The organism is Lysinibacillus sp. RS11 (assembly GCF_042019215.1).
GTDB lineage: Bacteria > Bacillota > Bacilli > Bacillales_A > Planococcaceae > Lysinibacillus > Lysinibacillus xylanilyticus_A.
In genome coordinates, this window is record NZ_CP168124.1 from 1,902,635 (window position 1) to 1,960,167 (window position 57,533).

60 protein-coding genes and 4 pseudogenes (1 of these 64 cut by a window edge) are annotated in these 57,533 nt (G+C 34.8%); 43 read left to right on the plus strand and 21 right to left on the minus strand.

The window, feature by feature from the left end; translation table 11 throughout:
* Window positions 1–251: the 5' portion of an MFS transporter gene (locus tag AB9L17_RS09510; RefSeq protein ID WP_375200476.1), read on the minus strand. It extends 856 nt beyond the left edge of the window; 251 of the gene's 1,107 nt are visible here — the first part of the coding sequence; its start codon is at window positions 249–251; its stop codon lies off the left edge, out of view.
* A gap of 215 nt (window positions 252–466) precedes the next feature.
* Between AB9L17_RS09510 and AB9L17_RS09515 the strand changes: the two are divergent.
* A pseudogene (locus AB9L17_RS09515) lies at window positions 467–1,857 on the plus strand (PLP-dependent aminotransferase family protein).
* 370 nt (window positions 1,858–2,227) lie between these two features.
* Here AB9L17_RS09515 and AB9L17_RS09520 read toward each other — a convergent pair.
* Entirely contained in the window at window positions 2,228–3,247 is a 1,020-nt protein-coding gene (locus AB9L17_RS09520) for an ETX/MTX2 family pore-forming toxin (protein WP_223555773.1), read from the minus strand.
* A gap of 436 nt (window positions 3,248–3,683) precedes the next feature.
* Between AB9L17_RS09520 and AB9L17_RS09525 the strand changes: the two genes are divergently transcribed.
* From AB9L17_RS09525 to AB9L17_RS09550, 6 genes and pseudogenes are all read left to right on the plus strand, one after another.
* Window positions 3,684–4,151, plus strand: a complete 468-nt coding sequence (locus AB9L17_RS09525) for a hypothetical protein (protein WP_375200477.1) — start codon at window positions 3,684–3,686, stop codon at window positions 4,149–4,151.
* A 134-nt stretch (window positions 4,152–4,285) separates the two neighbouring features.
* A pseudogene (locus AB9L17_RS09530) lies at window positions 4,286–4,588 on the plus strand (IS1595 family transposase); the annotation flags it as partial.
* Window positions 4,589–5,258: 670 nt separating this feature from the next.
* Window positions 5,259–5,624, plus strand: a complete 366-nt coding sequence (locus tag AB9L17_RS09535; protein ID WP_223555766.1) for a DUF3796 domain-containing protein — start codon at window positions 5,259–5,261, stop codon at window positions 5,622–5,624.
* A 2-nt stretch (window positions 5,625–5,626) separates the two neighbouring features.
* Complete coding sequence (locus AB9L17_RS09540; RefSeq protein ID WP_375200478.1) at window positions 5,627–5,836, plus strand: helix-turn-helix transcriptional regulator; 210 nt, start codon at window positions 5,627–5,629, stop codon at window positions 5,834–5,836.
* A 201-nt stretch (window positions 5,837–6,037) separates the two neighbouring features.
* A complete protein-coding gene (locus AB9L17_RS09545) occupies window positions 6,038–6,526 on the plus strand; it encodes a magnesium transporter (protein ID WP_375200479.1) in 489 nt (162 codons plus the stop codon).
* Window positions 6,527–6,915: 389 nt separating this feature from the next.
* The gene (locus AB9L17_RS09550) at window positions 6,916–8,163 is read left to right on the plus strand and encodes an MFS transporter (RefSeq protein WP_375200480.1); all 1,248 of its coding nucleotides are present in this window, start codon (window positions 6,916–6,918) and stop codon (window positions 8,161–8,163) included.
* Here the strand turns inward: AB9L17_RS09550 and AB9L17_RS09555 are convergent.
* Window positions 8,100–8,528 carry a helix-turn-helix transcriptional regulator gene (locus AB9L17_RS09555; RefSeq protein WP_375200481.1) on the minus strand — a complete coding sequence of 143 codons (429 nt, stop codon included), beginning with the start codon at window positions 8,526–8,528 and terminating at the stop codon, window positions 8,100–8,102. The two genes, AB9L17_RS09550 and AB9L17_RS09555, sit on opposite strands and share 64 nt — an antisense overlap.
* A gap of 418 nt (window positions 8,529–8,946) precedes the next feature.
* A protein-coding gene (locus AB9L17_RS09560) for an IS3 family transposase (RefSeq protein ID WP_375199824.1) occupies window positions 8,947–10,508 on the minus strand; the annotation gives its coding sequence in 2 pieces (ribosomal slippage) (window positions 8,947–9,851 and window positions 9,851–10,508; 1,563 coding nt in all).
* 487 nt (window positions 10,509–10,995) lie between these two features.
* Here AB9L17_RS09560 and AB9L17_RS09565 point away from each other — a divergent pair.
* A complete protein-coding gene (locus AB9L17_RS09565) occupies window positions 10,996–11,493 on the plus strand; it encodes a hypothetical protein (protein ID WP_375200482.1) in 498 nt (165 codons plus the stop codon).
* A gap of 216 nt (window positions 11,494–11,709) precedes the next feature.
* Here AB9L17_RS09565 and AB9L17_RS09570 read toward each other — a convergent pair whose 3' ends face one another.
* On the minus strand, window positions 11,710–12,126 hold the full coding sequence (locus AB9L17_RS09570; RefSeq protein WP_375200483.1) for an Lrp/AsnC family transcriptional regulator: 417 nt from the start codon (window positions 12,124–12,126) through the stop codon (window positions 11,710–11,712).
* A gap of 188 nt (window positions 12,127–12,314) precedes the next feature.
* On the opposite strand from AB9L17_RS09570, the gene AB9L17_RS09575 reads away from it, so the two are divergent.
* The 6 genes from AB9L17_RS09575 to lepB all read left to right on the plus strand — a co-directional run bounded on the left by AB9L17_RS09575 (window position 12,315) and on the right by lepB (window position 19,796).
* Window positions 12,315–12,779: a VOC family protein gene (locus AB9L17_RS09575; RefSeq protein WP_375200484.1), complete on the plus strand. Its 465-nt coding sequence runs from the start codon at window positions 12,315–12,317 to the stop codon at window positions 12,777–12,779.
* Between the two features lie 550 nt (window positions 12,780–13,329).
* Window positions 13,330–15,276 (plus strand): primary-amine oxidase, encoded by a 1,947-nt coding sequence (locus tag AB9L17_RS09580; protein ID WP_375200485.1) that lies wholly within the window; start codon window positions 13,330–13,332, stop codon window positions 15,274–15,276.
* A 22-nt stretch (window positions 15,277–15,298) separates the two neighbouring features.
* The gene (locus AB9L17_RS09585; protein WP_068985577.1) at window positions 15,299–15,844 is read left to right on the plus strand and encodes a hypothetical protein; all 546 of its coding nucleotides are present in this window, start codon (window positions 15,299–15,301) and stop codon (window positions 15,842–15,844) included.
* A gap of 15 nt (window positions 15,845–15,859) precedes the next feature.
* Window positions 15,860–17,380, plus strand: coding sequence for an aldehyde dehydrogenase family protein (locus tag AB9L17_RS09590; protein WP_375200486.1), 1,521 nt, complete (start codon window positions 15,860–15,862; stop codon window positions 17,378–17,380).
* Between the two features lie 33 nt (window positions 17,381–17,413).
* Window positions 17,414–18,226, plus strand: a complete 813-nt coding sequence (locus AB9L17_RS09595; protein ID WP_068985575.1) for a helix-turn-helix domain-containing protein — start codon at window positions 17,414–17,416, stop codon at window positions 18,224–18,226.
* Window positions 18,227–19,217: 991 nt separating this feature from the next.
* On the plus strand, window positions 19,218–19,796 hold the full coding sequence (gene lepB / locus AB9L17_RS09600; RefSeq protein WP_223555750.1) for a signal peptidase I: 579 nt from the start codon (window positions 19,218–19,220) through the stop codon (window positions 19,794–19,796).
* Between the two features lie 764 nt (window positions 19,797–20,560).
* Here the strand turns inward: lepB and AB9L17_RS09605 are convergent.
* Together AB9L17_RS09605 and AB9L17_RS09610 are read right to left on the minus strand one after the other, a co-directional pair.
* Complete coding sequence (locus AB9L17_RS09605; protein ID WP_375200487.1) at window positions 20,561–21,274, minus strand: SDR family oxidoreductase; 714 nt, start codon at window positions 21,272–21,274, stop codon at window positions 20,561–20,563.
* A gap of 33 nt (window positions 21,275–21,307) precedes the next feature.
* On the minus strand, window positions 21,308–21,859 hold the full coding sequence (locus AB9L17_RS09610; protein WP_375200488.1) for an NAD(P)H-dependent oxidoreductase: 552 nt from the start codon (window positions 21,857–21,859) through the stop codon (window positions 21,308–21,310).
* A gap of 362 nt (window positions 21,860–22,221) precedes the next feature.
* Here AB9L17_RS09610 and AB9L17_RS09615 point away from each other — a divergent pair, with 362 nt between their 5' ends.
* Window positions 22,222–22,560 (plus strand): winged helix-turn-helix transcriptional regulator, encoded by a 339-nt coding sequence (locus AB9L17_RS09615; RefSeq protein WP_223555743.1) that lies wholly within the window; start codon window positions 22,222–22,224, stop codon window positions 22,558–22,560.
* Window positions 22,561–23,163: 603 nt separating this feature from the next.
* Here the strand turns inward: AB9L17_RS09615 and AB9L17_RS09620 are convergent.
* Window positions 23,164–23,757, minus strand: a complete 594-nt coding sequence (locus AB9L17_RS09620) for a YdeI/OmpD-associated family protein (RefSeq protein WP_068986845.1) — start codon at window positions 23,755–23,757, stop codon at window positions 23,164–23,166.
* 194 nt (window positions 23,758–23,951) lie between these two features.
* Window positions 23,952–24,350 carry a hypothetical protein gene (locus tag AB9L17_RS09625; protein WP_375200489.1) on the minus strand — a complete coding sequence of 133 codons (399 nt, stop codon included), beginning with the start codon at window positions 24,348–24,350 and terminating at the stop codon, window positions 23,952–23,954.
* Between the two features lie 151 nt (window positions 24,351–24,501).
* On the opposite strand from AB9L17_RS09625, the gene AB9L17_RS09630 reads away from it, so the two are divergent.
* From AB9L17_RS09630 to AB9L17_RS09665, 8 genes and pseudogenes are all read left to right on the plus strand, one after another.
* Window positions 24,502–25,245, plus strand: coding sequence for a hypothetical protein (locus AB9L17_RS09630; RefSeq protein ID WP_223555736.1), 744 nt, complete (start codon window positions 24,502–24,504; stop codon window positions 25,243–25,245).
* 242 nt (window positions 25,246–25,487) lie between these two features.
* Entirely contained in the window at window positions 25,488–25,958 is a 471-nt protein-coding gene (locus AB9L17_RS09635) for a hypothetical protein (protein WP_068986869.1), read from the plus strand.
* 25 nt (window positions 25,959–25,983) lie between these two features.
* Window positions 25,984–26,421: a hypothetical protein gene (locus tag AB9L17_RS09640; RefSeq protein WP_223555734.1), complete on the plus strand. Its 438-nt coding sequence runs from the start codon at window positions 25,984–25,986 to the stop codon at window positions 26,419–26,421.
* A gap of 320 nt (window positions 26,422–26,741) precedes the next feature.
* Window positions 26,742–26,876 carry a hypothetical protein gene (locus AB9L17_RS09645; protein ID WP_302621821.1) on the plus strand — a complete coding sequence of 45 codons (135 nt, stop codon included), beginning with the start codon at window positions 26,742–26,744 and terminating at the stop codon, window positions 26,874–26,876.
* A 122-nt stretch (window positions 26,877–26,998) separates the two neighbouring features.
* Complete coding sequence (locus AB9L17_RS09650; protein ID WP_263297569.1) at window positions 26,999–27,448, plus strand: DUF1259 domain-containing protein; 450 nt, start codon at window positions 26,999–27,001, stop codon at window positions 27,446–27,448.
* A 215-nt stretch (window positions 27,449–27,663) separates the two neighbouring features.
* Window positions 27,664–28,430, plus strand: a pseudogene (locus AB9L17_RS09655) (transposase); the annotation flags it as partial.
* Window positions 28,431–28,688: 258 nt separating this feature from the next.
* Entirely contained in the window at window positions 28,689–29,651 is a 963-nt protein-coding gene (locus AB9L17_RS09660; protein WP_375200490.1) for a helix-turn-helix transcriptional regulator, read from the plus strand.
* Between the two features lie 74 nt (window positions 29,652–29,725).
* On the plus strand, window positions 29,726–30,358 hold the full coding sequence (locus AB9L17_RS09665) for a type 1 glutamine amidotransferase family protein (RefSeq protein WP_223555728.1): 633 nt from the start codon (window positions 29,726–29,728) through the stop codon (window positions 30,356–30,358).
* A gap of 431 nt (window positions 30,359–30,789) precedes the next feature.
* On the opposite strand, the gene fumC is transcribed toward AB9L17_RS09665, so the two are convergent.
* Both fumC and AB9L17_RS09675 read right to left on the minus strand, forming a co-directional pair.
* On the minus strand, window positions 30,790–32,181 hold the full coding sequence (gene fumC / locus AB9L17_RS09670; RefSeq protein WP_375200491.1) for a class II fumarate hydratase: 1,392 nt from the start codon (window positions 32,179–32,181) through the stop codon (window positions 30,790–30,792).
* 305 nt (window positions 32,182–32,486) lie between these two features.
* Complete coding sequence (locus AB9L17_RS09675; RefSeq protein ID WP_068986853.1) at window positions 32,487–32,702, minus strand: hypothetical protein; 216 nt, start codon at window positions 32,700–32,702, stop codon at window positions 32,487–32,489.
* Between the two features lie 963 nt (window positions 32,703–33,665).
* On the opposite strand from AB9L17_RS09675, the gene AB9L17_RS09680 reads away from it, so the two are divergent.
* Entirely contained in the window at window positions 33,666–34,397 is a 732-nt protein-coding gene (locus AB9L17_RS09680) for an AAA family ATPase (RefSeq protein ID WP_068986854.1), read from the plus strand.
* A gap of 216 nt (window positions 34,398–34,613) precedes the next feature.
* On the opposite strand, the gene AB9L17_RS09685 is transcribed toward AB9L17_RS09680, so the two are convergent.
* Entirely contained in the window at window positions 34,614–36,002 is a 1,389-nt protein-coding gene (locus tag AB9L17_RS09685) for a PLP-dependent aminotransferase family protein (RefSeq protein WP_375200492.1), read from the minus strand.
* A gap of 111 nt (window positions 36,003–36,113) precedes the next feature.
* Between AB9L17_RS09685 and AB9L17_RS09690 the strand changes: the two genes are divergently transcribed.
* The 7 genes from AB9L17_RS09690 to AB9L17_RS09720 all read left to right on the plus strand — a co-directional run bounded on the left by AB9L17_RS09690 (window position 36,114) and on the right by AB9L17_RS09720 (window position 40,212).
* Complete coding sequence (locus AB9L17_RS09690) at window positions 36,114–36,554, plus strand: GNAT family N-acetyltransferase (RefSeq protein WP_068986856.1); 441 nt, start codon at window positions 36,114–36,116, stop codon at window positions 36,552–36,554.
* 19 nt (window positions 36,555–36,573) lie between these two features.
* Complete coding sequence (locus AB9L17_RS09695) at window positions 36,574–36,996, plus strand: GNAT family N-acetyltransferase (protein ID WP_068986857.1); 423 nt, start codon at window positions 36,574–36,576, stop codon at window positions 36,994–36,996.
* Window positions 36,997–37,540: 544 nt separating this feature from the next.
* Window positions 37,541–38,149 (plus strand): CPBP family intramembrane glutamic endopeptidase, encoded by a 609-nt coding sequence (locus tag AB9L17_RS09700; RefSeq protein ID WP_068986858.1) that lies wholly within the window; start codon window positions 37,541–37,543, stop codon window positions 38,147–38,149.
* A gap of 59 nt (window positions 38,150–38,208) precedes the next feature.
* Complete coding sequence (locus AB9L17_RS09705) at window positions 38,209–38,418, plus strand: hypothetical protein (RefSeq protein WP_068986859.1); 210 nt, start codon at window positions 38,209–38,211, stop codon at window positions 38,416–38,418.
* The gene (locus AB9L17_RS09710; RefSeq protein WP_068986860.1) at window positions 38,419–38,604 is read left to right on the plus strand and encodes a hypothetical protein; all 186 of its coding nucleotides are present in this window, start codon (window positions 38,419–38,421) and stop codon (window positions 38,602–38,604) included.
* Window positions 38,605–38,772: 168 nt separating this feature from the next.
* Window positions 38,773–39,396, plus strand: coding sequence for a hypothetical protein (locus tag AB9L17_RS09715; protein ID WP_375200493.1), 624 nt, complete (start codon window positions 38,773–38,775; stop codon window positions 39,394–39,396).
* A gap of 501 nt (window positions 39,397–39,897) precedes the next feature.
* A complete protein-coding gene (locus AB9L17_RS09720) occupies window positions 39,898–40,212 on the plus strand; it encodes an RNHCP domain-containing protein (RefSeq protein WP_375200494.1) in 315 nt (104 codons plus the stop codon).
* Between the two features lie 242 nt (window positions 40,213–40,454).
* Here AB9L17_RS09720 and AB9L17_RS09725 read toward each other — a convergent pair whose 3' ends face one another.
* Complete coding sequence (locus tag AB9L17_RS09725) at window positions 40,455–40,955, minus strand: hypothetical protein (protein WP_068986862.1); 501 nt, start codon at window positions 40,953–40,955, stop codon at window positions 40,455–40,457.
* Window positions 40,956–41,044: 89 nt separating this feature from the next.
* On the opposite strand from AB9L17_RS09725, the gene AB9L17_RS09730 reads away from it, so the two are divergent.
* The 3 genes from AB9L17_RS09730 to AB9L17_RS09740 all read left to right on the plus strand — a co-directional run bounded on the left by AB9L17_RS09730 (window position 41,045) and on the right by AB9L17_RS09740 (window position 43,821).
* Window positions 41,045–41,785, plus strand: coding sequence for a sulfite exporter TauE/SafE family protein (locus AB9L17_RS09730; protein ID WP_068986863.1), 741 nt, complete (start codon window positions 41,045–41,047; stop codon window positions 41,783–41,785).
* A 13-nt stretch (window positions 41,786–41,798) separates the two neighbouring features.
* On the plus strand, window positions 41,799–42,734 hold the full coding sequence (locus AB9L17_RS09735; RefSeq protein WP_083227136.1) for a PD-(D/E)XK nuclease family protein: 936 nt from the start codon (window positions 41,799–41,801) through the stop codon (window positions 42,732–42,734).
* Between the two features lie 193 nt (window positions 42,735–42,927).
* A complete protein-coding gene (locus AB9L17_RS09740; protein ID WP_375200495.1) occupies window positions 42,928–43,821 on the plus strand; it encodes a DMT family transporter in 894 nt (297 codons plus the stop codon).
* 167 nt (window positions 43,822–43,988) lie between these two features.
* Here the strand turns inward: AB9L17_RS09740 and AB9L17_RS09745 are convergent, their stop codons facing one another.
* A complete protein-coding gene (locus tag AB9L17_RS09745) occupies window positions 43,989–44,234 on the minus strand; it encodes a YkuS family protein (protein ID WP_068986865.1) in 246 nt (81 codons plus the stop codon).
* Window positions 44,235–44,796: 562 nt separating this feature from the next.
* Between AB9L17_RS09745 and AB9L17_RS09750 the strand changes: the two genes are divergently transcribed.
* A complete protein-coding gene (locus AB9L17_RS09750) occupies window positions 44,797–45,357 on the plus strand; it encodes a hypothetical protein (RefSeq protein WP_223555696.1) in 561 nt (186 codons plus the stop codon).
* Window positions 45,358–45,431: 74 nt separating this feature from the next.
* On the opposite strand, the gene AB9L17_RS09755 is transcribed toward AB9L17_RS09750, so the two are convergent.
* Window positions 45,432–46,595: a hypothetical protein gene (locus tag AB9L17_RS09755; RefSeq protein WP_375200496.1), complete on the minus strand. Its 1,164-nt coding sequence runs from the start codon at window positions 46,593–46,595 to the stop codon at window positions 45,432–45,434.
* A gap of 268 nt (window positions 46,596–46,863) precedes the next feature.
* Here AB9L17_RS09755 and AB9L17_RS09760 point away from each other — a divergent pair, with 268 nt between their 5' ends.
* The 3 genes from AB9L17_RS09760 to AB9L17_RS09770 all read left to right on the plus strand — a co-directional run bounded on the left by AB9L17_RS09760 (window position 46,864) and on the right by AB9L17_RS09770 (window position 48,869).
* A complete protein-coding gene (locus tag AB9L17_RS09760; RefSeq protein ID WP_068986245.1) occupies window positions 46,864–47,052 on the plus strand; it encodes a transmembrane Fragile-X-F protein in 189 nt (62 codons plus the stop codon).
* Between the two features lie 19 nt (window positions 47,053–47,071).
* Window positions 47,072–47,737, plus strand: coding sequence for an HAD family hydrolase (locus AB9L17_RS09765; protein ID WP_068986246.1), 666 nt, complete (start codon window positions 47,072–47,074; stop codon window positions 47,735–47,737).
* A 436-nt stretch (window positions 47,738–48,173) separates the two neighbouring features.
* Complete coding sequence (locus AB9L17_RS09770) at window positions 48,174–48,869, plus strand: potassium channel family protein (RefSeq protein WP_068986248.1); 696 nt, start codon at window positions 48,174–48,176, stop codon at window positions 48,867–48,869.
* Window positions 48,870–49,919: 1,050 nt separating this feature from the next.
* Here AB9L17_RS09770 and AB9L17_RS09775 read toward each other — a convergent pair.
* Complete coding sequence (locus tag AB9L17_RS09775; protein WP_375200497.1) at window positions 49,920–50,156, minus strand: hypothetical protein; 237 nt, start codon at window positions 50,154–50,156, stop codon at window positions 49,920–49,922.
* Window positions 50,157–50,363: 207 nt separating this feature from the next.
* Between AB9L17_RS09775 and AB9L17_RS09780 the strand changes: the two are divergent.
* A pseudogene (locus AB9L17_RS09780) lies at window positions 50,364–51,534 on the plus strand (IS3 family transposase).
* 166 nt (window positions 51,535–51,700) lie between these two features.
* On the opposite strand, the gene AB9L17_RS09785 reads toward AB9L17_RS09780, so the two are convergent.
* The 3 genes from AB9L17_RS09785 to AB9L17_RS09795 form a co-directional block, all read right to left on the minus strand.
* Window positions 51,701–51,898 carry a helix-turn-helix transcriptional regulator gene (locus AB9L17_RS09785; RefSeq protein WP_068986250.1) on the minus strand — a complete coding sequence of 66 codons (198 nt, stop codon included), beginning with the start codon at window positions 51,896–51,898 and terminating at the stop codon, window positions 51,701–51,703.
* A gap of 444 nt (window positions 51,899–52,342) precedes the next feature.
* Window positions 52,343–52,582 carry a hypothetical protein gene (locus AB9L17_RS09790; RefSeq protein ID WP_223555692.1) on the minus strand — a complete coding sequence of 80 codons (240 nt, stop codon included), beginning with the start codon at window positions 52,580–52,582 and terminating at the stop codon, window positions 52,343–52,345.
* 577 nt (window positions 52,583–53,159) lie between these two features.
* Window positions 53,160–53,750: a hypothetical protein gene (locus tag AB9L17_RS09795; RefSeq protein WP_375200498.1), complete on the minus strand. Its 591-nt coding sequence runs from the start codon at window positions 53,748–53,750 to the stop codon at window positions 53,160–53,162.
* Window positions 53,751–54,052: 302 nt separating this feature from the next.
* On the opposite strand from AB9L17_RS09795, the gene AB9L17_RS09800 reads away from it, so the two are divergent.
* Window positions 54,053–54,481: a DUF6241 domain-containing protein gene (locus AB9L17_RS09800; protein ID WP_375200499.1), complete on the plus strand. Its 429-nt coding sequence runs from the start codon at window positions 54,053–54,055 to the stop codon at window positions 54,479–54,481.
* Window positions 54,482–54,831: 350 nt separating this feature from the next.
* On the opposite strand, the gene AB9L17_RS09805 is transcribed toward AB9L17_RS09800, so the two are convergent.
* Window positions 54,832–55,407, minus strand: coding sequence for a TIGR00730 family Rossman fold protein (locus tag AB9L17_RS09805; protein WP_223555685.1), 576 nt, complete (start codon window positions 55,405–55,407; stop codon window positions 54,832–54,834).
* A 77-nt stretch (window positions 55,408–55,484) separates the two neighbouring features.
* On the opposite strand from AB9L17_RS09805, the gene AB9L17_RS09810 reads away from it, so the two are divergent.
* The gene (locus AB9L17_RS09810) at window positions 55,485–55,802 is read left to right on the plus strand and encodes a MazG nucleotide pyrophosphohydrolase domain-containing protein (protein WP_068986257.1); all 318 of its coding nucleotides are present in this window, start codon (window positions 55,485–55,487) and stop codon (window positions 55,800–55,802) included.
* 25 nt (window positions 55,803–55,827) lie between these two features.
* The gene (locus tag AB9L17_RS09815) at window positions 55,828–56,271 is read left to right on the plus strand and encodes a GNAT family N-acetyltransferase (protein ID WP_223555683.1); all 444 of its coding nucleotides are present in this window, start codon (window positions 55,828–55,830) and stop codon (window positions 56,269–56,271) included.
* A 47-nt stretch (window positions 56,272–56,318) separates the two neighbouring features.
* On the opposite strand, the gene AB9L17_RS09820 is transcribed toward AB9L17_RS09815, so the two are convergent.
* A complete protein-coding gene (locus AB9L17_RS09820; RefSeq protein ID WP_375200500.1) occupies window positions 56,319–56,783 on the minus strand; it encodes an NUDIX domain-containing protein in 465 nt (154 codons plus the stop codon).
* 110 nt (window positions 56,784–56,893) lie between these two features.
* On the opposite strand from AB9L17_RS09820, the gene AB9L17_RS09825 reads away from it, so the two are divergent.
* Complete coding sequence (locus AB9L17_RS09825) at window positions 56,894–57,391, plus strand: hypothetical protein (RefSeq protein WP_175401815.1); 498 nt, start codon at window positions 56,894–56,896, stop codon at window positions 57,389–57,391.
* The last annotated feature ends 142 nt before the right edge of the window (window positions 57,392–57,533 follow it).

The following is a 57,533-nucleotide window of genomic DNA, read 5'->3' on the forward strand; positions in this document are numbered from 1 at the left end:
GACGTTGTGGCCATTCCAAAACCAATTCCATGAAAAAAGCGAAGAATTAGTAAGCCAATTAGAGATTCTGGAATAAAATACAAAATTGAAGCTACGAAAAGAACAATGAGGGAACTTATAAAAGCGGTATACTTTCCTACCTTTTCGATCCATTTACCTGCAAATAGGCGTGTTAGGATGGATGCAATCAAAAAAACTGTAGTAATAAGTCCGGCTTCAGATTCGGCACCATGCAATTCTTTTAAAGCCATATATCGGTAGTGTAACCAATAAATAAAAAAATGCTGTAAACACGAGAAAATTAGTAATGGCAATACTGATAAAATCCCTTGTCCATAATCGGGGTTTATCCAATATTTCCACCTCCCAGATCAAAATTTTTTCTAAATTCATTATTCATATATACTGACATTTCTAAAAGGTACAGTTTACAATAAACATAAATGACAGATGAGGTATTTCAAAGATGAATGAACTACTATTTAATATCAATAGAGAAAGTAACACGCCTATGTACCAACAAGTTTATCAATACATACGAACACAGATTTTATCTGGTAAATTAGAAAGGAATACAAAGTTACCATCGATTAGACAACTTGCTCTCCAATTAGAGGTTAGCAGAAATACAACTCAGGTAGCCTATGAACAATTGCAATCGGAAGGATATATTCGAAGTGAGAACAAAAAGGGGTTTTTGTAGAGGCAACTATATCGGATGAGACGCTTACATATGAACCCACTAGAGAACAGCATCATGAAAAAAATCAAACTGACATAAAAACTATTGACTTTAAGATTGGGACAGTGGATCAAGAGAATTTCCCTTTAAAAAAATGGAGAATGCTTACAAACAAAATCGTTCAAGACTCTAGCATGTTTTCATACGGAGAAAAACAAGGCGATATTCAATTAAGAAAGGTACTAGCAGATTACTTGTTTCAATCAAGAGGGGTTCATACTTATGCTGACCAGATTATTATTGGCAGTAGCACACAACACTTGTTATTACTTTTGTCGTTGTTGCTAAAGCAAGACTATCATTATCTGGCAGTAGAAGACCCTGGATATAATGTGGCAAGGGAACTATTTGCTCTTCAGTCATTTATCATTGATCCAATCCCAGTAACAGAACAAGGCATTCAAGTCGATCGCCTTTTAAAGTCGCCTTCTAGACTTTTATATGTCACTCCTACTCACCACTTTCCATACGGAGTAACAATCCCCGTCAATGAAAGATTAAAGTTAATTCAATGGGCAAAAAGGGTGGAAGGTTATATTATTGAGGATGATTACGATAGTGAATTTCGATACATCCATCAGCCTATACCGTCTCTTCAAAGTTTAGATTCTAATGATAGGGTGGTTTATTTAGGGACATTTTCAAAAGCATTGCTACCTTCTATCCGTGTCAGTTATATGGTTTTACCTAGGAGGCTATTAAGTGAATATAAAAAGATACTCCCTTTGTTTGAGCAAACATCCTCATCTATACATCAGAGAACACTGGCAACCTTTATGAATAAAGGATATTGGTACTCACACTTAAGGAAGATGAAAGCTTTGTATAAACGTAAAATGAATCTATTGAATAGGGAATTACTAAAACACTTTAAGAATTATGTTGAAATAAAAGGTGGTAGTTCCGGAATTTTCGTTATTATTGAAGTTAAAACAAAAATGAGTGAAAAAATGCTAATTGAAAGGGCATATGAACACGGAATTGCAGTTTATCCTTGCTCAAAATATTTCTCGAAAGATATACCACAATATCCACATATTCAACTTGGGTTGGGTAATTTATGTGAAGAAAAGATAATAAAAGGAGTATCTCAACTAGCAAAAATTTGGTTGTAATCGTATTAGAGGTAGCACCACATCGCTATCAAGTTAAGATTTTAAGTTTGTTACGACTATTGAACAATTGAATTTCTACAAAGATTGGTTGGTTATTTATATTTGTCTTACTTGAGAGGGCAGCCGGAGCAATCTCAAAGGAGGTAGGACCCCATGCCCATCAACTTAAGAATTCAGAATTACCCCAAACCAAAAAAATGAGCTTTTTGTTACAAGCTAGCACAAAATTTCCGTTTAGGGGATACTTTAAAATTTTAGCTTGACGGCTATGGGGTATCATAGTGACCCCTTATACATAAAAAGTGAAAGTTTCTTCGATAAAATCGAAGGAACTTTCACTTTTTTATTAGGAGAGAGCTTTTTTCTATTTTTATTGTCCTTGTTTAACTTCTGGTTCAACTGTATAAGTGTAACCTTCGTTAGTAGTAGTGTAATCTTCGTCAGTAGATTTGCCATTTTCAGCAACCGTACCGTCAGATTGAACAGCAAGTGCTCTAGGTTGCTCTACAATAGGTTTTACAGATACAGAGAACTGTGTTCCATATTCAGCTGAGTATTTACCTTTTCCTTTTAAAGTAACTTTATCATACAAACCATCTGAATATTCATAGACAGGCTTTACATTAAAAGCACTAGTCTCGGTATTGCTATATCTAAAAGCGTCATACCATAAATTCTGAAGATTATTATTGCGCTTTCGAGAACCATCTTCATAATTAACTGTTCCTGTTATAGTAGAGGTAAGGTCTACATTTCCGTCTATTTTAACGGTATTTAAAATTACAGAAACCTCAACAGCTGAATGTGCAGGAACTACGATATTTTGTGGGCTAGCGGTATAAGTATAACTTTCAGTCTTTGTAGTTTCATTTGTATTTGAGAAATTATATTCAGTAGATATTTCAACACTTGTCTCTCCAATAACAGGAATACCAAACGATGCACTAGCAGTTACTCCTAAGTTAAATCCATGAGTAGTGGAACTAGAAACAGAATGTTCAATTGTCTTTGAGAATTCATTTGTAGTGAAAGTTTGATCACGATCCGTACTATTCCTGAAAACTGTCTTCCCTACGAATAAAGTTTTTGCGTTAGTAATAGGAGAACCATCTTCTTCTACAGATGTTTTAACTACCTTATTAAGAACAAACTGTGGATTTTTATAATTCTTATACTGTTCAACATTATTTTGAAGCATGTTAAACATCTTTTTGAAGGGCTCATCCCAATTTTCTATATAAGGGTTTTCTTGTCCTGCTGCTATAGGGTTAACTTGAGGTGTACTTGCTGCACTCGCTGAATTTGGGGATGCGAATGCAAATGAAGTACCAATAACTCCAATCATAGCAAGTGATAAAATTTGTTTAGTCTTCTTGTTGTTTTTTAGCATATTACTAGCTCCTTTTTTGATAGTATAAAATTTGTATAACAATCGAATTTACTATTATTTTATAAAATAAAGTGAATTCTACTTAAGGTGTTGATAAGTTCATATTAGTTTATATATCTTTCGAAATCCTTTCATAAGTATTACAAAAGTATTACAAAAATATAATAAAAGAGTGCCGCCACATTGCTCCAGCTCAGAGGTCTCATGTACGGTGTGAACAGGGAGCGATAACTTCAAACCCTTCCCTATCTGTATGAGAGGAAAAAATTACATATATAAAATAAGGCAATACATTGTTAATATTTTATAGGTAAAGTATTCTATGGCAAGAAATTAGAGTGGGGGCGTTTCTCCAACAAGTGGAGACGTTTTGTTACTAACCAAAGAAGACGTGCAGAGGATCGTATATACTTGATAATAAAAAGAGGTGGTTGATTTGAACGCTAAAACCTTACTTGAATGGGAACGAAAACACGATGCAAAAAATCGAACAATTAAGGGATTTTGGGAAAGTTTTAAGAAATGGCGTGAGGAAGATAAATATGACTATTTAGACACGTTTAACGGAAAGTTATACGAAGAATTTATTAGAGTTGAAGAAAAATCCATTGAATTAAAATATAGCTTCTTCAGGGCTGAAGCATTTGTGTTCTTTACTGTGTATTTTTTTTACTTTAATACAGACATTGGGACATACTCCTTGGAATTCAACTTGGATGGGGAAGTTTCAGATGATTATTTAGTTGTTGACCATTTTTGTATAAATAATAATATATCTGAAATAAAACAAAACATAACGACTGTACGAAAAGCATTAAAAGAGGGAATTGAATTAAAATCAATATCCAATATTACTGGTATTGATGAAGCTTCAATAGAAATAATAAAGAAAAAATACTGTTGAACTAACGGAGTGCTTTACTTGAAGAACAATGAGTTGCATATGCAGCTATTTTTTTCTTTATTGAACTAAACCAGCTAATAGTTTGTCAATAATTTTCTGTTAAAAGTTTAATATGCACGAGCTATACTAAAAAGTTTGTTGAATGTATGTTTAAAGGATATTCCTTGCGTAAATCAGCAGAGGCGTTACTTGGGTTAAATTATTCTATTGGAGACATAAACTGTTATCGGCTCTTAAACAAATAGATTTTGAACAATTTGATGGTATCGTTGAAGTTGATGAGACCTATTTTTTGTATTCTCAAAAAGGGCAACGTGACATTAGTGAGCGTAAACCGCGTAAGCGAGGCGGCAAATCTTTCACTAAGAGGGATTAGCAAGGAACAAGTATGCGTTCTAGTCGCTAGAGACCGAACAAAAGCAACGGTTTCAAAGGTAGCCTACGTTAAGGAGTTTGAAGAAATGAGTATGATAACCTATATTGGATTTAATTTTCCAATAAACCTAGGTGAAGATGATGTAGAAAAAGAAATTGAACTTGATTATGTTTGCCCCGATGAAGAACATCGTAACATAGTTAAACAAAAGCATTTCACGACGCCTTATATCTATGAGATTTTACAATTTGCAAATCCTATTTGGGAATTGACGGACTATAACAAGGCTAATTCGCCACATAACTATAAAAAATCCCAAAAAACTTTTCTCAATTTATGTCACTCACTAAAAGAATTACTTCCAAAAGGTGATATTTGTGAAATTTACATCTGTTGGGACGGAGAAGAAAATGAAGAACGCGAAGTTGAGTTGAAAATTAATTTAAATGATTTACAAATTGAAGCGATTGAAATATATGAAAAATGCTTTATTCGAGTAGAAAACTAAAGGTTAAACTTGATATGAGCATAATCTATGGCAGCAAAATAATTAGTGGAACTCAATTTGTTGAGGTTCCTCTAATTAATTATTTTAAAATCAACAATTAAATTTAACAGAGCCTTTATTTAAGACAGTCCGCTGGGGCTGTCTTTTCATTTACAATTATTTGTAAATGTGATATATTTATCGCATAGAGAGATAAATATATCACTTAGGAGGGGTATAACTAATGAAACAAACATTGACTAACAAGAGTTGGCTCATCGGGCTGTTAGGATTTTTGGGGTTTTCAGGGACTAATGGGTCCCCTGCTATGTATTTATTTTTTGCCTTTTTTGGAGGGTTTCAATATTACTGGTGGCATAAATTAGGCGCAGGGGAAGATGAACGTTTAATCGAAAATCGCAATATTGCAGGGACAATGGCTTTTCGCATTGCTTTCTGTTTTGGATTTCTAAGCAGCTTGGTATTAAGTTTTCTTTCTCACGATTATGCGTTTTTATATCGAGCTGAATTGATCATTTTAGCTCTGACCTTCGCTTTGGGAACGAATTTGTGGGCGTATTTGACTTACAAATATGATATGGGTGAATAATTATGACAACTTTTACAACTCAGATAAAAAAATATCGTCTTTTAAAAGATTTTACCCAAGAAGAACTTGCGCAGCGTGTGGGTGTTCGTAGAGAAACGATTATGCGTTTGGAGAACGCAAAATATAATCCCTCTTTGGAATTAGCTGTTCGAATCGCAAGAGAATTGGACGCTTCAATTGACGACTTGTTCCATTTTGACTTTGAAAAATAATGGAGATGAAAAGAGTGAACCGGACAACATTCAGATTATTGATTGGTTTGATTTGGTTCATCGGTGCAATCGTATGTTTAGTTAAATCTAATTTTTTTACGGCTGCTTTACTTGAAAACATTGAGTTGCATATGCAGCTCTTTTTTTCTAATTAAACGGGGCAGGATAATTTAATAAAGATTAAATTTAAGAGGTGGTTAAATGAGTTTTTGTTCATTTATAGCAACAAATTATGAAATGCCAGAAGTAGAAACAAAAGCGAAGTATATTACTGTTAAGGAAGCTATTGAATTAGAAATAAAACCACATGAGTTGGTACCTTGGGAGAAGATGGGCCCTAATGCCCGAATATTATTTGTTGAAAATGAAGGAGATTTAAATGAATTGGTCATTAAAAAGGACGCTTACTATGATGTAAGTGGATATACAAGTTATCCATTCATTTATGAAGTGAATTTTATCTATTCGGAATTGAAGGCAAAGCAATTACTGGAGTACCTAAAAGTAAATATTAGAGAAGGACAGATATTAGAACTATGGAGAGTATGGATTGGTCATGACGATAATGAAATAAATATAAAGTATATTAGATGTTACTATGAAGAATTATCTCTAAATCATCTGGTACAAATGTACAATAGGAACCATGAAAAATATAACGAACAATATTGCATAGTATTAGAAAGATAAAAATATAAATAATTCTTATTGAACTAACGGGGCAGAGCGATTGTGGAATAAGCGTTTCTTTCCTTATTCAACTCCCATGAAAGAAATTAATCATCTTTCATTTTCTGTGATGAAGTGCTGTTTATTGCGCTACATGAATGGCTAACGGTGCAGTTTAATTGAACAAATTTGTTCGGTATGTAGGGTCATACTATGAATTTATTTTGAAAGACCTATAAAAGGGTAACCAGAAACCATTCGTTATATGAAAGTTTCTTGAAACATTACCCTTAAACTACATGAAAATTAAAACACTAGTAATATACATCATAATCTTGCAAGAATAGCTAGCAATATGTGTAAAGAAATCACCTCAAATAAAAAGTACACTCAATAAGAGGTGATTTAATGTGTATTTAAAAGTTATAAAAAGCAATAGAAATGTATTACTTTACTTATTAGGAGCTGGGACGTCTAGTTTGGGGAATGTTATATCTGGGTTAGCATTCCTATTTTTAGCTTATCAGATGACAGAATCAAATATATATACAACTGGTGTTGCAATTTCACAAGTAGTCCCTTATCTTTTATTTGGGTTAATAGGGGGAGTAATTGCTGATTGGCTAGATAAAAAAAGGATATTACTAATAATTGACCTTTTAAGAGTACCTCTAACATTATCACTAGTGCTATTTCACCAATTTGAGTTGCTGAACTATTGGCATTTAATAGTAGTGAGTTTTCTTATTCAGTGCCTAGGCTGTTTTTTTAATCCTGCTCATAGGGCTATATTACCCATTATTACAAAGGAAGAGGAAAGATCTTCTGTTAACAGTTTGCTTGACACAGTTACAAGGGGTATTACTGTATTAGGACCTATTGTTAGTATAGGTTTAATGAATACAATTAACGTTATACATTTTTTTACTTTCGATGCACTAACATACCTTATAAGTGCGATTCTTATTTATAAAATTCAATTTACAGAAAAAAATATAACAAGTGAAAGTTCAAACCAAAGAAAAATAAGTGATATATTTATCTCAATAAGGGATTTTTCAATTTGGGTGAAAAAACAAACGACAATTCGAACCCTATTTATAGTTACAGTAATCATTGTGTTTTTCAATACCTGGGTATGGCAAGTCGGTTTATTATTGCAACTAAAGGAAACAACCCCAAATGGAGAGGAATTATATAGCTTACTTTTAGGATGGTATGGTGCTGCCGTTATTGCAGTTAACCTACTTATCCCATTAATTTGGAAAAAGTTAAGTGTGAAAATTTATTTGTTTGGTTCATTGATTTGGGGTATAGGCATTCTCCTTTTAGGATTTGCGTATACCATCCCATTGTATTTTATAGGGATATTAGTTGCAGCAATAGGCTTACCTATATCTGGCTTATCAAGAGTATATTTGTTACAAAAATATCTTCCCAAAGAAAAACTAGGCAGGGGCTTTAGTTTTAATGCATTTCTTTTATATTTATCAAATGCTATTTCTCTTGGTGTATTCGGATTCATCTCTTCATTCATGTCTACAAGAATCTTATTTATAATATGTGGAATTATGATGGTTATATGTTCAGTCGTTTACTTATTAACCATCTCTCGAAAAGTACCAGGAGTAATTCCATATAGTCGCTTAAATAATTGATTGTAAACAGTAACAGATGAAAAACCACAGTCCATTGAAATTTTTAATATAGTTTTATTAGTTTTTTTAAGCATTTCCTGACTCCTGACAACTCGGTAAGTTTGTAACCAAGAGTAAGGGGAAATCCCTAAGATGTCTTTAAAGTAATGGGCAAATTGGAATTTACTTAATCTCGCTACTCTTGCCATTTCATCCAAGTTCCAAGAATGCTGATAATCTTCTTTTAAAGCTAGTATTGTTTTGTAAATTTGTGGATCTATTGTTTTATATGTTTTTATATTTATATCCTGTGTATGGGTTCCTACAGCACTTTTCAGTAATATTAAAGCCAATTGAGTGAAACTGTGTTCCAAAAATATTTCCATGGATCTTGTGTCATCTTTTTCAAGTTTTGCGAAATCTAATACGAACTTAACCCAATTTGATATCTGAGAGTTTTTCTGGATACTTGTAGCAAACTGAATATCATTGTGAACAGGATATAGAGCTTGAGAAACTTCACTAAGAAAAGTAGGGTTTAATTCAATTAAAAATTTACTGTCATCTATTGCTAATTGTTTATGTTCATCTTGGGGGTTAAATAAAATAAATTGTTGATTATTAAGAGTAATCTGACTTCTGTTGGTTTGGTAATCTATAGTTCCTATTAAAGAGTAAATAAATTTATAGCAATCATCTGAACGCCAGTTGCTCTCTTGGCTGAAATCTTTTTTTAATAAGAAAACTCCATTACTGTTTTGAACTGCTCCCTGTCAAGTAGACAGTGGAAATAATAAAAAGCTTTTAAGCGGCTTTAGCCCTATATTCTAATGGGCTTAAGCCGTTTAATCGTTCTTGGTATCTATCGTTATTGTAAAACTGGATATAATCCTCAATCGCTTGTTGTAACGCTTCAAATGTTTGGTACTTATGTAAATAATACTTTTCACATTTCAATGTTCCCCAAAATGATTCCATTGGTCCGTTATCTATACATTTGCCTACACGGGACATGCTATGAATCATCTCTGCTCCATCTATTCTTCTTTTAAATCCATGTGATGTGTACTGATAGCCACGATCACTATGAAGTAACGGTTGTTCTCCATCTTTTAAAGTAAGCATTGCTAAATCAAACGTCTTAAATACCAATTCATTATTATTTGAATGCCCCAATACATAACTGATAATAGAGCCATCGTAAAGATCTAGAATAGCGCTTAAATAAGCTTTCTTTCCATTTCCTAATTTGAACTCCGTCACATCTGTTACCCATTTTTCGTTGGGTTTGCTTGCAGTAAATTCACGATTTAATCGATTTTCAGCGACATGTTGTGCAGGTGAAGAAACATATCGCTTTCTTTTTCGGCGAATCACGGATTGTAAACCACTGATTTGCATTAATCGATAAATACGTTTGTGATTGAACTTTTTATTGTATTTACGATTGATATTTAAAGTCATTCTTCGATATCCATAAATTCCTTCGACTTGTCGAAAAATAGCTTGGATATCCTGAAGAATCGCTTTATTCTCTAGCTCTCTATCTGTTGGTGTACGTTGTAGCCATTTATAATAGGCAGCACGAGATAAACCGGCAATATCACATAAAAGGATTACTGGCAGATTTTCTTTCGCATGTAACTCTTGAATCGCTCTATATTTATTTTGTAAACGAACGCTTGTTAACGATTCCTCCTTTCGAGTTCTTCCAACTTTTTTAAAAAGGCATTTTCTGCGCGTAATCGTTCATTTTCACGTTCTAAACGTTTCATTTCTAGCTTAAATTTTTCTTCAGCTGTTAATTCCTGTTCTTCTTTCTTGCGACCACGTTTATCCTGCAGAGCCTCTTCACCATTTACTTCGAATTTTTTGACCCATTGATACACCTGTTGATAAGACACTTCATAGGTTTCTGCAGCGAGCTGATAGTTTTTCTGATGTTCTAGACAGTAATTTACAATCTGTATTCTTTCTTCTAACGTCGTTGTTCTTTTATTAGTCATAGAGTTTGTCATTCCTTTACCGGTATCCTTTAATTCTCTATGACTATTATACTTTTGAATCCAATTTCTCAAAACGGATTTGTCAGAAATCTTGTATTTTCTTGTAACTTCTTTTAAAGAATATTGTCCAGATAAATAGTCTTGTACAGCTGCTAACTTTAGCTCTTTCGAGTAAGAATTCCAAGAAGTGGACTCTTCAAGGCCAATTTCTCCATCTATTTCATATTTGTAGTTCCATTCTTCAATGGTTTTATAAGAAACCTGAAATATAGTAGCTAATTCTGAAATTGTCTTTTGTCCTTTGTGAAGAAGTCTTAGAACCGCTAATTTTTCATCTTTTGAGTGGTTACTTCGAGCCATAAAAAAATGCCCCCTAGATAAACAGATTTTTATTTTTTAATCTGTCTACCTAAAGGGGAGCATATCATTTTCTAGTAGTAATTTTGTTGAGCGCACATAATCACCTTCTAAGTTATTTTAAAAAATTGTATCACAATGAGGAGGGAAATAAATGAAGCACGCATTAGTAGTTGGTGGAACAGGTATGTTATCAGGGGTATCACTCTGGTTATTAAATTAAGTGTATCATGTTTCAATCATCGCTAGGAATTCTAAGCGCATGAAGGATTTATAAAAAAGACTGACTTAGATAGTCATATCACACCACTATTTGTTGATTATAGGAATCAGGATGCAGAGATCCCATCTTTTTCTTCTTCAACTCCCATGAAAGAACTTAATCATCTTTCATTTTCTGTGGTGTAGCGCTGGTTTATGCGCTACATGGATGGCTAACGGAGGGAGTTTGTGTACAAAGGGTTACAATTTAAAAGAGGGGGTTGGTGCAGTGAAATTTGCAAAGGTTAAGCTACTCGTTGTTCATATTTTAGCATTAGGAATCTTCCTAATAGTTAACCAAATGACTCCAAATCCAGGGGATACGTCAGGAAATGGTAATCCAGCTTTATTGATAGTTTGGATTTTAATTCCAATACTCGTCTTTATAGTGATATTATGGGTTCGTATTTTTCGTACGAGTTCGATTAGCAACACTGTTTTTATCACCAGCATACTTGGCATACTCGTTCACTTAACTGTCTCCTTTTTTTATCAAAAAAATGAATTGAATGAATATCGTGAAGTCATAAAAATTGCGTTAATCAATAGAGAGGGTGTTGCAGATGCGCAATATATGCAAAGCATTACTTCGGGATTGGATATTCACGTGAACAACCAGAATTTTAATATTAATACTTATTTTATGTTTGTAACCTTTTCAGTTTTGTTGGCTATTGTATATACTCTTTGGAACACTTGGGAAAAGAAAGAAAAAAGCCAGAATTAAGAATTTTTCATTCTCTTTTATTAGAACATTTTCCTTTCTTGTTTAACTAACAGGTAGCTTTACTTGAAGATTATTGAGTTGCATAATGCAGCTCTATTTTTCTTTATTGAACTCCCATGAAAGAACTTAAGCATCTTTCATTTTCTGTGGTGAAGTGCTGATTTTTGCTCTTCATGGATGGCTAATAGGCAGTTTAGCATAAGTAGGATTCTTTTGTTATTTTGAGAATGGTGCTTGTAGTAGAATCCGATTCTCAATCAGGTTTTTCAAGCTGATAAGGGACTTGGATGGTCCGAACTTTATAATAGAATCTTGAAATTGACCAATATCCTCTATGGAGGCAGTCTGAATCTTGATCATGTAATTGTATTCACCACTAATTCGAAACATATCGGTTACAACAGGATTTCGTTCGCAAAAATCCACTAGTGCTTGACATTGCTCTGTTTTAATAAGAAAGAATGCCGTGGTCCCTCGGCCTAGCGCCTGATGACGAAAGGTTGCCGTATAACCCGAGATGATGTCTTTCTCCTCAAGTCTTTTTATTCGTTCCCTTACCGAGGGCTGGGACATGGACACATCTTTACTTATTTGTGAAATGGAGATACGTGCATTCTGCTGAAGAAGACCCAAGATGTGGTAATCAGTTCATCCATCCAATGTTCCATATATAATTCCTCCTAGTGCATTTTCGAAAATGAATAAAATTAATTGATTTTCGTTATTTTTGGAAAGTGTAATGCGATAATTTCCTTTTTTATTGTATGTATTTCCTTACAACACTATTCTATACTAAATTCATCAGAAAGGGGAAATGATAATTGAATATCAAAGGTCTTGCTCATATTGCAATTCAGGCAAAAGATTATCCGGGTACAATCCGATTTTACATTGAAGCATTGGGATTTAAGCGTGGACATCATTGGAGCCTTCCTTCGTTTCAAATCAAGGAAGCTTCGATGCTGATCTCTCCCGACGGCCGAACATGTCTCGAGGTTTTTGATGACGATGCTGTCATTCCGGCACAAGGGAAGAAAGCGCGGTCGGAAGAGGAAGTTGCTTACGGAGCTATGCTTCACCTAGCGTTTTATGTGGAAGATGTCGACAAAGCGTTTCAAACGGCACTTTCCCATGGGGCAAAACCTTATGTGGAAGCAGACAATCTAGCTCTCGGAGAGCCTCCTCTTATTATCAGAAACGCTCTAGTCCATAGTCCTAATGGAGAGGTGATCGAATTTATTCAGGATGTGGACTTTGATATAGAGTCCCATAGTTCAGTGAAGTAGTTCAATAAGCTAGTGGCAATCTAAGACTTTTTCCTATCCTAGACTGCCACTGTGTTTTTCTTAAACTCCTATGAAAGAACCTAATCATCTTTCATTTTCTGTGATGAAGTGCTGTTTATTGCGATTCATGGAGGGCTAACGGATCCTTTTGTTAAAGAAGGATTTACTAAAGACCAAGTTAATCTACAAAATGTGTAGAATTAACTTGGTTTTTATGTATTAATAGCAACAATCTATACGAAAACAGCCTTACTAAATAACCTTTCTATTTAAAATAGGAGGGTTTTGTTGTTTTAATAGTTACTAAGCTGAACGATAACTTCAAATTCTTTCCTAATTGTATCAAGAAGAAAAATAATTTTGGAGAACCTGAAGAAAACTATAAACAGCTCAATTAGTATTTTTTATGGAAATAAATATTGCTCGAAGTAGAAAATATTATATATTTGTAGCTAAAAATAACGTATCTATAAAAATGCCGTTATTTACAATCACTTCACTGAATTTTCTGATTATAATTAAAGAGATCAAATTATAAGGGGTTGATAGAATGTCAGTAAAGGTTAATCCAAACGTTGAGCTTAATCACCCATTATCACCATTATCTGAAGTAGAAATTGAAAAAGCTGTTCAAATAGTCAAGGAACAGCAACAGTTGTCTGAACATATCCGATTTATGTCGGTGATGTTACATGAACCTAAAAAATCAGAAGTACTAAATTACAAACCAGGTAATACAGTAGATCGCCAAGTATTTTTAGTGATTTTAGATGATAAAGAATTGAAAACATTTGAAGCGGTTGTAAATTTAACTTCAGAAAAAGTTGATTCCTACGAACATATTCCAGGCGTACAACCAAATGTAGCCTTAGAGGAATTTGAGCAATGTGAAGAACTGGTAAAGAGCCACCCTGATTTTGTAGCAGCTTTACAGAAACGTGGCATTGACAATCCTGATTTAATCATGGTGGATCCTTGGTCAGCAGGGAATTTTGGTGTTCAGGAACATGAGGGTAAACGTTTACTTCGTGCGATTTGTTGGCAAAAACAATCACTAGAAGATAACGGATATGCTTACCCTTTAACAGGTATTGTAACGTATGTAGACCTAAACAAAATGGAAGTTTACAAAGTAGAAGATCACGGGGTACGTCCAATTCCAACAACATCAGGTAATTATCATCCTGAAGTTGATGAATCCATAGTGTTTAGAAATGACTTAAAACCATTGGAAATCATTCAACCTGAAGGTCCAAGCTTTACAATTGAAGGTAATTTGATCAAATGGCAAAAGTGGAGTTTCCGCTATGGATTTACACCACGTGAGGGCCTTGTATTATACACAATTAATTACCATGACAAAGGCAAGGATCGTCCAGTTCTTTATCGTGCAGCATTATCTGAAATGGTTGTCCCTTATGGTGAACCAACATTTTCGCATAACACACAAAACGCCTTTGATGCTGGTGAATATGGAATGGGTCAATTAGCCAATTCGTTAGAACTAGGTTGCGACTGCTTAGGCGAAATTCAATACTTTGATGGTGTTGTTGCTGATGTTAAAGGAAATGCACGTACGATCAAAAATGCGATTTGCTTACATGAAGAAGATTACGGGATTGGTTGGAAACATACAGATTGGCGAACAGGCCATGTAGAAGTACGGCGCTCACGTCGACTAGTGATTTCATTCTTCTGTACAGTTGGAAATTATGATTACGGATTCTATTGGAGTTTCTACCAAGACGGTACGATTGAAGCTGAAGTCAAACTAACAGGTATTTTAAGCACGGGTACATGTGAAGATGGCATCCAAACAAAATATGGATCTGAGATTTCTCCAGGATTAAATGCATCACATCATCAACACTTCTTTAATTTCCGACTTGATACGATGTTAGACGGTGAAAATAACTCAGTAGTTGAAACAGAAACAGTTTCAGAAACATTGGGAGAACACAATCCGAATGCCAATGGTTTCTATCCTGTTTCACGTATCTTTAAAACGGAGAAGGAAGCGTTACGTAATTTAGATTTAAAAACGCAGCGTACTTGGAAAATTATCAATAAAAACTCACTTAACCGAGTGAATCAACCTGTTGGATATAAAATTTTACCTGGCGAAAATTGCTTCCCATTTGCTCATGAAGAAGCAAGCGTTATGAAGCGTGCTGGTTTCCTTAAACACCATTTACACGTTACACAATTTGATGAAAATGAAAAATATGCAACAGGTATGTATCCAAATCAACATGCTGGGGGAGATGGACTTCCAAAATACGTTGAGAATAACCGTTCAATTGATGATGAAGATATCGTCGTTTGGTACACAATGGGCCATCATCATATCCCGCGCCCTGAAGATTGGCCTGTAATGCCAACTGCATACATCAACTTCCAATTAAAACCAGTTGGATTCTTTGATCGAAACCCAGCGTTAGACGTTCCTAGACCGGACAAGAAGTGTCACACAACATCGTCTTGTCATACGCAATAAAACTCTTACGAGGAGTGATTATATGCTACCATTCCTAAGCATGTTGGTGATTGTGACTTTTACGGTCATCACTAACCGTTTATTAAAACAGCGTTTTGCTAATCATGGCATGACCAAGTGCTGTATAATGCTGATTTCTATGACAATGAGTACTGCTGTTGGGATGAATATGGCTACCTGGCTTCCCGATATGGTACTGGGTGCAATAGCATCTATCATTATTTCTATTGCATTAGGCTATTTACTATCCACAGGCTTACCAATGCACCTATTTATGGAAAGTGCAGGATCTAGTTTTATGGGAGCAATGATGGGCGTGATGCTAACTTTAATGACCACACAATATTTAACGTTAAGCATTATCTTTTTTACAATGATGTTTATTGTAAGTGCTATCATTTCTATCGGTGTATGGAATCGTGAGATGTTTCCAATATTCATAAAAGCTATTCCAAAGCATATATACATTGTAGCTAGTTTAATGATTTGTGTACTAGTAGTAAGTAGTTTTGAGATTCAACATGAGGTACCTGTAAAGGAAGAACAACAGCATCAACATCATCATTAAAAGGGGTCGATCATTATGGTAAAAGTTAATGTTAAACCGAATATTGAAGAATATGGCATTCAATTCAAAAAGAAATATGACAATTTTATTGGTGGTGAATGGGTAGCACCTGTTAATGGAGAGTATTTTGATAATAGTACGCCGATCACGAAAGAAGTATTTACAAGTGTAGCTCGTTCAACAAAAGAAGATGTAGAGCTAGCATTAGATGCCGCTCATGAAGCCCAAAAAACTTGGGGGAAAACACCTATAGCAGAACGGGCACGTATTTTATTAGCCATTGCAGATCGTATGGAAGAAAATCTTGAAAAAATTGCTAGGGTAGAAACTTGGGATAATGGGAAAGCGATTCGTGAAACGATGTATGCTGATATTCCATTGGCAATTGATCATTTCCGCTATTTTGCAAGTGCCATTCGCGCACAACAAGGGCAAATGACACCTTTTGATGAGGATACAGTAGCTTATCATTACCAAGAACCTATTGGTGTAGTTGGCCAAATCATTGCATGGAACTTTCCTATTTTATTGGCAGCATGGAAATTGGCGCCAGCACTTGCTGCAGGGAATAGTGTTGTTTTAAAATTAGCAGAACAAACGCCTGTATCATTCTTATTTGTAGTTGAACTAATTCAAGACCTATTACCAAAAGGTGTATTAAACGTCATTAATGGTTTTGGTGCAGAGGCAGGGAAAGAGTTAGCTTCAAGCCCTCGTATTGCCAAAGTAGCCTTTACGGGTTCTACAGATGTCGGCAAACTAATTATGAAATATGCATCTGAGAATCTTATTCCTGTTACACTAGAATTAGGTGGCAAATCCCCTAATATTTTCTTTGAAGATGTCATGGATGCTGATGATGGCTATCTAGATAAGGCGATTGAAGGATTAGTTATGTTTGCTTTAAATCAAGGTGAAGTTTGCACTTGTCCATCTAGAGCCTTGATCCATGAGTCTATTTATGATCGTTTCATGGAAAAAGCCATTGAACGAGTAAAGCAAATTAAAGTTGGTGATCCATTCGATCTTGAAACAATGATGGGTGCACAGGCTTCAGAAGAACAACATAAAAAAATTCTTTCTTATTTTGAAATTGCCAAACAAGATGGCGCAGAATGTTTAATCGGTGGTGCCGAAAATCACCTTGATCATGTAGATGGTTATTTTATTAAACCAACTATTTTTAAAGGCGATAACAAAATGCGTATTTTCCAAGAAGAAATTTTCGGTCCTGTATTGGCAGTGACTACGTTTAAAACTTTCGAGGAAGCGATTGAAATTGCAAATGATACTATGTATGGATTAGGGGCAGCTGTATGGTCACGTAATACAAACGTTACTTATAAAGCAAGTCGAGAGATCCAAGCAGGACGTGTTTGGATAAATACGTATCACCAATACCCTGCTGGTGCAGCATTTGGCGGCTACAAAAAGTCAGGCATCGGTCGAGAAAATCATTTAAAAGCTTTAGAATCGTATCAATCAACTAAATGTGTCTTAGCTAGTTACAATGAACAGGCGCAAGGATTCTTTTAATTTTACCTAAGAGTGAAGTGAGGGGGCGGCTTATTGAGTAGCTACTATCCAATCCAACCTGAATTGGTCCAAAAAACGTATTCTTATAGAGAACTGACGCCAAACAGCGAGTTAAACCAAGATATACTATTTTATTATGAGTTTGAACCAATAGGCATTAATAGTGATATTCATGTCATTCCTGATGCTTGCCAAGATGTAATGTTTTACATGGGCAAAGATCAAAAGGTTGTCTTAGGGAATACCCCGACTACACGTGGAATTTATTCATTTACCCCAAAAGGTAAATATTTTGGTGTTCGTCTAAATCCAAAACAAACAGTGATGCAATACAATTGCGCATTAAAACAAATTGTTCAACAACCGTTTGTTAATGTTGGATTAGGCTGCACACTTGACTCTAAATTTATACAAGCTGTTTTTGAAGCAGGAGATTTCGAACAAAGAGTACAGATTTGTAATGAGTATTTTTGTTCTCAAAAAAAGGAAAAAAGTTTGAGTGATGAAATATTCGCTACTTGTTTTGATTCTATTATTGAAAATAATGGGCTGTTCTTACCAGATGTAATTCAGCAAAAAACAGGCTATTCTGAGCGATATATCCGAGAACTTTTCTACAAAAAAACAGGTTTCGGACCAAAAAAACTAAGTAAATTCATACGCATTCAACTCTTGCTTCAACATTTTTCTTTTGAAGAGACACCTGTAAACATTGACCAATATGGTTACTATGATCCTTCACATTATTACAAAGAATTTAAAAGCTTACTTGTCATAACACCTGCTGAATATATAAAAGAATTTTTAGGTTGGAAAAATATAAAACGAAAGTTGTTATCTTATTAGCCCCTCAAAGCTTCCACTCTTTCTTATAAAAAACATACTGATGTGAACTGCCCCGTAAAAGTTAGACACCAATCTAACTTTTACAGGGGTTTTTTATTTATTCATGAACAATATGCTTTCCAGAAAAAAGCATATCAGTTAGTTTAACTACATTAACGATTCGCTACCCTAACTTTATGGAAAATTACTATTAGCTATAAAAATTCAGATAATTGATCCAGTTGCAACAGATACTCTCAGACTTAAAAGGTACCCTTTTGATTGGATAATTGTTTTGTAGGTAAGTACAAAAAAGAGACGTATCCTTTTCATCTCACTATCAATCAGTTCTAATCCCTATTCCAGCACTTGTTCCAGCAGCTATAATTTTGGTGTTTTTATGATAGTGCAGAGAGTATGCAACCATAGAAATGGTTCAATGTTCGGTGGCTGTTGGATTTTTAGCTCTCAAATTCCCCCCATATTTGGCGATGAACAAAACAAATAACATGACATAATATAGAAACATCAAATATTATTAAAAAGGATGATGTATGATTTCTATAGTAAGAACCTGTACCCTTCCTAACGGAGAAATACATGACGGCTGGGAAGATGTTGATGTTATTTGGGACATTGATCGTTGGGAGAATGACGGGGGTAGAAGTGTTGGCACATGACTTGGCTACGGCCGTTGAATGAAAAAAATTTTGCATTAAAAGGGAGGCAAGCCAGTCTCCCTTAAAAATATTTGTACGGACAAGAATCAAATAAAAATTTTTCTACAATCTTCGGTGGAGGGCTTTTTTTAGCTGCTTAAAGCCTAATCATATTTAGGTTGGATAGAGCCACGCACACTCGTTTTTTGCGGGACTGTTCTTTACAATTGTTGGGGCATGTCTTGCGCCTATAATTTGTGATGAATTTCCTGAAAAATAAAATATTTTAAAAGAAAGTTGAAACTATTTTCCTTGTTTAGCGTTAAATAATAGAACACTAGGAGGTGAAAGTTTTGGAAGAAAAAATACAGGGAAAACAAAAAAGTGAGTTTTGGGAATGGGTAAAGGCAATTGCTTTCGCTCTAATGCTTTCATTTGTAATCAAGCAGTTCCTTTTTACTCCGGTACTTGTAAAAGGCGCTTCTATGATGCCGACACTTGAAGACCACGATCGCGTGATTGTCAATAAAATTGGTCCAACACTTCAGTCATATGATCGATTTGACATTGTTGTTATTGAAATGAATGAAGAAACAAATTATATAAAACGTATCATTGGTCTACCAGGAGATAAAATCGAGTATAAGGATGATCAATTATACATAAACGGTGAGAAGTACAATGAACCTTATTTAGATCAATACAAGAATGAATTAAAGGATACTGGGACACTCACTTATGATTTTACGCTAGAGCAAAATTTAGGTGAAACTACCGTACCAGAAGGGCATTACTTTGTATTAGGTGATAATCGTCGTGTAAGTAATGATAGCCGAAATCCTGAAGTTGGATTCATCTCTGAAGAACAAATAATGGGGACAACTAATATCATCTGTTGGCCGATGGAGCATATTGACTTAAGGTTTAACTAGATTCATCTTGGACATCGTTGACACACAAAAAGCATCTATTCACAATGGATAAAGTTACTTAATCAAACTAGTTATACCGAGTAAAATCAGTACGATTAAGTATTATTTGTTAAGACTTTCAGCAAACCTAAAATAAACGGAGTTAAATAAAAATAAATCAAAAAATAGTTATGTGAGCAAATGTGTGAGCATTTTGGAGAGCAAGTGATCTGCTTCAAATAACATAAAGGAAATTAGATTTGATTGTAGTTTCCTAGTAAAAGGGTAAACTTTAGTATCTACCACTTTATTCATAAGGCTTTACGTCACATTATTTGGGGGTAGGTTCGAATCCCTCGTGGGAGGAATCAAGGCTCAGATAGAACAAGTTTGAACCAATTGAAAAGCGCTCTGAATCCTTTATTATCAAGGGTTTGAAGCGCTTTTTCTTTTTTTGAATCCATTAGAAAACGATAGAAAATGAAAAATTTCTACACAATCAAGAAATCTGATTGAATTATTTAAAAATAAGTGTTTTTTTTATTTCTTAATGGTTAATCACAATTAAACAATGTTTTAATACTGAATTGTTGTACATGAGAAGTATATAGGTGCAGAATTTTTTCCTTTTGTGTGAGCAGTGTGTTTTTTACAATGCTGCTATTTTATTGTGACAGTTTTTAAGAACTAATAATAAATGATAAAGTTGTTAACTGAAATAATCGAATGTTTAAGTTGTTATATTGGTAGAACCATTATTCTTTGATTTTTCCTCAGCTGCTGGCTTAAGCTAAAATGTGACCGCCTTCTACATGAAGAGCGGTTCCAGTTACGAAACTATTTTGTAGCAAGTATAGTACGCTTTGCGCAACATCTTCAGCTCTTCCTATTCGTTTCACAGGAAGTTTGTTTTCAACAGTAGCATAGAAATTATTACGTGCTTCTTCGGGCATTTTACTACGGGAAGGTGTATCAATTATACCGGGTGAAACGATATTCACTCGGATTGGAGCAAGTTCTAATGCCAAAGTCTGGCCTAGATTCGAAACAGCTGCATTGACTGCACCTAAAATTGCTGAACCAGCCATAGACTTGTAGGCTACAACCCCAGAGAATAAAACGATTGAACCGTTTGGTGAAATTTTCGGAGCACCGTATTTCGCTGCATAATATTGTCCCCAAAATTTATTTTCAAACAGTTGTCGAGCTTGGGCTGTATCCGTTTGGAGGAATGACCCACTGGATGTTTCTGCCGCACTAATCACAAGATGATCGAACTGGCCGATTTTTTCAAAGAAAGACTGTACTTGCTGTTCTTGCGTTGTATCTAGAGTATAAGCCGTTGCTCTAACTCCTAGTTGCTCTCTTGCGTTTCGTAATTTATCTTCGGAACGGCTGGCAATGATTACTTCAACCCCTTGAGCTATTAGCTGTTTAGCTGATTCCAAACCAATCCCAGAGCTTCCACCGATAATTACAACTTTTTTATCTTTTAACATGTTTTTCTCCCCTTATAGGTTTACTTATATAGATTAAAAATTCAATACCTCTTGCAGGTGTAAATCAAGTTCGGATACAAACTTTTCAACCTTCGGATTTTTGACTACATCATAACAAGAGAAACTCTTTAAAGGTTTCATTCCAAGAAATTTCTGTATACGATGTAAATGACTTAATGCATCTTCTAGACTGCTACCTTCGAAAAACTGACTTGGATCGTTAAATGCTTTTTCAGGTGCATTCCAGGTAGTCGAAAACATATATTTCTTTTCAGTCAATAACCCGCCTTCTCCATACTGATCAGCACCCTTAAAAAATAAACCATAAGCATATACTTCATCCATATACGTCTTCAATAAGCCCGGGACACTGAACCAATAAATAGGTGTTTGGTAAATAACAATATCAGCCCATATAAATTTTTGTTGTTCTTCTTCGATTGTATATCCATCTTGAATAATTGTTGTTTTTACATTGTTCTTTTCGCTTAAAAAACTGACCAATTTGTCCATCAATGTTTGGTTCAAATTCCCCTCTGCTGAACTATACTTCTGGTGCCCGTTAATAATAAGTATATTTTTCATCTTTATCTAGCTCCTTTAATTTCGTGTTCCTTTAATAAACCACCTAGCACTTAGCTGGTAACCAATAGCCCTGTTCAAATCGTTTGTTACATCTGGAAAAATACCCATGATAGCGACTCTATGGTACCGATAGTAAAAGCACTGATTAACAATGCTAACGGTAGTTTGTCTCGTTGATTTTACGTACTAATTTGTGATCACCTCCTCCAAAAAGGGATTGAATAATAAGTTCAACGATATTATATATATAGTAACTTCATTTAGGGAAGTAGTGATATTTAATATATTAAGTTACTAAAAATATACTATTGTGATATGATAAGGGGAAACTCGTAAAAAAAAATTTAGGGAGGATGTTTCAGATGAGTGTTAATGAGCCAGTCGTGTTGACGAAAGGGGCACCAGGTGAGACTTGTCCCATTGCTAAAACGCTCGATGTGATTGGGACTAAATGGACTTTTTTAATTATTCGCGATCTGCTTATAGAAGGAACAATGCGATTCAGTGACCTATTGAAATCAATGAATGGAATTAGCCCGAAAACACTTTCACTCCGTCTTAAGACACTAGAAAATCATGGAATATTGGAAAAAAAGGTATTTCCAGAGGTTCCCCCTCGTGTGGAATATACGTTAACGGAAAAAGGAAAAAGTTTGGAAGGTATTTTCATTGAATTAAAGAGATTTGGATTAAATTTATAAAAGATTAAATATAGGTCATTCTTTAAATTTGGGTAAGTTAATTTTAATCCATCTCAGACTTAAGGAGGACAATCGAATCAGCTACAGAAGTTTCTTCCAAAAGACGAATTTAATGTATCGACCAGATGTGGAAGTTCATGCTGAAATCGAGGATATCTAGACAGAGGTTTTGTTCAAACTTTTTTATAAACAGTCAAACTTATTTTCAAACCTACAATTTGTGCTTATGTGACTGGCTGCCAACATACTGGCGGCTTTTCTTATTGAAGTAACGTGCAGGTGTTAGTTGATGAGTGTTGTTTAACTTGTGTTCAATAATCGGGCCATTATCTTGAATAAAAGTTGGTGGATCAATTAGGTATTTATGTTAAGGTGTAGTGAAGATTGTAATGATGAATTGGTGTTCACATAATTATGATTAGACGCATTGGCGGCAAAAAGGAACGGTCAAATGAAAGGAGAAGAGGTTTTAGCTGCCCTTAAAGCAGGAGAATTACGTGAAAAGACCAATAAACATTATAATATCTCCGTTTATTGGCCGGGTTATTAAAAGATTTAGAGTTAAGTGCATTGATCCATATTTAATCTTATCTTCTTTTAAACTTAATCATTTAATCCTTTTCCATCAAGAATTTGCTGCGTGTATTTTTCAATCCTTGACACTCGCGTTTTGGATTGTTTAGGCTGAGAAAAATATAAAATATATGCTCTTTGCCGTCCTGGTGTCAATGCTTCAAACGCAGTTTTCAATGCAGGGATTTCATTGAATGTATTTTGCAGTTCTTCAGGAATTATGTATTCCTTATGCTCTTTCATTGGTACTTCTAAACCTGCTTTTTCAACTTCAATGGCTTCATTAATGTAGTCTTTAATGATGGTTTCCATTGCAACTATTTCTTGCACATTGGTGAAACGAATTTGGCGTGCAGCTTGTACATTTTCCGTTTGTTGGATTAGTATCCCATGTGTATCCTTTAACAGGGCTCCTTTGTGAAACAGAAGTGCACAATACTCTTTAAATCCGTGTATTAACACGATGTTTTTGTTCTCCAATGTGTAACAAGGATGCATCCACTTAAAATCCTCGGTCAGCTCACAGTCACAAACGATATTTCTCAACACCGAATATTCTTCCTGCCACTTTTTGGCTTTACTTAAAAATTCATCAACTTTCGGATTCATTCTATTATTTGTCATCAAGGAACACCCCTCTACAATTTTTTAATCATCTGATTTCAATTACTCTAATCGATTTATAATAAAACATTAAATAGTGTCATGTCTAGCTAGAAAACACTCTAAATTTGTTTTACATTATTATGGCTCATCACCATAGCGTGTGGTTGAAATCCGTTCCGATTGGGCGCTTTGTAGCTGACGCTTTGCTTTCGCTACATGAAAACATTTGTTGCTGACGCTTTGCTTTCGCTACAGAAAACACTTGTAGCTGACGCTTTGCTTTCGCTACAGAAAACACTTGTAGCTGACGCCTTGCTTTCGCTACAGAAAACACTTGTAGCTGACGCTTCGCTTTCGCTACATGAAAACATTTGTAGCTGACGCTTTGCTTTCGCTACAGAAAACACTTGTAGCTGACGCTTTGCTTTCGCTACAGAAAACACTTGTAGCTGTTGCTTCGCTTTCGCATAGATATAAGTCGTGGATAGAACCTTCGAAATGATAGATAGAAAGTTTAAAATCGTGGATAGAACCTTTGAAATGATGGATAGAACGTCCAGAGTCGTGGATAGAACCTTTGAAATTTGTAGCTGACGCTTTGCTTTCGCCAAGTCTCCACTCAACTTATATAAATGGCATATGTTTGTCCTCCAAAACTTTTGGTGATGAGCCATTACTATTCCTTCATTGGTAGAATATAGGATTAATAGTATATAATACTGAGGGATTATGTTTAGTAAAATTAAGCTGAGGGGGAGAATAATGAAAAAATTTTTTATTGTGTTACTAGCAGCATTTGTACTTGCAGTAGTAAATCCAACAAAGTCAGAAGCAAAAGTGATGTATGATGGAGCAGAAGTTGTTAAAGGGCAAACAGGAAAAATGACCTTTAAAAAAGACATCAAGGTATACAAGAGAAATCCAGATGGTACATTTGATTCGTTAGTGGTAAAACAAAATAACTTTTTTAAAACGTATGATATTGAAAAATATGAAGGCAAAACATTCTATTATATGGGGCAATATCGAGTACAAGCAACGGATTTGGTAGTTTTCAAAGAAGTACCAATAAAGATTCGTGCTTCTTTCTATAACAATCCAACTTATGTTGTTATTAATCGTGATGGTAATTATAATTACGGATATTACGGAAAATATTTCAATGAAACGGGTGATACTTCATACGTGGATTTAAATAATGAACAATTTAAGTATTGCGTGAGTAATGGAGTAGGTTGGTTATGTGAGAAGTATCCTGGTACAGATCTTAAAATCTTTGAGACAACAGTGAGACAAATGGACGTGCGTTATGAGCTAACAGAAAATGCAGAAGCGAAACACACTCCATTAAAAGAAGCTAAACCTGAAATAATGTTTGAAAAGGGAAGCATTTTTTCATCAGATAGTATTGAAGTTAATGGTTATCTATTGGTAAGATTTGAGGGAGAAGTCAGATATCTTGGTTGGCTCCCTGTAAATTTATTAAAGCCAGTTGGAGATAAGTGATAGATTATGAATTATATATAGCACTCTTAATTATTTGTTAAGGGGGCTATTTTTTATGGTTTGTTGACAGACATACGGATAGGATGTTTGTCGATGTCCTGGGCTTAGCTGAATAAACGATATATCAAATGGGGTAATTTTTCCAAATGATGCTGGTTTGAGGTATTATTATACTAGCGGAGCAGGATTGTGTTCCATTTATGACCTATACTTTCGATAGAGAAAGGGATGGTAGGGTGAATATGAAAGGATTTTTAAAATTATTTATAGGATTGTGTTTGATTTTTATATTAATAGGGTGTATTGGTGAAGATTATGATGTAGGGGTGCCAACTGCCCATATATATTTCGAGGGATTATCTTCAGATTTTCAATTAGCAGAAGCAAATATCAGTTGGAAAACGGCAAGTGAAGAAGTGAAGAAAACAGAAAAAGATATTATCAAATACGCATCATCACTGGATGAAATAAAGGTTTTTCCAGGTCAAAAAATGTCTTTGGATTTTAGAGAGAATCCAAAAAATGGTGGGGATATATGGACTGATCCAAAGATAACTGTTGCCTTATTAAAAGATGGCAAACGAACTGAACTTGCTTTGGATGATTTTAGAGAATTTCAATTTCCAACAGACAAAGGAAATTATGTTTTAGAAGTTGAATTTATGAGTTCAGCAGGCAATGCTCAATATTTAGGGAACATTCTAATTCAGTGATTAAAACATAGCTGAGGAGTTTTTTATGGAAGAAATTACGTTAAATGATTTTATTGTAAAAATAGATAAGGATAAAACTCTTGAATTGTATAGAGCACTTCCGAAAGTTTCCAATAAAGCGCATTGTGGTTGCGAGGATTGTCAACTTTTCGCTAAGCAAATTCAACATGCGAGCCCAGAAGTTTTAAAATTCTTTAAACAATTTGGAGTTGACCCTACAAAAGAGGCAGAAGTTTGGAGAGCTCTTCCTAATGAAGATGGCTTTGATACTTATACTGCAGATTATCATTTTATAGGCATTATACAAGGTACAGATGAATTAGATTGGATTCAAATAGGAGAGGCATCTTTTGGGCTTGCAAATCGTGGTGGAGATTTACCAAGTCCGATGATTCCAAGCACTTTTTCAAAGCCGATTGTAGAATTAGCTGTGAGAATAACAATGCCTCATATAGAGATATAATATAGAAAGAAATTATTCTATAAATAATTCCACCCTTATAATTTATTTGACTTCAAAGTTCAGGTATTCAATTAATTTGTGCCTGGGCTTTATTATGGTTATAGATAAACACTTTCAGCTGCATGATTAGCCGAAAGTGTTTTTTGCCCGATTTATTCAAATGTTATCTTAAGAGTTGCTTGATGTACATTCTGATAGGGTCTTATGCGATATAACAATACAATTATTGTAGAGATTTAACAAAGAGCAGTGAGGCAAATTTAGCTTACTTAATTAATAAATTCAACGAGAGGGCACCCGAAAAAAGGGTGTCTTTTATTATGTATTTAACTATGGTAGGGGACACAGAGCATAAAGTTCGTCCAGTGCCATTCTACAATTGGTTAGAACAACGTGATGTCCTTCCACAATCAACCAATAGTAGATCTAATTTAAAAAATTTGCTGGAATGGTAGGGAAATGAATACGAATCGATAGAAAAAATTATTTAATAAAAGGCGCTTGTACATAAAGCTCCCAGTCATGTCAATCACTTGAGAATATAGTATTAATAGAAAATAAAAAGGAGGTGAATAGATTGGGAAATAGTAATCGTCAAAATCAGTCAGAAGAATACTACGGTTGCGTAGGTCAAATTAAATGTCAACAACTTGCTAATATCATTGGTGGGGAAGTTATTTCTTCAACACCAGTTTGTGTTGTAATGCGTCTTCGCGATATTAAAGCTACTATTCTTGGAAGAATTACTCGATCTCCTCTCGCACTCCCGTTTGCACTTTCTTTTGAAGGCAGTGGGGTTAATACATTAAACCTCGGCGAATCTGTTGTACTTCAGGAAGAAATTAATCCATTTATAACAGAACTTCAAAAAAGAGGTCTCATTGTTACAGCGGTGCATAACCATTGGCTTTTCGATAATCCTAGATTAATGTACATGCATTGGGAGAATGTTGGGAATCCAACTCAATTTGCAAGAAGAAGTTTTGATGCTGCAGTTGCAGCAGGCTTGTTCAACAAATGCAAATAGAGATAGTAAATCTAAATCAAACAAAAGGAGGATGGGACAAAACCCATCTCTAAACTAAAAACCCGGTGAAATTTTACGATCAGTAAAATTTCACCGGCTTTAAATTTTTTTCATAAAAAATAAGGACCACTTCTGCTAAAATTAAGTCACCACAACAAAATTATACAGAAAGAAGGATCCTTATGTTTAAAAATTATAACATGAATCAATAAGTTTTGCCTTTAGATTTAGAAGGAAGTTACAAAAGAATGATATTGTCTTCCATGTTCACCATTTAGTCGAGAGTATCCCGCCCGAAGCGTTTGAAGCATTCCTTTGAAATGAGGGTTGTCCTGCCTACCATCCATGCATGATGCTTAAAATTATCTTATGTGCCTACACGCAATCTGTCTTCTCAGGGCGCAAAATTGAATCGCTTTTAAAAGATAGTCTTCGGATGATGTGGTTAGCTCAAGGATATGAACTAACCTACCGCACAATCAACCGCTTCCGTGTCCAACCAGAGGTGAAAGAGCTGATTCGTCAATGCTTCGTTCAATTCCGCTGCCAGCTGGTACAGGAAAAATTAATTGATCAGGAAGCTATTTTTATTGATGGAACAAAGATTGAAGCGAATGCGAACAAATTTACATTCGTGTGGAAAAAGTCGATAGAGAAATATCATAATGGTCTAATTGAAAAGTCAAATCAGCTATACGATGAGCTGCTTGAAAAAGAAATCATGCCAGAAATTGAACCGGGAAAAGAAAAGGAGTTAGCATTGGAAGACCTCGCTCAAATAGTTGGAAAAGTAGATGAAGTGATTTCTGAATATGATCGGAAAATTGAGGACTCATCGGATGTAGCAGAGCGAAAGGCTTTAAGAACGGAACGAAAATGCCCAAAGCAAGCTCACAAACAATGAATCGACTATATTGAACGCAAACTAAAATATCAAAGAGACTTCGAAATCTTTGACGAACGAAATAGTTATTCGAAAACAGGACCCGGATGCGACATTGACACTTATATTTATTCTCTAATAAGATAAAGTCATCATTATTATTATTAACGACAAAGACCAAGCTTGATTTGGTCTTTTTTTACATCAATGTGAGTGAAAAAAATGATGAGGGAGGGAAGCACTTATGATTCTAGGGCCTCATTATATAGAAAGCTATCGGAAAGGAACAGTTGATGAGTTATACCGAAAATTGGAAATATATAATAGAAAATAAATTTTATATAGAGGTGGAATTATATGCCTAAAATTGACAATATGTTAGCCATTCTATGGATGCTTCGTTCAGGTGAAAAAATTACTGCAAAACAAATTTCAGAAAAGTTAGAGATGAATATAAGAACTGTGTATCGTTATATTGATACAATTTCAACAAGTGGCGTACCTATAATTTCAGAACCAGGACATAACGGTGGATACACTTTATTGAACAATTTTATTGAGGCTCCTCTTTTTTTTGATTTTGAGGAGCAAACTTCACTATTTCACGCTGCTGTTTTTGCAGAAGAAGCCGGATATTATGGAGGTGAAGCACTAAATAGGGCCATTTCAAAACTAAGTAAATACTCAAATCAAGAGCAAGAAACCAAGGTAAACCAACATTTAACTAGTCTTGAAGTAGTAAGTCGATTAAGTTCACTCTCTATGGAACCTTTTTTGAAGGAGTTGGAGCAGGCCGTAGCTGACGGGTATTCAGTAAAAATTCTTTACCATAAAAGTGGCGAAAAGCAATTAAATGATAGATTGGTCGATCCGTACAGAATTATCTATTGGAATAATAAGTGGTATGTGATTGGATTTTGTCATCTTAGGAATGATATCCGTAGTTTTAGAGTAGATCGAATTGAAAGTCTAATGCTAACCGAAAATAAGTTTAACCGGCCAGAAAATTTTTCAGCACGTGACTTTTTTATAAAAAATCTTCTTCCAACTATAGAAGATAAGGAAGGGATTATTTCTTTGGTTATTAATGGGGATAAAAGTGTATTGGCTGATATTTGCCAACATTGGTTTTTAGGACATTATTTACAAGAACGGACTTCAAATCAAGCAGTTTTTCTTCTTGAAAAAGATATATTACATACATATGTACCTTATTTACTTTTACCGTACAATAAATCTATTAAAGTTATTGAGCCAATAAGTCTTAAGAAAAGACTTATTGAAGTTCTGTCGGAATTAATAAAATTTCATCAAGTATGATAACTTCCCTGACGTTAACTGTCAGGGAAGTTATTTTATAATAGCCATATCAATTGTGATTGGAGTGTTATTGGATGCAAACAAAAAAAGTTTTTCTATATGTATTTAATACAATGTCGGACTGGGAATATGGATATTTAATTGCTGAACTAAACTCAGGAAGATATTTCAAAAAAGATTTAGCACCTTTAAAAGTAATTACAGTAGGAGCTAATAAAGAAATGATTACTACTATGGGAGGACTAAGCATAAAACCAGATATTTCCCTTGATGAATGTACTCTTGAGAGTAAAGATCTTTTAATTTTACCAGGAGGGACTACTTGGAGTGAAGAAATTCATCAACCTATTTTGGAAAGAATAGGCCAAGCTTTAAAACTTGGCACTATTGTTGCTGCAATTTGTGGTGCAACTGAGGGCCTCGCGAATATGGGATACTTAGATACTAGAAAGCATACAAGTAATAACTTAGAATATACTAAAATGGTATGTCCTAACTATAAAGGAGAAAAGTTTTATGAGTTGGGATCTGCGGTATCTGATGCGAATTTAATTACTGCATCAGGAATAGCTCCTCTGGAATTTGCAATGGAGGTACTGAAAAAAATAGATGTATTTACACCAGATGCATTACATTCATGGTATAACCTAAATAAGACACTTAAACCTGAATACTTCTTCCAGTTAATGAATTCAATAAATAAATGAAGTAACTGAAAAGCTCAATTTCTCTATTTTGATTTGTAGAGAAGTTGGGCTTTTTAATTTGGAATTTCCTTATCGTTGTTAATCCGCATTTTCCTGAAGCTACCCCAATAAATAAAAAAGGTGATAGTAGCTTAACATTTAGCGGTATATTTTTTGGCTAAATACAAATGCAATCCTATCCAAAATGAGGGTAAGCACTTGCTACGCGGGTGTTTTTTGTGAGGGAAAAATAAAAAGGACTGGGGAGTTAACCCCAATCCTTCTTACACATTCCTATAAACATGCCACCAAAGCGTTATTAATTAGTCCACTTATCCTCAAAAACAGGCTGTAATATATACCAACTTGCTAAGAACATAAGGGAGTTTATTATCTGAAAATGTTGATATATTAATGTTTTGAAGGTGTTGTGTGTTTCAACTTGCACCTCATCATTTTACGTTTGGATAGATCATCGTCGCAGGATCCACGTATTCGTCAAACTGTTCTTCTGTCAGTAAACCTGTTGCAATTGCAGCTTCTTTCAATGTAGTGCCTTCTTTGTGAGCCTTTTTCGCGATTTTTGCTGCATTTTCATAACCGATATATGGGTTTAATGCTGTTACAAGCATTAATGAGTTTCGTAAATTATGGTCAAGTACTTCTTTATTTGGCTCAATTCCTTCAGCACAATGATCATTAAATGATTTCATCGTGTCCGCTAGTAGGCGAGTTGATTGTAAGAAGTTATAAATAATAACTGGCTTGAAGACATTTAGCTCAAAATTACCTTGGGAAGCGGCAAAAGCAATTGTTGCGTCATTTCCAACAACCTGTGTGACAACCATTGTCATCGCTTCACTTTGCGTTGGATTCACTTTACCAGGCATAATAGATGAACCTGGTTCGTTTTCTGGAATTGTAATTTCACCAATACCAGAACGAGGACCACTTGCTAACCAGCGTACATCATTGGCTATTTTCATTAAGTCAGCTGCAAGAGCCTTCAATGCGCCGTGTGCGACAACGGCTTCATCATGACTTGTTAGTGCATGGAATTTATTTGCTGCAGAAGTAAAATGTTTTCCTGTCAATTCATTAATCTCCGCTGCTACACGCTCACCAAATTCAGGATGTGCGTTAATACCAGTACCTACTGCTGTTCCACCAATTGCTAGTTCCTTCATATATTCGATATTTTGGATAATCATATGTTCAGATTTAGCAAGCATTGCTGCCCAGCCACTAATTTCTTGACCTAAAGTCAGTGGTGTTGCATCTTGTAAATGTGTACGTCCAATTTTGATAATATCTTTAAACTTCTCTGCTTTGTCATCAAATGTTGCTTTTAGAAAGCGCAGACGAGGTAGTAAATAATCCTCAACTTTTAACACGGCAGCAATATGCAAAGCAGTAGGGAAAGTATCGTTTGAGCTTTGAGATTTGTTGACATCATCATTAGGATGAATACGATCAGACTCTCCAGCATTTTGTAAAATTTGGTTTGCTCGGTGTGCAATTACTTCGTTGACGTTCATATTTGACTGTGTACCGCTACCAGTCTGCCAAACAACAAGAGGGAATTGATCATCCCATTGACCATTTAAAATTTCATCAGCTGCTTGCACAATTGCATTTGTTTTTATAGCTGAAAGCTTGCCTAGTTTACTATTGGCGATAGCAGCACTTTTCTTTAAAATAGCCATTGCTTGAATAAGCTCAATTGGCATTTGTTCGGTACCAATTTGGAAATTTTCTTTACTGCGCTGCGTTTGAGCACCCCAAATTTTATCTGCAGGTACTTTAATTTCACCCATCGTGTCTTTTTCAATACGATAATCCATGTCAAACAGCTCCTTTATTTATGTAACTTGTAACTCTTCTTTATCTAAATTAAAGTTAAAAAACGGATATTCTTAGTCTGATGTAAGAATATCCGTTTGATACATGCTTATTTCAAAAAAAGGGGGGATTCTGAATTAAGCAATTTGGAGAAAAGAAATAATCTACTGATAATGATAATTGTTATCAATTAAAAAGTCAATCATTTTGCTAGAATAAATTTAATATGAATTGAGAATAGTTTGCAATTGGTATTTCTTAAAATTCGATCCCCACTTTTTAGCGTTGTTACATATATCGGAAGGGGCTATCTCTTTTTCTTCCCAAGTTCTTTAAGTGGTACTTTTTTAGGCACTTTCTCAAAAATGATACGCACATGATAGTTGTTGTTGTCTATTTGAGCAACCTGAACAACTTTCGCTTTACGTCCTTTAATTTTTATGTTCTCTTCAACAGCAGGTAAACTTACAAGTAGCTGGCTTAAAACGGACGTTTTGTTTTCGTAAAAATGAGTTACAAACATATTTTTTTCTCCTTATAACTTTTTTATTTTGCCTAGAAAAAAGCTTGATCTTTTAAAACTTAATAGAGTTAGGGGTGTTACAGGGGTATGAGCATGGTGAAGGTTTTACTCAATGTATGATAAGGACCTTTTGTATAGAACAATTATGAATGTAAGGAAAGCTATTTGGATTTTGTACTTTTAATCAATAGAAGCTTAATGAAAAAAAGTAGTAATGAATGTAGTTTCGTTGTGGTAAAAGGCTTGTGAAAATCATCGCAAACCATTTATAAAGCGTTTAGGAGTTTTTATTTGGGAAATTTTCGATTGTATATGCGGAATTAGTGAGACGCTCAAGTAAATGCTCCGATACAGAATCACATCGGTAAGCTAGATTAAAAGCACGGTTTGAAGGGTTTACGGTAAGAAAAAGAGAGGTAAAAGAATAGGGATCACAAAAAAGTAAACGATGATTATTTTAGTAGCGTTTATTTCGAAAAGCCAGTAGCACATTAGAGAGTGACAAGGGTACATTCATTGTTTGTACTATTAGTAGTTGTTAATGGGAAATTAACTGATTAAAAGGGTGCTTGATAGAGCGGTTTGTTGCACAATGTATTCTAAATGGGTAAATGAGGATAATTGGTCTTCTTCAATGTTTTTGCTATATCGCTATTATATGGCATAATTTTATTATTTTTCATTGCAACTTTCGACATGTTTTTTATTTATTTCTCGGGAAATATTTCACAGGTTCTTATAGTATCAGTAAGGGATTTGCATGCATTATATCGTATTTATACAACTAGGGATTCTACAGTGTTTAATGATAATGTTGAGTTTGTGATGAGTTAAAATATTCTGTTTTTTAATTATCGCACGGATTTCAGGGCACTTATTTCCTGTATCGTCATAAACTTAGGGTGTAAGGGCAGTTTCATAGTAGCATAAGCGCGTTATAATAGTAGTAAGGGAGGAAACGAAATGTATTTAAAATCATGTAAGGTATTACAGGAGAACATTGTGGATAAAGACCAGTATCCGTTTAACATACCGAGTTTGCAAGATTTACAGGAGCTAGAGTTTCCTACGAATGTGACCTTCTTTGTGGGGGAAAATGGCTCTGGGAAATCAACACTATTGGAGGCTATTGCGGATCGTTGTGATTTTAATACAGCGGGAGGCGGTCGCCAAAATTTATATGAAGTACATAAAGCGGAATCGTCACTTGGGGAATATATTCGTTTATCCTGGTGGCCGAAAATATCAAATGGCTTTTTCCTTCGCTCGGAAACGTTTTATCAATTTGCGAGTCATATTGATTTATTAGACAATCATCCAAATAAGTATGCTGCTTTTGGTGGCAAGTCGTTACATCATCAATCACATGGCGAGTCCTTTTTATCGTTATTTATGAATCGATTTAAAGGGAAGGCAATCTATTTATTGGATGAGCCAGAAGCTGCGTTGTCACCAACGAGACAGCTTAGCCTATTGAAAATTATGAAAGATTTAGAGCATGAGGCACAGTTTATTATCGCCACACACTCACCCATTTTACTGGGCTATCCAAAAGCTACTATCTACAGTTTTGATCATGGGGAAATTGAGTCTATTCGCTATGAGGATACGATCCATTACATTGTCACAAAACGTTTTTTAAGCGCACCGGAAACTATTTTTTCAGAGTTGTTTGATGAAGAGAGAGAATCATGAATCAACGAAAAGGCTCGGGTTCAAAAGAAAACTGCTCAGGTCCCCAAAGAATTGCCCATGCGAACAAGTAATTTCCTAATTCAGGAAAAAAACTACTCCGCTGAAATCGTCCCTATATAAATAGATTTGGGGATACAAATGGATTTACATTGGATTTGTTTGATGAAACATAGGATTATCGAGAAAATGAGTAGCCATAACCATTGAGGTTATGGCTTATTTTTGAGTTAGCCAAGCTTTTTTTAACAGATCTACACCGAGGATGATTTCCTCCATTTTTAACTTACTAAAACCTAATTGTACAATTGGTTCAGAGCTAGGCTGTTGTAAAAAATAGGGGCTTGTAGGGTAGATTTTGACTCCGCATTGTTGTGCATTCTGAATGAGCTGTTCTTCTGAAAGTTGTGTATGCACCTTCACCAATATATATAACCCAGATTGCTCTCCTAATATCGTAATTTTTTCTCCGAATTGCTTGTTAAGCTCATCTACAAGACCGTTTATTTTATGTTTATAGGTGATACGCATTCTTTTAATATGTCGTGTCCATTCACCTTGTGCCATGAATGTGGCCATTGTGAGTTGATGTAAAGACGAAGCATTATGTTCAAAATGAGCAAAGCGTTCCTTATATGAATGAACAAGTGCTTTCGGTAGCACCATATAGCTCAGTCGAATGGCTGGTAAAAACGATTTTGAAAATGTCCCCATATAGATAACACGTGACTTATCAATAGAGGCGAGAGCAGGAAATGGTTGCTGTGTATATCGAAATTCACTGTCATAATCATCCTCTAAAATATAGCCATCAACATTTTTTGCCCATTGAATTAACGTTTGTCGTTGCTGAATGCTCATGGAAACACCATACGGGAAATGATGGGATGGTGTGACATACATTAAGCGCGAATAGAAATGTGCTAGCTGCTGTAGCTGTGCACCGTTTTCTAACACTTGTAATGTCTCTATTTCAAAGCCTTGTAACTGAAATGCCTCTCGTGCACCGTTGTAGCCTGGGTCCTCCAAAATAATACTTGTAAAGTCCTGTTTAAACAGAAAGCCTAGATAAATTAACATTTGTTGCGTACTACTACCGATAATAATGTCCTCTGCATTGACATGAACGCCACGTGCTTGTAGCAAATAATGCACAAGCTGTTCTTTTAAAAGTGGTTCACCGAAAGGGTCGCCATATTCATAGCAATTTTTTAAAGGTAAAACTTGATTGGCCATTTGTCTCCATGCTCTCAAGGGGAAATGCTGTTGATCGACAGCACCTGCTCGAAAGTCAATGATGATATCTTCACGATTGTTTGCTTTTTGAATAAGATTTGGACGTTCCTCATCATGTAAAAAAACTTGCTCAATTTCATTAACGAAATAACCTTTCCGTCCTTCACCACGTATGTATCCTTCCGCTACGAGCTGTTCATAAGCAGTCAATGTTGTATTCCGACTGACATGTAAAGTATCGGCAAGCCTTCGAATAGAAGGGAGCGTATCATTCGTTGTCAACGACCCTTGCTCGATTAACGATTTGATTTGCTGGTAAATTTGTTTATATTTTGGCTCTTCATTCGTCAATAAAAAAATAAAATCATCCATATAGGACCTCCTTGACATGTTGAAATATTTGAAACTGTTTCTTTTTAGATGTCAGATTGTTTTTTATCATAATACAAGAATTACATAAAAATAGAAATGGAGAGAAAGTCAATGGAAATTAGCACAGTAACATTAGCAACAGTCGGAGAAGTGGTGCCATTATTTAATGCATATCGTGAATTTTATGGTCAACAATCCGACTTAAAACAAGCAGAGCACTTTCTAACGGAGCGTTTAGAGAAGAAAGAATCGATTATTTTTCTAGCTTATGTAAATGAACAGCCAGTTGGGTTTGTTCAGTTATATCCTATTTTTTCATCTGTAGCGATGAAGAAGGCATTTATTTTAAACGATTTATATGTGGCTGAACATGCCAGGAAACAAGGAGTAGCACAGGGTTTATTTGAACAGTGTTATTCGTACTGTATGAAGGAAGATGCTCGTTATATTGCTTTAGAAACAGCGACGGATAACATCAATGCACAAAAGCTCTATGAAAAGCTGGGAATGCACATAGATCATGGAGTATTTCACTATATCAAATATTGGTAATAGGGGGCAGGGCGGAAAAATGACTATTAAACAATTAACAACACAAGAAGAATGGGTTGAAGCATATGCCATAATGGTTCAACTCCGCACAGAATTGACGTTAGAAAATTATCTTCAATTATTAGAAGAAATGATGAAGGCTGGGTATGGCTTGTTTGCATTATACAAAAACAAGGAAATGGTTGCAGTAGCCGGTGTAAGTTGGCGCATTAACTTTTACAATAAACGTCATATTTTTGTTTATGATTTAGTAACGCATGAGGCTTATCGTTCGTGTGGCTATGGTGAGAAATTATTAGCATATATTCATCAGTGGGGTAAAGAAAACGGCGCACACTATATTGCTTTAGAGTCAGGAGTTCAAAGAAATAATGCACACCGCTTTTATGAGGAGCGATTAGGATATGAAAAATGGTGTTATTCTTTTCGCAAAGAATTGTGATTGCTTATTTTAAATTGAACGAAATCTGAATATAGAATGAATCGGCGACTAGTATAGTTCTAGTCGCATTTTTGGGGGAGAAATCGTTAAATGAATCTTGATATTAAGTCTGCTGTTTAATATGCTTAACATGAAGAAGGACAACAGTATTGACTACTTGCGATCTTCGTACATCAATTTGCGCAATTGGAGCGTAAACCGGCGGAAAAGCGTGAGTTAGCGGCGGACCAGGAGAGTTTACCGGCGGAAAAGCGTGAGTTAGCGGCGGAATAGGAGAGTTTACCGGCGGAAAAGCGTGAGTTAGCGGCGGAATAGGAGAGTTTACCGGCGGAAAAGCGTGAGTTAGCGGCGGACCAGGAGAGTTTGCCGGCGGAAAAGCGTGAGTTTAGCGGCGGAAAAGCAAGAGTTAGTGGCGCAACAGGAACGAAAACCGATGGAAAAGCAGTAACCACCGGCGAAATTCGAACATCAACTAGTGAGAAGAATCTTTTTACAAGTGCTAGTCATTCTACATGTAAAGCTTCATAAAACAGGAGGGAAAATCATGGTTATGGAAAGTGCAATAAATGCAATTATTCAGGTCATTTTATTTTCACTTATACCGTTTGTTTGGTGGTTTTTTACAGCGAAAAAGGAACTATCATTTTTAAAATGGCTCGGCATCAAAAAGCCTGTCATTGAAAACAAAGTTACTTATTTTGCGTGGTTTCTAGTCATTATTGTTTTAATGTTCGTACCAATTAATACAATTATCTATTTCTATATAGACAGTTCATTATTAGCTTCAAATCGTTTTGCAGGACTTGGTTTTTCAGCGCTCGTACCAGCACTATTCTATGCAATTGTACAAACAGGGTTATCAGAGGAGCTGTTTTTCCGAGGTTTTTTAATGAAAAGATTCATGCATAAGTTTGGTTTTCAAATAGGGAATATCATGCAAAGTTTACTATTTGGCACAATACATGGGTTGATGCTGTTTTCTTTTATTCCTTTTGGAGGTGTTGTGTTAGTGGTTATGGCTACTGCGTTGGCAGGTTATTTAATGGGTTGGATCAATGAACAAAAATCCAATGGCTCCATAATAACGAGCTGGGGCATACATGGCATGACCAATCTGATTGCCTCCGTTGTCGCAATGTTTAATGTGCTCTAAAGACCAGACCCAATTTGCATTAAATCGATTTCGATTGCATAATAGCTAGAGGTGTTTGAATGAAATTGATTGAGAACATTGCAAAAGGATGCTTAATTGTTGGTTTTTTATTACTTGGAGGGCGTATTCTCACTGCAATATGCCATTATTATAATATAGCATTTACGACTTTTTTTGTTGATTATCATGTCGTTTCACTAGCTATACTATTAATAGGTATTTTAGGAATTGAGATACTCAATAGACGTAAAAGGAAAGGACGAGCATAAATGACAGAGTGGCCAAAGGGAGTAGCGAAGCCTGCTATACGTGCATTAAATGCGGCGGGATATACTCAATTAGAACAGCTGGAAAAGGTTGATTTATCAACATTAAAAAAATTACATGGGATGGGACCAAAAGCGCTAGCGGCCATTGAAACAACACTGAATGAAAGTAGGAAGAACAGTGAATAAGCTGTCATTATTTTTGTTGGTAATGGTCGTCTATTATATTTTTGTTGTTTTCGTTATTAGCAAGCTATTTATTATCCCTATCATGAAGTTTATGGCACTTGTATTCTTCCTGGGAGCAGGCTTTATTTTTTCTCGAAAGATCCGAAAGAGATTACAATAGGAGGAGTTATGAAAATCGTAAAACTTAGTATATTTTATTTGATCATTATCATGCTTGCAATAGCGCTATCACTAGCAGGAGTTCGTTTATCCTTGTCACTTGGTATTTTTGCGCTAGTTGCTGTCGCTATGGTTTACAGATATATACATATTTTATACCGCACAAATAATATGAAGTTAGTTGATGTACTAGTAAAAGATCGCAAGAAAGACCCCTTTTTTGCCTACCTTTTTGCAGTTGCTTACGGTACAAAAGAAGACCAGTTACGTTCACTAGATGTAGTCATTGCAAAGTATAAGCAGCCCGCTATGAAGTATAATTATCAATTTTTGAAGGCAATTATGGAAAATAATTTAGAGGAAGCTAAGGATGCGGCTGATAAAATAAATAAAGAACCTTTAACAAGCTATGCAAAATGTTATATCGCCGCACTTGAGGGGCGAACAACAGATATGCGAAGTGAACAGCTTACTCAGCCTTGGATGCAGCCTGCCGTTGAAGCGGTTTATGCGCATAAAATGAAAAATGAAAAAGCCTTTCAGCAATTTGGCCAAGAAAGTATAGAAGTGGCTCGAGGTGTACAAAAATATGCGTTAATACATACGTTTGAAGAGATGAAAAAGGATATGTAAAAATTTTGGCTACTTGATGCTATTTGTGTCAGGTAGTTTTTCTTTTTATATTTGGCTAGTCGTTGAGGGACATGTAATATTAGGGATTAAAAGAAGTTATTTATTTGGATATTTATACCATTCGTTGTGGTATAATAACAGTAAGCATGAAACGAATATCGGAGTGAATGAAGTGAAATCGAATTTATTCCTTACAATTGTTCATAAGGGGACGAATGCCTAAGTTAGTGATTATCAAAGAGCACCGACTAGTGGAAGGTGGAGATGTCCGTCTTACAGTGGTTGATACAATTTAACTTCTTTCAGCGGGTGTCAAAGTCAATCGTGGTTCGGATAAAGAGATGAAAAAGGCTCTTTTGAAGTTGGAACTAGAAGTAATCGTTTTGTAGAGCAGAACGGTGAATGGGTCAATCTTGATAAAAGCCTAATGCTACTTATGTAGAAAAACTAAACGGAACCCTTTCTCCAATGATGAAAAATATCATCTTGGAGGAAGAACAATTGAGTAGAAAAACTGAAAATACAGCATTTCAATGTGAACATTGCGGATTTACTGTTTTACCATTAAATAATGGCAGCTTCCGAAATCATTGTCCAAATTGTTTATATTCTAAACACTTGGATATTTTACCCGGAGATAGAGCCAGTCAATGTAAAGGATTAATGAAACCTATTGGTGTAGATTATTCATCTAAAAAAGGTTATCAATTAATCCATCAATGTACTAAATGTAGGTATACGGTTCGAAATAAAGTTGCAATTAATTGCAAGCAAGAAGATCAGCTTGTTCAATTTATGCAAATGCAAACAAAATAATCGTTTCATGCAATGTAAAGACATATTAAAGATTATCGCATCTTTAATATGTCTTTTTAACATCTTGTTGTTGCCGCTTCGCTTTCGCACAGACAAAACCGTGTTGCTGACGCTACGTTAGCACTACGCTTTCGCACAAAAAACATCTGCAGGCCTAAGCACAAAGCCGATTCCGGACGCAATTATCCCAGGCATAATTGATTTCTCGCCTACGCGTTCTGTACAGCTGTAACTATTTGACCTTATTTATCTTTCTTGCCCAACGTAATACCTCGTACGATGCCTATGATAAATATAGTACTTACTACAAATAGAAATAAATAAGCATGCCATTGCTGTAAAATACGGTTATGGCCTAAAGCAACTGTTAAGTCATTGAAAAGTGAATATGTAAAGTACAATAGAATACTATTTTTGATAAGACAAAAGGTAATAATTCCGTTTTGTCGTTGGGAATGAGATAGAGTAGGCTTATTTTTTCGTAGTATAGGATAAGCTGCTTTCATCTCTAAGTAGTGTAGAAGTAAAAATAGCATGAAGCCGATAAAGGGTAAATAAAATATAGCGATTTTCGGGCCAAATTGTGCATGTTCACTCTTAAAGCTTTGTAAAATTGGTATAGATGCAGGGAGCTTATTGTATTGGATAAGCGTTGCTGTCATGCCAGCAATAAAAATGGTTGCGACTATTAGTGTAAGCTGCTTACAGAAACGCGGTGTAGGTGTTTTTTGTTGTTCAGGCATCGATTCACCTCATTTTTTTTCTTAAAAAAAGCATTCTGTTATACTGTATCATAGAATAACATCATGTGTGTCATAGAAAGAAGGATTACATGGAATACTTGTTGTTTTTAGTCATTGGAATCGCTGGAAACGTCATTGGAACGTTAGTTGGTGGCGGGGGATTAATTACCTTACCGACGATGATGTTAATGGGAGTACCCGTTCATTCAGCGATAGGGGCAAATAAGGTTTCGAATATGGTCAGTGCCTTTTCAAGCTTCTACACGATTTTTAGGAGAAAAGAATTATTATGGTCAGAAATGCGTTCTGTATTACTCGTTTCTCTAGTTGGCGGTACACTTGGCGGACTATTTGCATCGTTCATCAGTAGTCAAACACTCACACTTATTGCCATTATTTTATTAGGTTTTGCACTTATTATGTCCTTTATAGGTGGGGCTGAATTTGGAGAAAAGGAAAGTTTTACAATGAATCGCAAAAACGGCCCGATCCTTCTTGCTGTAGGTTTTTATGATGGGTTGTTCGGTCCTGGTAGCAGTACGTTGGCACTTTATACATATGCTCATGAGAAAATCTCCTATTTGAAAGCTGTAGGTTTGTCGCGTGTAGGTGTTTTTGCGATGTGCTCCGGAGCGGCTATTACGTATATTGCTACAGGTAAGATAGAATGGCCGCTGACATTAGTATTAATGATCGGTTCTGTCATTGGTGCGCAAATAGGCATTATCCTTGCAAGGAAGGTCAAGGCAAATCAAGTAAAGCTATTACTTCGTATTGTGACAATTGTACTGATACTGCAGCTTGTCTATGATTTTATCAAACCGTTATAAGGAGGCGATATTCATGTTTGAAATTACACCTTATCCATCTTTTTCGTGGTCATTGTCACGTCATAAAACGTTAACAAGCTGTGCGCGAAAATATGGCTATGAATACTATTTTTCTCATAACGGCTGGCTTAGTTACAATGTGGAGCCCTATCATCAACATGTCTATCGCTTAAAGAAGCTACAATCCATGCCGATTTTATTTGGGCAAATTGTCCATCATTTAATAGAGCAATCGATCAATGATTATTTACAAACAGGCAAGGTGCCGACTTTGGCTGAGTTAGTAAATCGTGCTCGTGGGCAACTTAATGCGGCTTTTATTGATTCTACAAGCCATGTAGATTTATGGAGACATAAGCCTAATAAATTTTATATGATGCAGGAAATTTATTATGTAGGGAAGCTAAATCCTGAACTTATACAAGACTATAAGGAGCGAATGACGGCTGTATTTGAAAACTTTCTAAACAGTGAGACGTTTCAGCAAATTACTGCACAAAAAAGCTCCCTACGAATCGGTGAGCCTGAACAATTTCGCTCCATGAAAATTGAAGGTATTCAGGTTTTCGTGGTAATGGATTTTCATTATTATGATGAAATAGCTGACAAGTGGATTATTATCGACTGGAAGACAGGCGGAGAGTCTGATGATGATCGCCAGCAATTAGCACTCTATGCTTACTATGTTCAGCAGAAATACCGTGTAGCTCTTGAGCAGATTGATGTCTATAATGAATATTTACTGACTGGTAAACGAAAAAAATATTCATTTACTGCATTTGATATGGACAATATTTTACATACGTTTCAGCGGAGTGTGCTGGAAATGAAAAAATATCAAGCCGATATTTTCTCAAATGAACCAGTGGACGTTGAGAATTTTGAACAAACCCTTGATAAATGGCACTGCAAAGGGTGTAATTTTAAAGAATTATGTGCTCAGAAATGAGTTGGAAAATGGAGTAGGAGACCAAAAAGAGACGATTTAAAAATTTTCGGTGACCTAATTGCACTTGAATTATTTTAATATTCCATAAGAATGATGAAGTGCATGAAAGCTAATTTTCATAGTCCTGCTTTAGGAGGGAGAACGCCTTACTAGAACTACTGAATAAAGATTAACAGAAGGAAGATAATATTTAATGACAAATCTAATGTATGCATTTTGTTTAATCGTATGGGGTCTTAATTTTATTGCTGTTAAAATTCAAGGAACACCAGTAAGCTTAGAATTATCATTGACCTATAGGTTAGTTATGACTGCCATTTTATTTACTGTTCTGGTTTTGATTCTCAGACCAAAAGGGAAACCGAAAAGTAAAGATATACCATTTATCGTTGTCTTTGGTGTTTGTAACTTTGCTTTAAGCTATCTATGCTTATATTACGCAACCATATTAAGCTCAGCTGCCATTGTAACATTAATCTTTTCATTGAAAGTGATTTTGACGCCACTAGCTCTTCGATTTTTTTTAAAAGAGGAACTACATCCACGCGTTTTATTTGGGGGAGTACTAGGGGTATTTGGTGTATGCGTTTTAATTTATCCTACTTTAAGTAATTTTTCTGGCTTAGCTGATTTAAAAGGCATAATGATTGCTCTTTTAGGTACAGTACTTACAGCAATTGGTGATGCCAGTTCTGCAAGGAATGCCAAAGTAAAAATTGATCCAATCTATGCAAATGCTATTGGATTTGCTGTAGGAAGTATATTAATGTCAATCATTGTATTGCTGCAAGGGCAAAAAATTATGATTCCTATATCAATCACATATATTTCAGCTTTATTATACTTAACATTGATCGCATCTTTCCTAGCATGGCTATTTTATTTAAAGCTTGTTGAAAGAATAGGCGGTGCCAAAAGTGGCTACATGGTGGCGTTATTTCCGGTAATTGGAGGTATTGCTTCTGTTCTAATTGGTGAATCACTTCTTTCAATATATTTGGTAATCGGATGTCTATCTAGTTGTATAGGTGCTGCTATAGCTTTAGGCTTTAGAATTCCAAGAAGAATTTATACGCCTGTTGATTAGGAGAAACAGCCAAAGTTGTGAAAGCTCAACAGTGAACTTCATAGCGGTTGGCCATATATAATTTTAAGTATTTGCATGTATTGAAAAAAGGTTTCTATTTTATACAAAAAATAATAAGGTGCTGCTCGATCGTCACGAAGACAATAGAGACAGCACCCAGTTCATATTTAGTGGAAATATTTGTCGACACGCTGAAGGACTTCATCAGCAGAAAGTCCATTAGCATCAATAACAGGTCCCGCCAAAACAGGATCACTAATGCCCATAATATCTCTGTCTTGCCCAGTGATTACACAGGCATCACATTTTTTTGCATCTTCTTCAGTACGAAGTTGAATAACTTCATAACCTTTTGCCTTTAAAGCGTCTTCAACGTTTGTTAACGATTGTTCCACACCAATTATTCTAGACATTATTCTTCCACCTCCTATATGTAATGTGTCATATAGGATTGCTATTTATTCACTTAATTCGCATTTTGTTAAACATCAATGGATTATTAACAATAACTAAAAGTGATCAACAGTTATGACGGGTAAGATAAATCGCTTAAATCAAAATCAAAATCAAAAAATGGTATTTAAAAATATGGCGTCGAAATATAAGACCAAGATAGTGCTCATGATTAAAAATTCACATAACAATCTTCATCTTTGTCTGGGTCAAAATATAGAAACTCTCTTATTACGTGTTTTTCCTGTAAATATTCTTTCACTATTTCTACATCTTTACCAAAAGTAAGAAATGGCGAGCTTCCGAATCTAATTATATAGGGTCCTTCGTCAGATATAGAAGCGTATAGTATCATAGTGAAAATCGACATTCCACTTAGTCCCGTTCAGTTATTGCTTCAATGAAAAATATATAATCTAATGGATAAGGGGAGTAATGATATCTCTTTCGAATTTTATTTTTGCAATATTTAGGTAATTAGTTATTGATATCATTATGCTTAATACAAAGAGGTGAAATGAATTGTTTGAAATTAAATATGAAATCTTTGAGGATGATGTAGAAGAATTAAGAGTTATGGATATGTTGACATTTGATAAAGAATACAACCAAATTTATGGTTCTTTTACCTTAACAGTGGGAGGACACGATTTTATTCCGTACCCGCCTGATCATATCCCTTTATCAGCTAAAAGACTTTATTCTGAACTGATTCTTACTTACTTTGAATTATTAAATGAGGCTGTTACATTATTAGTTCATCACCATTATATCGCTATAAAATATATAGAAAATAACTCTACCTGGTTAGAATTGCAGGTTGAAAAAGATTGCATCAAAGTAAGTGAATTGGAATGTGAAATAGGACCTTCATGGAATAGCCTTATTTGCACAGAGGAAAAATACTTTAAAGGTGCTAAATTTGGATCCTTTCATGATATTACGATTTTAAAAGAACAGTTTGAGAATGAAGTGAAGGAAAAGACTCAAATGTTTATTGAAGAAATAAAGTGTATGAATCCAATGATAATAGAATCGAAATTTTTTAAGCGTATTTTTTATTATTCCGCTAAGATGCTTTAGTCGAGTAACCAAAAGAAAGGGGTATATCAAAAGCCATTTTACAATGACTTCTGATATACCCCAAATACCATTACTTATTGAGCAAGATATTCTTGGCCGTTAATTGTTACTTTAGAAGCGGAGATTAGCGTGTCTTTATTTGCTTCAAAATATGGGTCTAAAATTTTGTAAAATGCTTCCCATTTTTCTTGAGCTTTTTCAAAATCCCCTTTTTTATCAAGAGCTAATGCTTCTTCATAAAGTGGTTTTAATTGCTTTTTATCCGCTTCATTGACTTCAAATTCGAAGTCAGACATGTATTCTTCAAATGGTACTGGTTTGATGAACTCGCTAATAATATGATCGAATTCACCCCATAGTTTTTCAGACAACTCCGTATTTTCCTCTTTATCTGCTTTTAGAATATTTTCATAGATCGTTTTTAGTTTGGCTAAAGTTTCGGTAGGGATATCTAATTCCCAGCCTTCCATGAACTCTTCAAAAGTTTGTGGTGGATATAGTACATCTAAATATGGTTGGAGAATTTTGTAAAATTCATCCATTTTTTCAGTAGCTTTTACTTCATCACCGTTTTTATAAAGCTTTATCCATTCTGCATAAATAGCTTTAAGCTGTGTAATATCGTTTTCTTTAATAACGATATTGTTCTCTTTAAACCCGAAATCTTCTATATACTCTTCAAAAGTTTGAGGCTGCCAATTAGCCAAAATATAAGGTTTTGCAATTTTATACATTTCTTCGTGAATTTTTTCTATTTCTTCATATTTCTTTTCGATCTCTTCATCAGTCGCTTCTTTTTCTATTTCAGCGGACACTTCTTTTTCTAACTTCTTGATTTCATTAAACATTTTTTCTAATTTTGTTAAATCTTCTTTAGTTACCTCTTTAGGCAATTCTTTTTTAAAAACTTCAAACGTATAGAAGTCTGAATAACTCTCTACAACACTACCTTCTACAGAAATTTCCTGTCCTTCTACTAAGTTCATTTTTTCTAGCTGTTCGGCAGAAAATTTATAGAAACTGATAAAGTAATTTTTACCATCATTTCCTTTAAGGTTCATTCCATCGCCGTAGATGTCTTTAATTTTTCCTGTAATTTTGTGTTCAAGTTGAACAGTAATACTACTACTATCTGTTGTTTTTACTTCTTCAGCTCCTGCTGAAAGTGGTGTCAGAACAGCCATTCCTAATGTTAGTGCAGATGCAAGCATCCAAGTTCTTTTAATCGGTTTATTCATATTTATTTCTCCTTTTATTTTTAAAATTGGTTGTTACCAATAATTAGACGATTTACCATTTGAAAAAGTTCAACGTTTTAGAAAAAAAGTTGAAAAGTAAAAAAGGTGAGTGGATGAAAAGACATATTTTATGATTGGTGCTTTAATAGTTGTAGAACAAAAAAGCTTAAGCATTCTAATTTAAGTACAGACTTCATCATAAAGTCTGAGACATGACGAAATTCAGGCATTCATAGTAGAGACTTTATATTTGACAGGTGGTGTGAACATGGGAGTCGCTGAAGTATTAACAATTGTCTTGGTAGTGTTAAAGCTTACAGGTGTTATTGCATGGTCTTGGTGGTTAGTGCTATTACCAGCAATCATTTCTTTCAGTATTTACCTATTAATTTTCGTGATAAAGCTAATAACGGTCATAATTGCTGCGGTAGCCGTGAAAAAACGTAAAGAGGTGTAGTGAAAGGGGATCAAGGACATTGATTAAAGCGGTAATATTTGATTTAGATGGAACATTGTTAGATCGTGATCGTTCTGTACGTGTATTCATTGACCAACAGTACGAGCGATTAAAGCCACATCTGTCACATATTTTAAAGGAGACGTATGTTCATCGCTTTATTGAGTTAGATAATGGAGGCTACGTATGGAAAGACACAGTTTATAAGCAAATGGTTGAAGAATTTTCTATTGAGCTTTCTCCAGAAGCATTGTTAGAAGATTATTTACAACAATTTAAACATCACAGTGTTCCATTTGAAAACTTGCATAGTATGTTACACAATTTGAAAAAGCAAGGCTTCAAACTTGGCATTATTACAAATGGTTATGGGCAATTTCAATTAGACAATATACGGGCATTAGGGATTGAAGATCATTTTGACGTGATTCTTATTTCTGAATGGGAAGACATCAAAAAGCCGAATGCTGAAATATTTCATCGAGCACTATCCAAACTAGGGGTGTCAGCAAACGAAAGTATGTACATAGGGGATCATCCTTTCAATGATGTGGAAGCGGCTAAAAAAGTAGGAATGGTGGCTATTTGGAAAAGAAATGATGGATGGCAAAGTGTTGAAGCGGATTACATCATTGATCATTTAATAGAAATTCAAGACTATATTAAATCATTGAATGGATGTTAAACGTGGAACATAAACAGAATGAGGAAATGAGTATTGAAGAATTGAAAGCGGTGTTCTTTAAAATGCAGAAGGGTTTGAAACCTAAAATATCCAACAGGAGCAGACGGTGCCATCGTGTTTCGGCGGGCGCAGACATAGCCTCGCAGAGCCCGTGCCAAATGCAATTTGGATTTAGAAGTATAATATGAAATCAGGCGTGTTGATTAGGGAAAAGTAGGTTTATTATTGAGCGATAAAAGGATTTTTTGTTGCGATTTTGCTAATACTTCACATTTTAACTGATTGTAGCGTAGGGCTACTCGACTCCCGCAGGAAAGCGAGTAACCCGTAGCGGAAATCAGAGCATTTAATTAATCAGTGTGGATAAAAGTGGTTAATCAACACGCTTGATATGAAATATTGACTAGTAAACTATTTGATATAGGCGGTAGATTTAGTGAAAAAGCTTGTAATTACATATGAAATTTTTATGATTGTTTTAATCCTTATCTCAGTAGTCCTGGCACTCATGTTTGATAAACGATTTGTGATTTTTCAACAAACTATTTGGCTCATCTTCGTAGTGGATTACATTGTTCGTTTTGCACGAGCAGAAAATAAGTGGCACTATGTTAAGAAACATCCTTTAGAGTTAGTAGCTTTAATCCCTTTCGATTCCCTTTTAAGAGCAGCTAGACTCGTCCGTATATTTAAAGTTCTTCAATTGCTTGGCATTAGTTCACGTTATTTAAAACCTTTTTATGCGGTGTTAAGAACGAATGGATTAGACACAGCTTTTAAGTTTGGTGTCGCCATGTTATTTCTCATACCAATACCAATTGCTATAGTTGAACCCGCGATTGAAACCTACGCTGAGGCGTTGTGGTGGGGTTTGATTACAATTACTACTGTTGGCTACGGAGATATTGCGCCTGTTACCGTATTAGGTCGATTAATGGCTGCTGTATTACTAATGGTAGGGATTGGGATTGTCGGTATATTCACATCTGCAATGACTAATTATTTTAGTAATAAACCTAAAGATTCTCGAGATAAGCAAGTTTTGAAAGTAATTCAGTCAATTGATGAGATTGAAGACATAACAAAAGAGGATATTGAGTTTATCCAGTTATTCTTGAAAAGGAAATTATGACTATATGCAAATGAGTTAGCCATCTGAAGCGCCTACTCTTTATTTAACAGAGGTTTGTTTTCAGAAATCCATTAATTCACCTTTTAACGTTTTTTGGGTCACCTGGTTGTATGCTTATTTTAATAATATGTATCATTGTCTTTTTTCTTCTTAAAGATTACTTTGGAATGTGAAAAACGATTTGTTATATGTACATAGACTTTAGTTAGAAATTAAAAAAGAAACAAGAATCAGTATGCAGTATTATACATGCTGCATCTGATGATCTAGCCGAAAAACACTCTCGAATCAACCATGTATAAAATTCTGTATACACAATAATTCAGTTTCGTTCTTAATTGTACCTATATCATATTCCGTACTATTTTCGTCTTTGGAAAAATATGTTTCTGTCAATGAAGGATTATTTAATTTGGATACAACAAGTGCTGTTAAAGATGGCGTTAGTTTAGAGCTATTAGAAGGTCAGTAAAGATATTTCGATTCTCTAAATTTAGAAATCACTAATTTAGATTCTAATTCAGATATTTACCTAATAATTTATCTTTATTTGCTAATTGTAATGGAGTAACAACAAGCTCAACAACAAATTGGTGGGGGAAAAGTAGGAAACTTAATTCATGTGATGCTAATAAATTTGCAGCTGATTTAGCTAGTGTAGCAGTAGGTGGTGGTAGTGCTGCTCTTTTAGCAGTTTGGGTTCCAGGAATGGGATGGGCAAGTATAATTGCAGCAGGATATGCTGGTCTATTTTCATCACGTGTTTATGCAAACAATTCATATAGTACTGGAGTAATATGTAATCTTACTTGGGCAATGATTTTTGATGTGGAACCACAATAAAAAATAGCAAAATAAAAAATACTGTATATAATCTCCTTTTTAAGATAATATACAGTATTTTTATATAGCGCTACTTAATATACTAGGGATAATTATTTTTGTTTTAATACTAAATCACCTCTTTATGGAATTAAGTTTTCTGATTGATCTTTACATCGTAAGATAAACTTCGTAATTAACAATTTATTAGTACTAGATTGTTAATTACTAAACTCTTTTAGAATAAAGAATCATTGTTCCTGGAATAGTCAGGGCCATGATACAAAATAGAACACTAAGTGCTTGTGTCGAGCTAAGCGTTAAAGGTCCTAAGGAACTTGTTAGTAAAAAAAGAACGCTGATCGTACCGAATAAAACGAAATAATTAACTGTCATTGCTTTTCCAATAATTTCTTTTGCACGTTCATCCTTAGGGAAAATATGTGGTGAAAGGTATGCTAGCATTAGCTGATTTAACCCCAAAGCTAGGAGTATAATATAATTAGGAAATTCTCCCTTGAATATAGCCTCATAATTTAAAAAAATCCCCATTCCAGTTGCAAAAAGTCCAGAAGTTAAAAATGATATTTGATGTTAGTCTAAATAATGGACACAGAGAATTGGGAGTTTATAAAGTATAATAATCTTAACAATTTACTAGGAGTGTCTAAGATGACAAAACGAAAAAGTTATGACAAAGAATTTAAATTAGAGGCAGTACAATTAGTTGAAAGTGGCAAGAGGGTTGCCGAGGTTGCACGTGAGCTGGATCTTGCAGAACAGACATTACACAATTGGGTAAAGAAATTTAGTAAAGATGGCGAAGCTGCATTTGTTGGTAGTGGGAATTTAAAGCCTGAGGATAAGGAAAATAAAGAATTAGAAAAAAGAATACGTGACCTAGAAGAGGAAAATGCCATCTTAAAAAAGGCTATGGGCATCTTTGCAAAAGACCGGAAGTAGTTTACAACTTTATTCAACAACACCGACATGAATTCCGTGTGGCAAAGATGTGCGAAGTATTAGGTGTTTCAAGAAGTGGTTACTACGAGTGGTTGAACCGACCAAAGAGTAATCAAAAAGAACGGAAAGAAAAGTTAACGAGTCAAATAAAACGAGTGTATTTGGACTCAAGAAGAAATTATGGTAGTCCGAAAATACAAAACAATTGAATTCAGAAGGAGTCTCTGTATCGCAAAAAACAGTATCGCGAATTATGAAAGAAGAAGGCATTCGCTCAAAAACAGTGAAAAAATACAAAGCGACGACGAATTCAAAACATAATCTACCGGTATATCCAAATCTATTAGACCAACAATTTAAAGTAGAACGCCCTGGACAAGCGTGGGTAGCTGACATTACGTATATATGGACCAGTGAAGGTTGGCTCTATCTAGCAACGATTATGGAGTTGTTTTCAAGACGAATCATCGGTTGGGCAATGGATGAGAGAATGACAAAGGAATTAGTGATCCTCGCCTTAAAACGAGCAATCAGAACTCAGACTCCAACGCCTGAGCTCATTCATCATTCAGATCGTGGGAGCCAGTATGCGTCGAAGGAATACCAACAAGTATTACGAACTAACAAAATGATTACAAGTATGAGCAGAAAAGGAAACTGTTACGATAATGCATGTATCGAGTCATTTCATAGCGTCATCAAAAGAGAGTTAGTTTTTCATGAAAAGTATAAAACGAGAGATCAAGCCAAGAAAAGTATCATTGAATACATCGTTAGTTTTTATAACTACAAGCGTATCCATTCTTTTACAAATTATATGTCGCCCATTGCATACGAAAAGCAATATTTCAAAACTTCACAGAAAACTAAGGTCATATAATTAAACCCCTTTAACCTTACAAATAATTTAAGGGTTACGCCCCTTAAATTGTTTGTGAGGCGAGCAAGCGATAGCGCGCTTAGATTTAAAGCAAAATCTCAATTTTCCCTGTCCATTTTCTTGACATAGTATCATATTTGATTTTTCTTTGCATCAGACATAAAGTTCATTCCTCCTGATAAATAAATATCTCTTCAATTCTACAATTAAATATACGAGCTAGTTCAAATGCTAATATGATAGATGGGTTGTAGCGTTCTTTTTCGAGTGAAATAATTGTTTGTCTTGATACATTAAGTAATTCAGCCAATTTATCTTGAGTTAAATCATGCTTAGCGCGTAAATTCTTTATATTATTCTTCAAACTTTGCCCTCCAGAAAGTAAAGTAAACTTAACTTTACGTAAAGCTTACTTTACTTTTTGGAGGTCGTCAAGTACAAAAAGCACTCAAGAATCCATCTATCATAGATGAATTTTAGAAACATTAAAAAGTACAATCTTCGTCATTTTCATACCATTCCCGATCATGGGGTCCCGTCAGATTAATACGGATAACGTTACAGAAATATACACGATTTTATGCAAAGTGAAGAACAAACCAAACAAGTAAAAATACTGCTACATCAACCGTTTACGCCACCTGTATAAAAGACGTATAAACAATGTTCAAAAGAAAATCCACGAAACGTTGATTTAACAACATTTGTGGATTTTTGGTGTATGTCCAAACTTTCATTTGGGAATGTTATTTTGTATGGATTTGTATAACTCAAAATCTAAAGAAATCGTTATTTGTTAATAATAATCCTATTGAAGTATCTTTAAATTAACGTACATTGCTAAAAGGAAACCTACAAGTGCGCCGATAACCCCTAAAATAATCATTGCTAATCCTTGTTTCTGCTCTTGATAATCTCGTCTTAATACTATCCCTATACAAATAGGGAAAAACATAAATAATGGCGGCATTAAAGTAATAAATAAGAACGCCACAGACATCCAACCAATTGAGCTTAATATAGAACCACCGTTTTTTTTCGCCTCCATAGCTCCCCCTTAATCATCAAAAATGGTTAGGTCTAATTTAACATAAAATTCGGATAACGTAATTGTTAGATAAAACAGTAACCTTCCCAAAGCGAGTTTGGGAAGGTTTGAAGTGCTTGTTGCACTAAACATCCATTTCTAAATTTCGGTTCTTTTTGAAAGTTTCTTTTTAATAACAAAGTAAGTTACTACACCTAAGCAAATGTATATAATCAACATATAACTTCCCAATAACATTGAGTCCTTAAATCCAGTGGTTAGCGAATATATACTTAGTAATATATAGATTGTTAAAAATACATATCCCTTCTTTCTACTTTTCACAAAGACGGAAGTAAAAATAGCCAATATTAAACTGACAGATATTAAATGACTTAAAATGAGCATTATATACATCAAAATATTAAACTCCATTAATTATCCCCCAATCATCTACAAATAAAAGCAATTCCCTATTTTCAGCAAACCTGCTGCGTTAATTGGATTATAACCTTCCCAAACCCTCGTTTTGAAAGCTTTCCTTGTAAGGTCACCTAAGTCTTATTTGGGACCGTTTTTAAGTATATATGTGTATATTTTATTCGACAATTTTTGCTTGGCTATTTAATTTAGAAGAGCGAATAAAATTTACTGTGTACTTTACTAAAAATATGCTTAATACTCCGCCTGAAATATTAAATAACAAATAGATAATATCTGTATAAGTAAAGCTACTTATAGTAAAACCAGTCCACCCAAGTAAAAGACGAGCTAAATCCATCACTAAACAGCTTAAAATGACCATTGAAATGGCTTTCTTATTACTTTTTAAATTGAATAAAAGGAATAAATAAATGCCTAATGGTACAAATAAAATGACGTTATAAACCATAGCTGAGTAGCTCCACATAGAAATCTTAAAGTTCATTGTATCGAATATTCCAAACCAATCATTCGTTGAAATAAAAGTTCTACTATTATCTGATGAATTTTGATGAAGTGTAAATCCACCAAATTTAATTTGAATAAGGCTGATTAAGTAAAAAATAAAGCTATACAGAATAACTCGTTTCTTATTGCTTTTTTCTGCTTTTCTAAAATAATCAAGAAAGATATCAATAAAAATATATACCAGCAAAATTAAGAATGCTACGGGAACAATATTGTAAAGAATATATGTTGAATCCACATTTAACCCCTCCCACCGTTTATAATATTTTATAGCCACTATTAATTTTACTTAATTTACCACCTTAAAACAAATTAATTCATTATATTAATCAAAGTACAAAACAAGTTACCAAAGAATGGATTTGATCCATCGCTTCCCTTACATCTGCAATAGATGCTTATCATGTTCGCTCAGAATACCATAGTCTGCTGCGCGACCCATTTGAAAAAGAAGAGTCCGAACGTGCTGAGAACGAATTAGAGAATGGTTCAAAAGAAGATGAAAAAGAAAAATATGTATCGACGATGGATACGAGGGACATGGGGTGGGAAACTCCTACTTTTTCCAAGAGGATTGATGAATGGAAAAGTGGAGATGAACTCTTCATTGGCAATCTAGTAGAAGAAGTGATTCAACAGATGGCGCACCAAAAGATTATCGCTGAAATGAAAGAAGGTTCTATTATGAATACGCCAGAAAGAATCGACATTTTATTACAGATGGTAGAAGAAAACAAAGATAAATATGAACGTCATGAAACGTATATAGATATATTAAAGCGTTGGAAAAAGGTCGATTTTTCAAGAGTTGACGATGATCATAATGTTTTGATGCGTATGCAAGGGGGGGAACGGCCAGAAGGTGCAGCGATAGGTATTGCTTCAGAAGAACAAGAGAAAGACTATATATTCCAAGTCTTCGCTAAAGAGGTAGATGAAGTTTTTGGAACGACAGAAAAACGGAATTAACTTATGTTATTTTGCTATTTGAAGTTTTTGTTAAATCATCAATGTATAAAATGCAGAATAAATAGTCCAAGAATACATCAAAAAAACATCTGTTGCCCCAAGCGGCTCATCGGGCGACCCCAGGAAGCTTTGCTCTGTGCGAAAGCGAACCGACAGCACTTGGTCGGAACGGAAATCAACCCCCGCGTTTTGCCATAGAGTCATACTTTATTTAATAAGACACCCCAATTCAACATGAAAAACAGCTGATAAACATATATCAGCTGTTTTTTGAGTATGTAAGATAGTAAAGCATTTTTATTAAAACCAATACAATATCTTATAATTTCAAGCTACTTTAACCAATTTAATCATTTACTAGTTTGATATGTTTTAACTGCAGGAGGGACATATGCAGCACATTGATCCAAAAGCGCTGTAACGTCTTCATCGACAAGCAATGCGTTACGATATTGGGGTTGTAAAAATTGTTCGTTTTGCATATGGTCAAATAACCCAATAAGTAAATCGTAATAATGATTAATATTTAAAAGACCACATGGCTTTTGCAGAAGGCCAATTTGATTCCATGTGAATACTTCGAAAAATTCTTCTAACGTACCAGGTCCACCCGGTAAAGCGATAAAGCCATCAGCTAGTTCCATCATTTTGCTTTTGCGTTCATGCATTGAATTAACGACAATAAGCTCTGTTAAATGTTTATGTGAAATTTCTCGTTCCTCTAGCAAAGTAGGGATCACGCCAATCACTTTACCGCCTTCTCGAAGAACTGTATCTGCAACTGTACCCATCACACCTACACTAGCTCCACCATAAATTAAGGTAATATTACGTTTAGCTAATTCTTTCCCTAGAAGGATAGCCCCTTCTTTATATGCCTCAGAAGCACCGATGCTCGATCCGCAAAACACTGCAATACTATTCATCATCTTTCCTCCATAACTAATTATTTTCTTATATAGTATAATTTAATTTTAAAAGGAAAGAAATGGAGGAAGATGAAATGGAATTAAATGAATTTCAAAAATGGGTGAAAGATTACTATGATACACGTGGTTGGTCTGATTTAAGTATATTTACGCGTATAGGCTTTCTTGCTGAAGAAACAGGGGAAGTCGCACGAGCTATACGAGCATTAGAAATTGGGAGAGATCGACCAGATGAAAAGGTTAATTCTTATGAAGAAAATAAGCAAGAGTTAGTAGAAGAGTTGGGAGACGTTCTAGGGAATATTATTGTGATAGCCAATAAATATGATATTTCACTTGAAGAAATTTTTACAGCTCATCAGGAAAAGCTAATGGCGCGTTATAAAGCGTAAAAATCTGTATCGAAAGGGGATTCATATGGATTATCAAATTGAGGTTTTATTAGAAAATCACGATGACTTTACTACGTTTTTAAATACAAAGTTAAAAGAGTACAATGACGAACATTCACCGTATCATAAAGAAAGTAGACAAAAAGGTTCTGTACGTCCTTTAAACTTAATCGTCACAGATCACCAACATCAATGGATTGGTGGTATCACTGCTGAGGTTTATTGGGGATGGGTGGAAATCAACAAGTTTTGGTTTTGTAAAGAATACCGTGGAAAAGGAATTGGTGGACAGCTACTAGCGAAAGCTGAAGAAACAGCTAAGCAAATGGGAGCTACAAAGGCACTGTTAACTACATATGAATTTCAAGCACGTACGTTTTATGAAGTGAGGGGCTACCAGGTTGTAGGAGAAATAAAAGATTATCCTCCAGGAAGTAGCTATTACACAATGATAAAACATTTAGTTTAAGGGTAAAGGGCTGTCACATTCTTTCGTTATGACAGCCTTCTGTTTTATTAATTTATATCTCCTAAATAGATGGGCGTTGCTTGACCGCTATCATACCGCTGGAGATACTTTTTTAATTCTTTTGGGTAAAGTCGATAATTAGATAAATCCTCAATCGTTACCCATTCTAGTCCTATTTGATGACTATCAGGATTTGTTGGCTGAAAGTTCGTGTCATTTCCCTGTGATAACTGACAAACAAAATAAAATTCCGCTTGATGAGCATCAAAATCGAAAGCTGCATGCTCATGATTTTTCCCAATATATTCCCGAATGAACAGTAGATCTCCGATTTCAACCGAGCAACCAATCTCTTCGATACATTCTCTTTTTAAAGCAGTGTGAAAAGTTTCTCCATGTTCCTGACCACCTCCAGGAAAAAGATAAAAGTAGCCTTCAGTGTCTTTATTTTTTGTCAGTAAAATTTTATTTTCTTCTACAATTACAGCTTTAATGGAATTCCTAATATGCATGTATATCTCTCCTAAATTAGATTATGTAATGAAAATATATGGCTTAAAGATGACTAAAAAAACGCCCGAATGTCAAACTTATAGAAAAGGGGAGATTTAGTGTGTACTCTATGTCAAATTTTAAATTACTCGTTGAAAAGCAGGCTGAAATTGATACTATTTATCAAAATTGCGATACATTAATACAAAATAATGTAACGCCAAAATTAGATGCTGAAGTCAATACATTTCTTGATAGTATAAATAAAAAATTAACAGAACAAGGTTTTACAATAACTGTAACATCTACGGGACTAATTGCCAATTATAATGAAGCTGTTATTAATGTTGATAAGTCTTCGAAAAATCTAGAAGAATGTTTTTTCATTAATTTAAATAATTACGTGGAGGATCAAGTTTCCATTAAGCTCGACATTTCGGATTCAATGCTGCCGAAAATATCTAATAATCTTGATGGCTATTCTGATATGATCGAGCAAATGACCGATACGTTGAAACAAGCAAAAAGTCTCGAAAAAGCCTGTACTTCACCAAAGTTTATTTATAAAACCAAAAATAATATCGTGTTAAATTCTGCGGACGAGGCCGTCAATTACTATTTTCAGTAAAAAGGAAGCGCTAATGATTATCTGGATTGGAGGCTGGGCGACTACCTTGGGTTCATTTGACACCTAAGGAAAGCGGTCAGCCAGAACGGAAATCAATCTCACGTTTTGGTATTGAGTAAAAATTTTCTAGAAATTCCACTTG

Excerpts from the sequence above, each read along its gene's own strand:
- AB9L17_RS09725 (WP_068986862.1), bottom strand. The coding sequence starts at position 40,955 with ATGCCTGAACAACAAAAAACACCTACACCGCGTTTCTGTAAGCAGCTT.
- AB9L17_RS09545 (WP_375200479.1), top strand. The coding sequence starts at position 6,038 with ATGAGTTTTTGTTCATTTATAGCAACAAATTATGAAATGCCAGAAGTA.
- AB9L17_RS09820 (WP_375200500.1), bottom strand. The coding sequence starts at position 56,783 with ATGCATATTAGGAATTCCATTAAAGCTGTAATTGTAGAAGAAAATAAA.
- AB9L17_RS09800 (WP_375200499.1), top strand. The coding sequence starts at position 54,053 with ATGGGGTGGGAAACTCCTACTTTTTCCAAGAGGATTGATGAATGGAAA.
- AB9L17_RS09620 (WP_068986845.1), bottom strand. The coding sequence starts at position 23,757 with ATGACAAATAATAGAATGAATCCGAAAGTTGATGAATTTTTAAGTAAA.
- AB9L17_RS09610 (WP_375200488.1), bottom strand. The coding sequence starts at position 21,859 with ATGAAAAATATACTTATTATTAACGGGCACCAGAAGTATAGTTCAGCA.
- AB9L17_RS09775 (WP_375200497.1), bottom strand. The coding sequence starts at position 50,156 with ATGCTAGCATACCTTTCACCACATATTTTCCCTAAGGATGAACGTGCA.
- AB9L17_RS09555 (WP_375200481.1), bottom strand. The coding sequence starts at position 8,528 with ATGGAAATATTTTTGGAACACAGTTTCACTCAATTGGCTTTAATATTA.
- AB9L17_RS09825 (WP_175401815.1), top strand. The coding sequence starts at position 56,894 with ATGTCAAATTTTAAATTACTCGTTGAAAAGCAGGCTGAAATTGATACT.
- AB9L17_RS09685 (WP_375200492.1), bottom strand. The coding sequence starts at position 36,002 with ATGGATGATTTTATTTTTTTATTGACGAATGAAGAGCCAAAATATAAA.
- AB9L17_RS09815 (WP_223555683.1), top strand. The coding sequence starts at position 55,828 with ATGGATTATCAAATTGAGGTTTTATTAGAAAATCACGATGACTTTACT.
- AB9L17_RS09665 (WP_223555728.1), top strand. The coding sequence starts at position 29,726 with ATGCAAACAAAAAAAGTTTTTCTATATGTATTTAATACAATGTCGGAC.
- AB9L17_RS09660 (WP_375200490.1), top strand. The coding sequence starts at position 28,689 with ATGCCTAAAATTGACAATATGTTAGCCATTCTATGGATGCTTCGTTCA.
- AB9L17_RS09635 (WP_068986869.1), top strand. The coding sequence starts at position 25,488 with ATGAAAGGATTTTTAAAATTATTTATAGGATTGTGTTTGATTTTTATA.
- AB9L17_RS09695 (WP_068986857.1), top strand. The coding sequence starts at position 36,574 with ATGACTATTAAACAATTAACAACACAAGAAGAATGGGTTGAAGCATAT.
- fumC (WP_375200491.1), bottom strand. The coding sequence starts at position 32,181 with ATGGATTATCGTATTGAAAAAGACACGATGGGTGAAATTAAAGTACCT.
- AB9L17_RS09760 (WP_068986245.1), top strand. The coding sequence starts at position 46,864 with ATGGGAGTCGCTGAAGTATTAACAATTGTCTTGGTAGTGTTAAAGCTT.
- AB9L17_RS09590 (WP_375200486.1), top strand. The coding sequence starts at position 15,860 with ATGGTAAAAGTTAATGTTAAACCGAATATTGAAGAATATGGCATTCAA.
- AB9L17_RS09520 (WP_223555773.1), bottom strand. The coding sequence starts at position 3,247 with ATGCTAAAAAACAACAAGAAGACTAAACAAATTTTATCACTTGCTATG.
- AB9L17_RS09790 (WP_223555692.1), bottom strand. The coding sequence starts at position 52,582 with ATGGAGGCGAAAAAAAACGGTGGTTCTATATTAAGCTCAATTGGTTGG.
- AB9L17_RS09715 (WP_375200493.1), top strand. The coding sequence starts at position 38,773 with ATGAAAATCGTAAAACTTAGTATATTTTATTTGATCATTATCATGCTT.
- AB9L17_RS09735 (WP_083227136.1), top strand. The coding sequence starts at position 41,799 with ATGTTTGAAATTACACCTTATCCATCTTTTTCGTGGTCATTGTCACGT.
- AB9L17_RS09810 (WP_068986257.1), top strand. The coding sequence starts at position 55,485 with ATGGAATTAAATGAATTTCAAAAATGGGTGAAAGATTACTATGATACA.
- AB9L17_RS09580 (WP_375200485.1), top strand. The coding sequence starts at position 13,330 with ATGTCAGTAAAGGTTAATCCAAACGTTGAGCTTAATCACCCATTATCA.
- AB9L17_RS09605 (WP_375200487.1), bottom strand. The coding sequence starts at position 21,274 with ATGTTAAAAGATAAAAAAGTTGTAATTATCGGTGGAAGCTCTGGGATT.
- AB9L17_RS09640 (WP_223555734.1), top strand. The coding sequence starts at position 25,984 with ATGGAAGAAATTACGTTAAATGATTTTATTGTAAAAATAGATAAGGAT.
- AB9L17_RS09755 (WP_375200496.1), bottom strand. The coding sequence starts at position 46,595 with ATGAATAAACCGATTAAAAGAACTTGGATGCTTGCATCTGCACTAACA.
- AB9L17_RS09540 (WP_375200478.1), top strand. The coding sequence starts at position 5,627 with ATGACAACTTTTACAACTCAGATAAAAAAATATCGTCTTTTAAAAGAT.
- AB9L17_RS09630 (WP_223555736.1), top strand. The coding sequence starts at position 24,502 with ATGAAAAAATTTTTTATTGTGTTACTAGCAGCATTTGTACTTGCAGTA.
- AB9L17_RS09645 (WP_302621821.1), top strand. The coding sequence starts at position 26,742 with ATGTATTTAACTATGGTAGGGGACACAGAGCATAAAGTTCGTCCAGTG.
- AB9L17_RS09615 (WP_223555743.1), top strand. The coding sequence starts at position 22,222 with ATGAGTGTTAATGAGCCAGTCGTGTTGACGAAAGGGGCACCAGGTGAG.
- AB9L17_RS09675 (WP_068986853.1), bottom strand. The coding sequence starts at position 32,702 with ATGTTTGTAACTCATTTTTACGAAAACAAAACGTCCGTTTTAAGCCAG.
- AB9L17_RS09690 (WP_068986856.1), top strand. The coding sequence starts at position 36,114 with ATGGAAATTAGCACAGTAACATTAGCAACAGTCGGAGAAGTGGTGCCA.
- AB9L17_RS09745 (WP_068986865.1), bottom strand. The coding sequence starts at position 44,234 with ATGTCTAGAATAATTGGTGTGGAACAATCGTTAACAAACGTTGAAGAC.
- AB9L17_RS09700 (WP_068986858.1), top strand. The coding sequence starts at position 37,541 with ATGGTTATGGAAAGTGCAATAAATGCAATTATTCAGGTCATTTTATTT.
- AB9L17_RS09740 (WP_375200495.1), top strand. The coding sequence starts at position 42,928 with ATGACAAATCTAATGTATGCATTTTGTTTAATCGTATGGGGTCTTAAT.
- AB9L17_RS09680 (WP_068986854.1), top strand. The coding sequence starts at position 33,666 with ATGTATTTAAAATCATGTAAGGTATTACAGGAGAACATTGTGGATAAA.
- AB9L17_RS09805 (WP_223555685.1), bottom strand. The coding sequence starts at position 55,407 with ATGAATAGTATTGCAGTGTTTTGCGGATCGAGCATCGGTGCTTCTGAG.
- AB9L17_RS09730 (WP_068986863.1), top strand. The coding sequence starts at position 41,045 with ATGGAATACTTGTTGTTTTTAGTCATTGGAATCGCTGGAAACGTCATT.
- AB9L17_RS09585 (WP_068985577.1), top strand. The coding sequence starts at position 15,299 with ATGCTACCATTCCTAAGCATGTTGGTGATTGTGACTTTTACGGTCATC.
- AB9L17_RS09710 (WP_068986860.1), top strand. The coding sequence starts at position 38,419 with ATGACAGAGTGGCCAAAGGGAGTAGCGAAGCCTGCTATACGTGCATTA.
- AB9L17_RS09705 (WP_068986859.1), top strand. The coding sequence starts at position 38,209 with ATGAAATTGATTGAGAACATTGCAAAAGGATGCTTAATTGTTGGTTTT.
- AB9L17_RS09535 (WP_223555766.1), top strand. The coding sequence starts at position 5,259 with ATGAAACAAACATTGACTAACAAGAGTTGGCTCATCGGGCTGTTAGGA.